This window comes from Acidisarcina sp. (genome assembly GCA_035539175.1).
GTDB lineage: Bacteria > Acidobacteriota > Terriglobia > Terriglobales > Acidobacteriaceae > JANXZS01.
This window is the reverse complement of sequence record DATLIY010000004.1, coordinates 1-57671: the sequence shown is the minus strand read 5'-3', so window position 1 is coordinate 57671 and position 57671 is coordinate 1. Positions and strand designations below refer to the sequence as shown.

Annotated in this window: 44 protein-coding genes (1 of these 44 running past the window's edge); 16 read left to right on the top strand and 28 right to left on the bottom strand. The window is 58.5% G+C overall.

The genetic code is table 11. The features are described from left to right. The 3 genes in view from nuoL to VM554_01535 are tightly spaced (at most 17 nt apart) and all read left to right on the top strand, a layout consistent with a single transcriptional unit that may run on beyond the window. On the top strand, positions 1-1319 hold the 3' portion of the coding sequence (gene nuoL, locus VM554_01545; GenBank protein ID HVJ07046.1) for an NADH-quinone oxidoreductase subunit L. 709 nt of this gene lie to the left of the window's left edge; the window shows 1319 of its 2028 coding nt (coding positions 710-2028); the start codon falls outside the window, past its left edge; the stop codon is at positions 1317-1319. A 17-nt stretch (positions 1320-1336) separates the two neighbouring features. Beyond that, complete coding sequence (locus VM554_01540; GenBank protein HVJ07045.1) at positions 1337-2881, top strand: NADH-quinone oxidoreductase subunit M; 1545 nt, start codon at positions 1337-1339, stop codon at positions 2879-2881. Beyond that, a complete protein-coding gene (locus tag VM554_01535) occupies positions 2878-4389 on the top strand; it encodes an NADH-quinone oxidoreductase subunit N (GenBank protein ID HVJ07044.1) in 1512 nt (503 codons plus the stop codon). The genes VM554_01540 and VM554_01535 overlap by 4 nt, the downstream gene beginning before the upstream one ends. A 37-nt stretch (positions 4390-4426) precedes the next feature. Here VM554_01535 and VM554_01530 read toward each other — a convergent pair whose 3' ends face one another. The 6 genes from VM554_01530 to VM554_01505 all read right to left on the bottom strand — a co-directional run bounded on the left by VM554_01530 (position 4427) and on the right by VM554_01505 (position 8012). Next, positions 4427-5140 (bottom strand): hypothetical protein, encoded by a 714-nt coding sequence (locus VM554_01530; protein ID HVJ07043.1) that lies wholly within the window; start codon positions 5138-5140, stop codon positions 4427-4429. Further along, positions 5104-6024, bottom strand: coding sequence for an ABC transporter ATP-binding protein (locus VM554_01525; protein HVJ07042.1), 921 nt, complete (start codon positions 6022-6024; stop codon positions 5104-5106). The genes VM554_01530 and VM554_01525 overlap by 37 nt, the downstream gene beginning before the upstream one ends. Positions 6025-6099: 75 nt before the next feature. Then, positions 6100-6402 carry an ATP synthase F0 subunit C gene (locus VM554_01520; GenBank protein HVJ07041.1) on the bottom strand — a complete coding sequence of 101 codons (303 nt, stop codon included), beginning with the start codon at positions 6400-6402 and terminating at the stop codon, positions 6100-6102. Between the two features lie 139 nt (positions 6403-6541). Continuing rightward, on the bottom strand, positions 6542-7312 hold the full coding sequence (atpB, locus tag VM554_01515) for a F0F1 ATP synthase subunit A (GenBank protein ID HVJ07040.1): 771 nt from the start codon (positions 7310-7312) through the stop codon (positions 6542-6544). Positions 7313-7341: 29 nt separating this feature from the next. Further along, positions 7342-7752: a hypothetical protein gene (locus tag VM554_01510; GenBank protein HVJ07039.1), complete on the bottom strand. Its 411-nt coding sequence runs from the start codon at positions 7750-7752 to the stop codon at positions 7342-7344. Further along, on the bottom strand, positions 7749-8012 hold the full coding sequence (locus tag VM554_01505; protein HVJ07038.1) for an AtpZ/AtpI family protein: 264 nt from the start codon (positions 8010-8012) through the stop codon (positions 7749-7751). Before VM554_01505 ends, VM554_01510 begins: the two co-directional genes overlap by 4 nt. Before the next feature lie 123 nt (positions 8013-8135). On the opposite strand from VM554_01505, the gene lysS reads away from it, so the two are divergent. Continuing rightward, positions 8136-9689: a lysine--tRNA ligase gene (lysS, locus tag VM554_01500; GenBank protein ID HVJ07037.1), complete on the top strand. Its 1554-nt coding sequence runs from the start codon at positions 8136-8138 to the stop codon at positions 9687-9689. Between the two features lie 160 nt (positions 9690-9849). Here the strand turns inward: lysS and VM554_01495 are convergent, their stop codons facing one another. Further along, a complete protein-coding gene (locus tag VM554_01495) occupies positions 9850-10266 on the bottom strand; it encodes an Rrf2 family transcriptional regulator (GenBank protein ID HVJ07036.1) in 417 nt (138 codons plus the stop codon). Positions 10267-10447: 181 nt separating this feature from the next. Between VM554_01495 and VM554_01490 the strand changes: the two genes are divergently transcribed. Further along, positions 10448-11245, top strand: a complete 798-nt coding sequence (locus VM554_01490) for a TIGR00282 family metallophosphoesterase (protein ID HVJ07035.1) — start codon at positions 10448-10450, stop codon at positions 11243-11245. 4 nt (positions 11246-11249) lie between these two features. On the opposite strand, the gene VM554_01485 is transcribed toward VM554_01490, so the two are convergent. Next, entirely contained in the window at positions 11250-12083 is an 834-nt protein-coding gene (locus VM554_01485; protein HVJ07034.1) for a hypothetical protein, read from the bottom strand. A 116-nt stretch (positions 12084-12199) separates the two neighbouring features. Next, a complete protein-coding gene (locus tag VM554_01480; protein HVJ07033.1) occupies positions 12200-13471 on the bottom strand; it encodes a hypothetical protein in 1272 nt (423 codons plus the stop codon). Between the two features lie 310 nt (positions 13472-13781). Between VM554_01480 and VM554_01475 the strand changes: the two genes are divergently transcribed. Next, positions 13782-14519, top strand: coding sequence for an SDR family oxidoreductase (locus VM554_01475; GenBank protein HVJ07032.1), 738 nt, complete (start codon positions 13782-13784; stop codon positions 14517-14519). 62 nt (positions 14520-14581) lie between these two features. On the opposite strand, the gene metX is transcribed toward VM554_01475, so the two are convergent. After that, positions 14582-15631 (bottom strand): homoserine O-acetyltransferase, encoded by a 1050-nt coding sequence (gene metX, locus VM554_01470; protein HVJ07031.1) that lies wholly within the window; start codon positions 15629-15631, stop codon positions 14582-14584. Between the two features lie 62 nt (positions 15632-15693). Next, positions 15694-17025 carry a homocysteine synthase gene (locus tag VM554_01465; GenBank protein ID HVJ07030.1) on the bottom strand — a complete coding sequence of 444 codons (1332 nt, stop codon included), beginning with the start codon at positions 17023-17025 and terminating at the stop codon, positions 15694-15696. 546 nt (positions 17026-17571) lie between these two features. Here VM554_01465 and smc point away from each other — a divergent pair. After that, positions 17572-21447, top strand: coding sequence for a chromosome segregation protein SMC (smc, locus tag VM554_01460; GenBank protein ID HVJ07029.1), 3876 nt, complete (start codon positions 17572-17574; stop codon positions 21445-21447). A 97-nt stretch (positions 21448-21544) separates the two neighbouring features. On the opposite strand, the gene VM554_01455 is transcribed toward smc, so the two are convergent. The 4 genes from VM554_01455 to ccsA are packed head-to-tail and all read right to left on the bottom strand — an operon-like array spanning position 21545 to position 25459. Beyond that, entirely contained in the window at positions 21545-22339 is a 795-nt protein-coding gene (locus VM554_01455) for a uroporphyrinogen-III synthase (GenBank protein ID HVJ07028.1), read from the bottom strand. Next, positions 22336-23244, bottom strand: coding sequence for a hydroxymethylbilane synthase (hemC, locus tag VM554_01450; protein HVJ07027.1), 909 nt, complete (start codon positions 23242-23244; stop codon positions 22336-22338). Before hemC ends, VM554_01455 begins: the two co-directional genes overlap by 4 nt. After that, positions 23241-24641 carry a glutamyl-tRNA reductase gene (hemA, locus tag VM554_01445; protein ID HVJ07026.1) on the bottom strand — a complete coding sequence of 467 codons (1401 nt, stop codon included), beginning with the start codon at positions 24639-24641 and terminating at the stop codon, positions 23241-23243. Before hemA ends, hemC begins: the two co-directional genes overlap by 4 nt. Then, positions 24638-25459, bottom strand: a complete 822-nt coding sequence (gene ccsA, locus VM554_01440; protein HVJ07025.1) for a cytochrome c biogenesis protein CcsA — start codon at positions 25457-25459, stop codon at positions 24638-24640. Before ccsA ends, hemA begins: the two co-directional genes overlap by 4 nt. A 314-nt stretch (positions 25460-25773) precedes the next feature. Here ccsA and VM554_01435 point away from each other — a divergent pair, with 314 nt between their 5' ends. The 5 genes from VM554_01435 to VM554_01415 are packed head-to-tail and all read left to right on the top strand — an operon-like array spanning position 25774 to position 32622. Beyond that, positions 25774-26046, top strand: coding sequence for a hypothetical protein (locus tag VM554_01435; GenBank protein ID HVJ07024.1), 273 nt, complete (start codon positions 25774-25776; stop codon positions 26044-26046). A gap of 58 nt (positions 26047-26104) precedes the next feature. Then, entirely contained in the window at positions 26105-28789 is a 2685-nt protein-coding gene (gene mutS / locus VM554_01430; GenBank protein ID HVJ07023.1) for a DNA mismatch repair protein MutS, read from the top strand. Positions 28790-28791: 2 nt separating this feature from the next. After that, a complete protein-coding gene (nagZ, locus tag VM554_01425) occupies positions 28792-29886 on the top strand; it encodes a beta-N-acetylhexosaminidase (GenBank protein ID HVJ07022.1) in 1095 nt (364 codons plus the stop codon). Next, complete coding sequence (locus VM554_01420; protein HVJ07021.1) at positions 29883-31085, top strand: anhydro-N-acetylmuramic acid kinase; 1203 nt, start codon at positions 29883-29885, stop codon at positions 31083-31085. Before nagZ ends, VM554_01420 begins: the two co-directional genes overlap by 4 nt. Next, on the top strand, positions 31078-32622 hold the full coding sequence (locus VM554_01415; protein HVJ07020.1) for an ABC transporter substrate-binding protein: 1545 nt from the start codon (positions 31078-31080) through the stop codon (positions 32620-32622). Before VM554_01420 ends, VM554_01415 begins: the two co-directional genes overlap by 8 nt. Before the next feature lie 164 nt (positions 32623-32786). On the opposite strand, the gene VM554_01410 is transcribed toward VM554_01415, so the two are convergent. The 4 genes from VM554_01410 to VM554_01395 all read right to left on the bottom strand — a co-directional run bounded on the left by VM554_01410 (position 32787) and on the right by VM554_01395 (position 41703). Beyond that, positions 32787-36203, bottom strand: coding sequence for a choice-of-anchor D domain-containing protein (locus tag VM554_01410; protein ID HVJ07019.1), 3417 nt, complete (start codon positions 36201-36203; stop codon positions 32787-32789). 535 nt (positions 36204-36738) lie between these two features. Then, on the bottom strand, positions 36739-39681 hold the full coding sequence (locus VM554_01405; GenBank protein ID HVJ07018.1) for a carboxypeptidase regulatory-like domain-containing protein: 2943 nt from the start codon (positions 39679-39681) through the stop codon (positions 36739-36741). 82 nt (positions 39682-39763) lie between these two features. Continuing rightward, complete coding sequence (locus tag VM554_01400; protein ID HVJ07017.1) at positions 39764-40948, bottom strand: DUF5666 domain-containing protein; 1185 nt, start codon at positions 40946-40948, stop codon at positions 39764-39766. Positions 40949-41214: 266 nt separating this feature from the next. Beyond that, the gene (locus VM554_01395; protein HVJ07016.1) at positions 41215-41703 is read right to left on the bottom strand and encodes a hypothetical protein; all 489 of its coding nucleotides are present in this window, start codon (positions 41701-41703) and stop codon (positions 41215-41217) included. A 189-nt stretch (positions 41704-41892) separates the two neighbouring features. On the opposite strand from VM554_01395, the gene ilvA reads away from it, so the two are divergent. Continuing rightward, positions 41893-43110, top strand: a complete 1218-nt coding sequence (gene ilvA, locus VM554_01390; GenBank protein ID HVJ07015.1) for a threonine ammonia-lyase — start codon at positions 41893-41895, stop codon at positions 43108-43110. Between the two features lie 39 nt (positions 43111-43149). Here the strand turns inward: ilvA and VM554_01385 are convergent, their stop codons facing one another. Next, on the bottom strand, positions 43150-45000 hold the full coding sequence (locus VM554_01385) for a carbon starvation protein A (protein ID HVJ07014.1): 1851 nt from the start codon (positions 44998-45000) through the stop codon (positions 43150-43152). 197 nt (positions 45001-45197) lie between these two features. On the opposite strand from VM554_01385, the gene VM554_01380 reads away from it, so the two are divergent. Continuing rightward, a complete protein-coding gene (locus VM554_01380) occupies positions 45198-46241 on the top strand; it encodes a LacI family DNA-binding transcriptional regulator (GenBank protein ID HVJ07013.1) in 1044 nt (347 codons plus the stop codon). Positions 46242-46357: 116 nt separating this feature from the next. On the opposite strand, the gene VM554_01375 is transcribed toward VM554_01380, so the two are convergent. The 8 genes from VM554_01375 to VM554_01340 form a co-directional block, all read right to left on the bottom strand. Further along, positions 46358-46498: a hypothetical protein gene (locus VM554_01375; protein ID HVJ07012.1), complete on the bottom strand. Its 141-nt coding sequence runs from the start codon at positions 46496-46498 to the stop codon at positions 46358-46360. An 835-nt stretch (positions 46499-47333) separates the two neighbouring features. Then, entirely contained in the window at positions 47334-49745 is a 2412-nt protein-coding gene (locus VM554_01370; protein HVJ07011.1) for a CHAT domain-containing protein, read from the bottom strand. A gap of 92 nt (positions 49746-49837) precedes the next feature. Continuing rightward, positions 49838-50650 (bottom strand): choice-of-anchor P family protein, encoded by an 813-nt coding sequence (locus VM554_01365; protein HVJ07010.1) that lies wholly within the window; start codon positions 50648-50650, stop codon positions 49838-49840. 22 nt (positions 50651-50672) lie between these two features. Next, positions 50673-51380 (bottom strand): zf-HC2 domain-containing protein, encoded by a 708-nt coding sequence (locus VM554_01360; protein HVJ07009.1) that lies wholly within the window; start codon positions 51378-51380, stop codon positions 50673-50675. 73 nt (positions 51381-51453) lie between these two features. Next, positions 51454-52029: a sigma-70 family RNA polymerase sigma factor gene (locus VM554_01355; GenBank protein HVJ07008.1), complete on the bottom strand. Its 576-nt coding sequence runs from the start codon at positions 52027-52029 to the stop codon at positions 51454-51456. 109 nt (positions 52030-52138) lie between these two features. Continuing rightward, a complete protein-coding gene (locus VM554_01350) occupies positions 52139-53371 on the bottom strand; it encodes an MFS transporter (protein ID HVJ07007.1) in 1233 nt (410 codons plus the stop codon). Between the two features lie 103 nt (positions 53372-53474). Beyond that, entirely contained in the window at positions 53475-53981 is a 507-nt protein-coding gene (locus VM554_01345) for an O-acetyl-ADP-ribose deacetylase (GenBank protein HVJ07006.1), read from the bottom strand. A 90-nt stretch (positions 53982-54071) separates the two neighbouring features. After that, the gene (locus VM554_01340; GenBank protein HVJ07005.1) at positions 54072-55031 is read right to left on the bottom strand and encodes a sugar phosphate isomerase/epimerase; all 960 of its coding nucleotides are present in this window, start codon (positions 55029-55031) and stop codon (positions 54072-54074) included. A gap of 240 nt (positions 55032-55271) precedes the next feature. On the opposite strand from VM554_01340, the gene VM554_01335 reads away from it, so the two are divergent. Further along, positions 55272-56228 carry a ThuA domain-containing protein gene (locus tag VM554_01335; GenBank protein ID HVJ07004.1) on the top strand — a complete coding sequence of 319 codons (957 nt, stop codon included), beginning with the start codon at positions 55272-55274 and terminating at the stop codon, positions 56226-56228. A 168-nt stretch (positions 56229-56396) separates the two neighbouring features. After that, entirely contained in the window at positions 56397-57518 is a 1122-nt protein-coding gene (locus VM554_01330; GenBank protein HVJ07003.1) for a 4Fe-4S binding protein, read from the top strand. Positions 57519-57671: the final 153 nt, after the last annotated feature.

Sequence of the window (57671 nt, the reverse complement as noted above, 5' to 3'; positions counted from 1 at the left end):
TCTACGTCTGGCTGCCGGACGCAATGGAAGGTCCCACTCCGGTCTCTGCGCTCATTCACGCCGCCACCATGGTCACGGCGGGCGTCTATATGATAGTCCGCGCGCACATGATCTTCGACCGGTCGCCGCTGGCACTTACGCTGATCGCCATCATCGGAGCGGCAACCGCACTCTTCGCCGCAACCATCGGACTTGTCCAGACAGACATCAAGCGCGTACTGGCCTACTCCACTGTTTCGCAGTTAGGCTACATGTTCCTTGGTTGCGGAGTCGCGGCTTATTCGGCAGCGATCTTCCACCTGGTCACGCACGCATTCTTCAAGGGTCTGCTCTTCCTTGCCGCTGGATCCGTGATCCACGCACTCGGAGGCGAGCAGGATCTGCGCCACATGGGCGGCCTGCGCAGGGCAACCCCTGTCACCTTCTGGACCATGACCGCTGGCGTTTTCGCCATCTCAGGGTTCTTCCCCTTCGCCGGATTCTTCAGCAAGGATGCAATCCTGTTTGAGACATTCCGCTCGCCAAACGGCGGAATCCTCCTCTGGTCGATTGGCATCTTTACCGCATTTCTCACCTCGTTCTACATGTTCCGCCTTTGGTATCTGGCTTTCTTTGGCAAGAGCCGTGCGGAACACGCGGCGGACCATGGCCACGCTCACACCCCGCATGAGAGTTCCTGGGTTATGTTGGGGCCACTGGTGATTCTTGCCATTCTTTCGGTTGTCGGAGGCTGGATCGGCTGGCCCGAGGCCCTGCGCGGCAGCGACTGGTTTGCACACTTCCTCGCGCCTGCTCTCAACAACGCTCCGCCGTTGACCGGCGCATCGGGCCAGGCGGCAGGTGCATTTGTCATCACGCAGCATGTTGTTGCCGAAACGACTCCCCATATGGAGCGCATCCTCAGTGGACTCGCCGTACTGATTGCCGCGCTGGGCTGGTTCGTTGCTGACACCTTTTATCGCCGCAGCCCCGAATTACCTGTCAAGCTGGCGGCGAGCTTCAGCGGCCTGAGATCCCTCCTCGTCCACAAATACTGGGTCGATGAGATCTATCAGGCTTTAATCGTACGGCCGCTGCTGCTTAGCTCCCGCTTTGTGCTGGGTGGCGCTGTAGAAGGCGTCGTCGTCCAGGGCGGTGGACGAACCGCCGCTGGAATCGCCGGTGGTCTCGGCGCGATCCTGCGGCGTATTCAATCGGGAAACATTCGCTCGTATGCCGGCTGGCTGGCAATCGGTGCCGCAGCCATGCTCTTGCTCTCTTACTTCGGATTCGGAACCAGCGCTGTTGCAAGCTGGGGAACGCACTTCAAGATTTGGTAACTGAAGGAACACGAACCGTGCTGAACGACTCAATTCTGACGCTGACGACCTTCGTCCCCCTCGCGGGTGCGGCGGTCGTTGCCTTGCTGCCTCGGCGCGGGCGCGTCATCCAGGGTTTTACCCTTGTGGTCACGCTGATCACCTTCGGACTTTCTTTGCATCTGCCTGCCCACTTTGTTTACGGACAACCGGGCTTCCAGTTTGAACAGAATCTTCCGTGGATCAAGTCACCTGCCATTCGCTATCACCTCGGCGTCGATGGCATCTCGATGTGGCTCGTGGTGCTCACCACCTTCCTGGCGCCACTCGGCGTGCTTGCTTCGTGGAAGACGATCGAGAACCGCACCCGCGAGTTCTACCTGCTGTTCCTTATTCAGCAGACCGCGATGATCGGCGTATTCGTCTCGCTCGATCTCTTTCTCTACTACGGCTTCTGGGAACTGTCCCTAGTCCCCATGGCCATGCTGATCGCCATGTTTGGCCGCTCCAAGGGACCGCAGGCGGCTCTCAAATTCTTCGTTTACACCTTCCTGCCCTCGGCATTTCTCCTGGTTGCGATTCTCTGGCTCTACGCCCACACCGGAACCTTTGACTTCGCCAGCCTGCAGCAGGCCATCGCGGGTGGATCCGCCGGACTGCCGGCACGCGGCATCTTCTGGGCATCGCTCGCGTTCCTTGTAGCCTTTGCCGTCAAGGTCCCCGTCTTCCCTCTCCACGGATGGATCGCCGATACCTTCAGCGAAGCTCCAACCGCGATGGGTATGGTGGTTGCCGGCAAGCTGGGACTTTATTCCATCCTGCGCTTTAACCTGGGACTCTTCCCTGCGCAGGCCCGGCAGGTTGCTCCCTGGATGATCGCCCTGGCTGTCATCGGCATCCTTTACGGCGCTTCTCTCGCACTCGTGCAAAAGGATCTCAAACGCCTGCTGGCTTTCTCCACTGTCAGCCATCTGAGCTTCTGCACCCTCGGCATCTTCTCCTTCGCGGTCTCCGGCGTCGATGGTGCGATCTATCAGATCCTCAACCACGGGGTCTCCGGCAGCGCATTCTTCCTCCTGCTCGGCTTCCTTTACGATCGTTACGGAACCTACGACATCGGTGCCTATGGCGGACTGGCGACCAAGCTGCCACAGATGGCGACTCTCTTCGTCATCATGACTCTCTCGCTCATTGGTCTGCCGATGCTCAACGGTTTTGTCGGCGAATTTCTCGTCCTCAGCGGCAGTTTTCTGTCGCACCCAGGATGGGCGTTCGCAGCCACCATTGGGGTCATCCTCAGCGCGTCTTACATGCTCTGGATGGTTCAGCGGGTCTACTATGGACCCACCTCGCAGATGGTTGCCGAGCGCGTGACTCCAGACCTCAATTTGCGGGAGCACCTGGGCCTATGGCCCGCAACAGCGCTCATGCTCATCATGGGAGTCGCCTCTCCCTACTGGATTCACGCCATCGACCAGGGAGTGACCGCTCTGTTGACTCCCCCCGGAATTCATTTGATAGATAGCCAACAATCGGCAGCGGTCACTGTTTCCCTGCCGGGGAAGGCTGCGGAGAAGCAATGAACCAGATCCCGGATATTCTCCGAATTCTTCCCGAGGTTATTCTTACCCTCGCGGGTGTTGCAGTCATGATGATTGAGGCCGTGCTGCCCAAAAACGCCAGCCGCCGCCCGTTGGGATGGTTTGCCGTTGGCGGCCTCCTCGCCGCTTTCTGGGCCAGCTGCACGCAGTTTCAGATGGCTCCCGGAACCGGCTTCCACGGCGTTGTGCAGACGGATGCCTTCAGCGCCTTCTTCCATGTGCTGATCTGCGGCATCGTCCTCGTCTCCTGCCTGATCGCGCTGGACGCCATGCCGGAGCGCGGCGAGAACATGGGCGAGTACTACGCACTCCTGCTCTTCGGAGCGGTGGGCATGGTCCTGATGTCGAGTGCCGTTGAACTGTTGCTCGTGTTTATTGCATTAGAGATTTCGTCGATCTCCACCTACATTCTGGCCGGCTTCCGCAAGCAGGCGGTCAAGGGGCCTGAGGCGTCGCTCAAGTATTTCCTTCTCGGCTCCTTCGCGACTGCTTTCTTCCTTTACGGCGTCGCCCTGGTCTTCGGAGCTACCGGCACTACGAACATTCACGAGATCGCTTCAGGGCTGCTCACTACCCGCACCCCGGCGTTCCCGGTCCTAGCCCTGGCCATGATGCTTATCGGCATCGGCTTCAAGGTATCCGCGGCGCCCTTTCAGGTATGGACGCCAGATGTCTACGAAGGTGCTCCTTCCCCTGTCGTCGCACTGATGTCGACGGCTCCCAAGGCCGCCGCCTTTGCCGTGCTGCTGCGCCTTACCTACGAAGCCTTTCCCCTTCTGCATGTTCAGTGGTCCACGCTGCTCTGGCTAATGGCTGTACTGTCGATGACGATCGGCAATCTCGCCGCCCTGCGTCAGCAGAACGTGAAACGGATGCTGGCCTATTCCTCGATCGCGCACGCCGGCTATCTGCTGGTCGCCTTCTCGGCGCCTCCCAGTGAAGGGATTGCCGCAGCCAGCTTTTACGCCGTCGCTTATGCGGCCATGAATGTCGGTATCTTCGCCGTCGTCAGCCATGTTGGCGGGTATGACGATCATCTGAGCTCGATCAGCGATTACCGAGGCGTGGCCATCCGCTCCCCGGTCCTGGGAGCCATCATGGCCTTCTTCCTCATCTCGCTTATTGGAATCCCCTTCACCGGCGGATTTTTCGGAAAGTTCTACGTCTTTGCAGCAGCCCTGCACTCCGGAGCGATCTGGCTGGCGATTATCGGCCTTCTCAATAGCGGAATAGCGGCCTTCTACTACCTGCGCCTGCTTACCTCCGTCTACACCCGGCGTCCGGACGAAGCGGGTGAGCTTACCATCGCCCCGCTCAGCGTCGCGCTGCTGTTGGCTCTCCTGCTTACCGGTGGGTCGACGCTCGCGCTGGGCATCCTTCCGGGCCGCGTCCTGGAAGCCGCACACGCTGCCACCGCAACCTACCTGACGGAGCCACCTGCCACAACCAACTCCACGCTCATTGTTGTTCCCAGCGCTTCGCAACGCTAGGTCTCTTCAGCCACAGAACCTGAGTATCGACTAAACTCTAGTCGGCACTCAGGTTCAGATCGCGTCGTGCAAAGGCGACACTTGCTACGGCGAAGACGACCGCAGACCCAGCCAAGGTCACCAGCACATCGACCAGGTTCACCGGAGGCGTCGCGGTCAGCGGCATCCGCATCATGCCAGCGAGAAGGCGCCCCGGTCCTAAACCATCCAGGTAGGTCAGCGCAGAAGCGGTTCCCAATGCCGCCAGCGACGCCAGAATCGACGGCAGAAAGATGGAGAAGCCCACGCTCAGGCACGCCAGCCACACTCCTGCCAGCAGTTGCAGCAACATCATCTTCCAGACCACCTGCAGCGACGCTCCGGCCAGGCTCACCAGCAGGCAGGCCGATACCGCAAAGCCTGTCACGTAGAGCAAGAGGGGCACCCATGCAGCCAGCAGCAGGGCCAGCAGATATTCCGACCGGCTCACCGCCCGCGCCAGTACCATGATGATCCTCCGCGAACGTTGCTCATTCCCCAGAAGGGCGGCTCCATTGAATCCCACCAGGGCGATTCCATACATGCTCTCCTGCTTCAGAACCGACAGCACATCGTCGGGAGCAGGCTGCATGCCGCCAGCCAGCAGAACGGCGGCCATTCCATAAGGCCACAGCATGAGCAACAGCAAGAGCCAGCGATTCATCCACAGCAAGGGCTTTACCAGCAGCAAAGCCTTCATGGTTGCGGCCTCATCGAGCCATCTGCGTTCCACTCCACAAAAAGATCCTCCAGTGTGCGGCGCATCGGCGTCGCCAGCAACAACTCGCCGCCCGCGGTCCATGCAGCTTCAATCACCTGCCGGGCCATCTCCGCAGGCAGCACCCATTTCGTCTCTCCATCCTTCTGTGGAGCTGCCACGCGAAATTTTGCGAAGGGCGCCAGCCCCTCTCCAGAAGAATTCGCTCCGCGAACCACCACCTCGGTACGGCTGGAGTCGGTCATCAGCTCGTCCAGATTTCCGCAACGCAGCAAACGCCCTTCATGCAGAAAGGCCACACGATCGCAAAGCTGCTCTACCTCGCTCAGCTGGTGCGAACTAAAGAACACGCTCTTGCCGGCATAGCGGGCGCCGCGCAGAATCTCCCGCACCTGCAGCACTCCCGGCGGATCAAGCGCGGAGGTCGGCTCATCCAGAATCAGCAAATCGGGATTATTCACCAACGCCTCAACCAGCCCCAGCCGCTGCTGCATGCCACGGGAAAATTGTCTTGCATCGCGCCCCGTGGGCGGAAGGTCGAGGGAGAGCAGCAGTTCCCGAGCGCGAACTCGCAGATTTGTGTCGGCAACGCCATTCAGGCGACCTGCAAGCAACGCAGCATCCTGTGCGCTGCCAGCGAAGGCAGTGGGAGCATCGGGAAGAAAGCCAAGCCGCAATCGGCTGGCGGTGCTGCCGAACTCATGCCCCAGCATCCGGCCCTTACCCGAGGTCGCGCGCAGAAAACCTAACGCAAGGTAGATGGCGGTCGTCTTCCCTGCACCGTTTGGCCCCACAAAGCCCAGAATCTCGCCTGGATTCACGGACAGGCTCAACCGGTCGAGCGCGATCAGTTTCCCGTAATGCTTCGATATCTCCACGAATTCCAGCGCAGCCGTCATCGAAACATTCTCTCAGAAAGTCGAAAGCCCCCGGAGGTTCCGGGGGCCACCGATCGAACGATCCATCGGGTGAGCTTACTTTACCTTCAGGAAGATAATGACCAGGGTGAACAGCGAGAGTGATTCCATGAAGGCCAGACCGAGAACGAGCAGCAACTGGATGCCAGCGCGAGCGCCTGGGTTGCGAGCAAGAGCCTCGGTAGCCGAGGCCGTCGCACGGCCCTGACCAAGTCCGCAAAGCCCCGCGGCTATTGCCATACCGATACCGGCGCCAATCGGCACCATGCTGATCGGCTGGTTAGCCGCCGATTGCGCATACGCAGGCATTGCCATCAACAGCGCAGCCATCGTCATGAAAAAATACTGAAGTTTCCGCATTACACTCTCCTAGCTTCCGTAGAAATTGCCGAAGGAGGTGGTTGACGCTCACCGTGCCGGCGCCCTCACACTTACGGCCTTCACTCTGCGGAGTGGAAGCGCCCCCGCAAGGAAGATTCTATTTCCGGCCCTGGCCTGGTTACGCCGATTCCTCGTGCGATACCGCAATTGTCAGGTAGATCATCGCCAGCAGCATGAACACGTAGGCCTGGATCAAGGCAACACCGAGGTGCAATCCGAGGAACACGATCGGAACCCCTATCGGGACCAGCGAGAAGAAGACCAGCGTCAGCAGATCGCTGGCAAACATATTCGCAAAAAGACGGATGGTGAGCGACATGATGCGTGCCAGGTGCGAGATGATCTCGATGGGAAACATCAGCCAGGAGATCCACCAGATAGGACCGAGAAAATGCTTGGCATAGCCAACCGGCCCCTGAACCCGTACCCCATGGTAGTTGTAGTAGAGGAACGTCAGGATGGCGATACCGAGCGGCACCTTGGGGTTTCCCGTTGGAGTTTCAAATCCCGGGTAAAGGCCCAAAAGGTTGCAGCACACCACAAACAGGAAAATCGTCGCGACAAAGGCCTGATAGCGTTCGTAGCCGTGCCCGATAATCTGGTCCGCCTGGCTGCCCACAAATTCGTTCAATGCCTCGGCCGTGGATTGCATCGCCCCCGGCTTCTCCACATTGAGCGAGAAGCGGACGACCACGAAAAACAGCAGCAGGAAGAGCGCAACCCCCAGCTCCAGCGCAAAAGCATCGGTAAACGGTGCAGACGGATTGAAGTCGAGAGGGCTTGGGTGCCCCGCTACCGACGCGTGGAAGCCGATCTTTTCGAGCAATCCAGCGAGCGGTGCTCCAAAGACATGATTCAGGAAATGAGTAAATGCGAGAGACGCTTGCATAATCCTTTTTCAGCCACCAGCTGCCGAACCTAAGCCCGAACCAGACGCACCGCTTCAATGGACAGGCCTACCACTGCTAATGCAAGTCCTGCCAACAGCGCGTAAATGGAGCCGTGGAAACATTTAAGACTAACATAGACAAGGCCCGCTGCGAGCAGCAGACGCAGAAAAAACATCGCGACAACTGCTCCTGTACCCCGTGGATTCTGCGCATGATCCAGGCGGGCATTCACCACACCGATCAGGCGCTGCCACTCATAGACGCCGCTCGCCGAAACCGCTGCCCCCACGATAAGCAGCACGCCGCTTCGCCACCCCGCAGCGAGGCTCACCAGCAAAAAGAGTACCGCCGCAAGCACCCCAATTGTCCGCAAGGTACGATGCAGCGCGGCCTTCAAATCCGCATCGGTAAATTCAAGGAATGGGTTTGGTTCGCTCAAACGTCGCTGTCTCCGTCTTTTCCCGTATGCAGCACCATGCGGATCACGCTCGTCAATCCAGCCGCGCCACCCAGCAGCAGGCCCACAATGCTGATCCAGGTCTGGTGGAGCATCTTGTCCAGCCAATAGCCCAGAATGTAGCCGATAAACACCGCCGCAGGCAGCATGATGGCAATCTGCATCATCTTCTCGGCCTGGACGAGCGTCTTCAGCCCGCCGCTATCGTGCTTCTGTTTCGGATCCGGAGTCTCAAAAGCCATGGCGTCTCCACGGGTTGCATCTGCGATGTTACATCAGAGCGGATACTACCATCGTGTCCACTGCCCTGCCTGCTCGCAGCTATACTGACAATGGTTTCTATCCACACTTAAATGAGGCAGAACGTGTTCGAGTCAGAGTTTGAGCGGAATCTACTGGCGCTGCGCCAGGAAAAGCTGAGCCAGATCGCCGCTCTGGGACAGGCGACCTATCCCAACCAATACATCGCCACGCATACCATTCCAGAGATTCTCAAGCAGTATGGCTCCAGCACCACCGAAGAGCTTGAGGCGAACCGCGTTACCGTATCCATCGCCGGAAGACTGATGGCGATTCGTGGCCAGGGAAAAGCTGGGTTTGCCCACCTGCAGCAGGGTGGAGAGCGATTGCAGATCTACGTCCGGCTCGATGCCGTTGGAGAAAAAGCCTTTCAGCTCTATAAGCTGCTCGACCTTGGCGACCACATCGGAGTGACCGGATACCTCTTCCGTACCCGCACTGGCGAGCTCTCGCTGCACGTCGAGACGATCACCTTTCTCGCCAAGGCGATGCTGGCCCTGCCGGAGAAATATCATGGCCTGGCGGACGTCGAACTCCGCTACCGCCAGCGCTACGTCGATCTGTTTATGAATGCCGATGTGCGCGAGACCTTCGTGAAGCGTGCGCGCATCCTCAAGGCCATTCGCCGCTTCTTCGACGACCGCGGATACCTCGAAGTGGAAACACCGATGATGCACTCCATCGCCGGCGGCGCTGCGGCCAAGCCCTTTATCACACACCACAACGCGTTGGATATGGATCTCTACCTGCGCATTGCGCCGGAGCTGTATCTCAAGCGGCTGGTGGTCGGCGGTCTCGATCGCGTCTATGAGATCAATCGCAACTTCCGGAATGAAGGTGTTTCCACACAGCACAATCCGGAATTTACGATGATCGAGTTCTACCAGGCCTATGCCAATTACCACGACCTGATGACGCTCACAGAAGAGCTGATCCAGAAAGTGGCTCTTGAGGTCAACGGCACCCTGCTGACCAGTTTTAATGGCACCGAGATCGATCTAGGGAAGTGGCAACGCTTCTCCATGCGCGAAGCGATCCTCCACTTCTGGCCCGAGCCGGCAGGCGACAAGCCATCCCTCTCCGACTTCGCCCAGGACGATGCTGTCGTTGCCATGGTCCAGCGTTTGCGCGCAGCCGGCGTCGGCGTCGATTCCAAGCTGGGAGAACCGCGGGGCAAGACCATCGCCAGCATCTTTGAAGCCGTGGCGGAGGACCACCTGGTTCAACCAACGATCATCTACGACTTCCCTATCGCTGTCTCTCCCCTCTCCAAACAGAAGACGGATGAGCCCGATTGGGTGGAGCGCTTCGAGTTTTATATCGGAGGATTTGAGCTCGGCAACGCCTTCAGTGAGCTGAACGATCCCGAGGAGCAGCGAAAGCGCTTCGAGCAGCAGCTCCATGAGCGCGAGCGCGGAGACGATGAAGCCCACCAGATGGATGAGGACTACGTCCGGGCGCTGAGCTATGGTCTGCCGCCAACCGCGGGAGAAGGCATCGGCATCGACCGTCTCACCATGATCCTGACAGGCTCAAAATCCATCCGCGACGTCATCCTCTTCCCGCTGATGAGGAAGCTCGCGCCCCAGGAGAACGACCAGCAGCCTGCTGAAAACTAGGCCGTCGGCAACCTGTTCTCCAGGCAGCAGAACTCGGCGCGGCTTTTCCTCCAGGGAAAGCCGCGCTTTGATTTTCAGAAGCATGGACCCAGCAGAGGCGAAACTTCAAAAACCGCTGCTCGCCGAAGATGCAGAGCAAAGCCCCAGACCAAGAAGAAACTTACTTCTTCCCTTTGCGGCTCAATTTCTTCAGTAGCTGGGCCAGGGTCGTCCGCTCCAACTCGGACTCCAGCGCATCCTGAGACTCGGCAAAGACCTTCTCCAATGCCGTCCCCACGCGCGCCGCAGCAGCTCCGGCAAGCTCAGGCGAGTGAAAGATGGGGCCATTCTCCACAGCCCGGTAAATCTCCCGAAGCGTAATCGATTTTGCCGGACGGGATAAGCGGGATCCACCACTGGGCCCTTTCTGACTGCTTACCAGTTCGGCCTTCTGCAAGGCAGCGAGAACACGCCGGATCACAACTGGATTCGTGTTCAGTTTGCGGGCAATGTCGTTCGACGTCTGCAATATCTCAGGTTCAGCGGCAAGAAGGACGAGAGCATGAACCCCGGTAGCGAAGCGGCAATTGACGGCCATGCCGAAACGCTAACACAAGTTGAGTCAATCAGCACACGTGTTCTTATCACGTTGCCATGTTCAGGTTCTCCGTAAGGCATAGCCGACGGGCGATTTACGCAGACATGCTACGATCAAGGTTTGGCCTCGTGCGGGACGAAATAGCCCCGCCGATCCGGCCTGGATTGGAGTTTTCGTTCTCTTGCAAATTCTCTTTGTCGGTGACGTTTTTGGCAGCCCTGGACGCCGTATCGTCCGCGAGCATCTCGCCCACGTACTGGATTCTTTTGGCGTCGACCTCGTCGTCATCAATGCGGAGAATGCCGCAGGCGGATTCGGAGTGACTCCCGCGATCGCCGAAGAGCTCTTCGATATGGGCGCGCATGTTTTAACCACCGGAAATCACGTCTGGGACAAGCGCGAGGTGATCGAGTACATGCAGTCGGTTCCGGCGGAGAGCCACGAACGGCCCCGGCGTCTGATTCGGCCCGCCAACTACGTCGCTGGCACGCCCGGATTCGGCGTCTATGAAGGCACCCTGCCAACGGGACAGGCCTATGCCGTCCTCAACCTCCAGGGACGCGTCTTCATGCATTCCAGCGACGATCCCTTTCGCACAGTCGATACCCTGCTCAAGCAGATCCAGGCCAAAGTGATCCTGGTGGACCTGCACGCCGAAGCAACTTCGGAGAAGGTCGCCATGGGCTGGTATCTCGACGGCAGGGTGACGGCGGTTCTCGGAACCCACACCCACGTGCCGACCGCCGATGAGCGCGTACTCCCCGGCGGCACAGCCTACCAGACCGATGTGGGCATGAGCGGGCCCTACGACAGCGTCATCGGAGTGGAAAAAGATCTGGTACTGGCACGATTTCTAACCGGAATGCCCGGCAAGTTTGAGGCTGCACGGGGAGATGCCCGGATGTCAGCCACGCTCATCGAGTGTGACGGCGCAACGGGGCGCGCCCTGTCGATCCGGCGTCTGCAACTCGGCGAATAGCGGCTTACTTGGCGTTTGTCTGGGGCGCGTTTGTCTGGGGTTTTGTCTGGGGCATCAGTTCGGTATTCGTCTTGAACTGACGAACGGGCGAATTCATTTGCCGCCGCTGGCGCTCCACTCCAACCAATTTACCGTGCGGATCAAAATTCAAATTCCACTGGATGGTGGACTTAGAATCGTTCACGTCGCTGAACTCGAGAGTTAACGAACCATCTTTCTCAGCCCGCTCGATCGGCACATTCACATTTCGTTCAAAGGCTTCGCCATAGAGCGTATCGGTCAGCAGGGTCGTCGGATGATCTCCACTCAACTCCGCGTAACACAGGGCGAGCCTCACCCATTGGCCCCGGTCCTGCAAAGACGGGTCCTCGATCCGTAGACCCTCCCGCGCAAGCAATTGATTGAAGATACTGAAGGTATTGGGATTCTTGTAGGAAGAATGGAACGGGCTATTGCCTGCACGTACGATCGGCGAGATCCTCACGTTGCCGGATGCACGATCCAGCACGGCGACAAACCGGCTGGCACGAGCCGCAGGGGAGGCATCGCTGTAACGCAGCAGCATCGTTCCTGGAAACGATGGACACACAGCCTGTTCGTAAGTCCAGCTTCCCTGCTGCAAATCATATCCGGAAACAGTCGCCGCGCTGACGATGGCGGACTGCTGCGCGGCGAGCAGTTGACGATCCGCAGCGTCCATCTGCTCGGGAGAGCGCTCTTCAATCTGGAGGAGCACGTGCGGGACCGGAATGACAGGCTGCAGATCTGACTGTCCCCAGAGAACAGGGGTGCCTGCTGTAAGCAAGAGTATGGTCGAGAGTAGAGAAATTCTGCTCATTCTGCTTTTACCTTACCATTCCGATCTTCCCCTGCACAGAAGCCCAGAATCAGATCGCCAGACGGCAAAAGGACAGCCTTTGCAGGCTGCCCTTTTGGTGAACGTCTGGTTCCAGTTTACTTGTGGCGATGAACCGGAGCAGGATGTGCCACTGGCTTCTTGGCCTCGGGCAATTCCCCATCCTTCATCACGATCATTGCAGGGCTCGCGGTGTAGGAGTCAAAGGTGGCAATAAGCTCAACATTGGAAGCAGTTGCTGGCAGCGTCTTCAGCGGCGACTTCATGTTCACCGTGAAATCCGCAACCTTTGAGGTCTTGGCATCTTCGCTGACCGCAAGCTGTATCTGGGTGGGTGTTGCCGCAACGACGACACCTGGAATCTTGGTCGTAACGTCCTTCAGTTGCGACCAAAGCTTGTCGGCATCTTCCTTTTTGCCGTTCGCCAGGATGAATTCCTTATCAGAGAGCGCCAGGGTCTTGAGATCAGGAGTCTCGGCTACGATCTTGGCAACAACTTCCTGTGGCGACGGCGCAGGTGTGATCTTGTAGTCGGCGGTTGGAAACACGCTGCTCTTGGCCAGCGCCTGGACTGTTTCATACCCGTCCATACCACCGTGGTAGCGGTTATACCAGTACTTTGCCTGAGCATCGATCTGGCTCTTCGCCGGCTCCGGAGCATAGGCAGCCGCGCGGGCCAGATACCAGATGCCGTTCAGCAGATCCTTAGGATCCATCTGAATGTAGGCCGATCCCATCATGTAGGTATCGTTCAGGGATGGGCCGGAGGTGGTCTGCTCGGGAGCCACCGACTCCAGCTCTGCATGGAACTCGGAGACCGCGCCCTTGAAGTCCTTCTTTCCTACGTCATCCGTAGCAATCGCGCTGTGGAAGATGGGCGTGGTGGCCTTCTTCAGTTTGTCGAAGTCCCCTTCCGCCATGTTTGCCGGCTTGGTGGCATTCAGGCCGCGCTGCGCAAGTGCCGCTGCATCATCGAGCAGGGGCTGAGCGCCGGCGGGATTCTGTGCTGCCTGGGCTTTCTTGATATATACCGTCAGCGCAAGGGCGCGAACGTTGCCGGGATCGATCTGCAGCAGGCGGCCTGCTGCATCTACCGTCTTGTTCAGATCCCCGCTCGCCTGGTAGGCGGCCATCAACTGTTCCAGCATGTCGCTCTTCACCACGCTCTGCGGGTAGGCACTGAGAAATGCTTCAATTGCTGCTGCTTTGGCTTTTGGATCCGACTGGCCGATCGCATTTGTATAAGCGTTGTATTCGGCAGGGTCCTTGATGGTAATTTGGCCGGATGGATTCTGCGCCAGGACAAAGGGCGTGGCACAGAAGGTAATGCTGGCCACGGCCAACAGAGAGGCAAAAACGAACTTCTTCATTCAACGCTCCTAGGAAAAGCGATTATCAATGCGGTGACTCACTGCTGCCGAAAGACTCGCATAAAGAGACACGCCCCGGAGCAGCTTATAGGCTTGCCCGGGATTATTTCGATGCGAGTTTGATGGATTATAGAAATGACTGGACGTGGGTGACAAGTTCGCGCTTTCTTACCTTCGCTCTGTGAATACAGAAGCTGGATCGGTTCTGAGGGATGCTCGGCCAACTAGCTTCGTCGAGACAGCATACACTCTGGACGAGACGGTTCGCATCTTGGAAATTTATCGTAAAAGAACAAGGGGTAAAAGCACAATGGACGATTTCACCAGCGCATTTCACTCTCAGGTAGCAGTGGTCACCGGCGCAACACGCGGAATCGGCGAAGCTATAGCCCATCGACTCGCCGCCATGAAGATGACTGTTGTCCTCCTCGCCCGGGACCGCGACCGCCTTGAAGTGGTCCGCGAGGCCATCGCGAGCAAGGGCGGCAGCGCGGATGTTTTTCCCTGCGATCTCCACAACGAAGAGGCCATCGACGGGCTGGGCAAGCACATCCGCCTCAACTATGCCCGCTGCGACGTGCTCGTCAACTGCGCGGGCATCGGTGAGCTGGGGAAGCCTCTCCATGAGATGGAGGTGGAGGACTGGGATGCGTTGATGGCGACCAACCTGCGCGCGCCGTTCCTCATGATCCGCGCTCTGGCCCCGATGATGATCCAGCAGGAAAGCGGCCACATCATCAACATTTCCTCTCTCGCGGGCAAGAACCCCCTGCCCAATGGAGCCGCCTATTCCGCATCCAAGTGGGGGCTGAACGGGCTCACCTACTCCGTTGCAGAGGAGTTGCGCAAGTTCAACATCCGCGTCTCCGTTGTCGCTCCCGGCTCTGTAAATACGGGTTTCGGCGGGAGGGGAGATTCGGGCAGCTTCAAGGATGAAGCATGGAAGGTACAGCCCGATGACGTTGCGGGCGTGGTAGAGATGCTGGTGCGTCAGGCCCCGCAATGCTTTATTAGCGAAGTCCTCGTGAGGCCCACGCGCAAACTATAGGCAGAGCGCCTGTCTGCAGGGCACATTGGCTTCCGCTGCAGACAGCGCTCTACTCGAACACGCTACTCAAATACGGGAGACAGCAGCCGCACCAACTGCTCCGGCTCGGCCAGAAACGCGTCGTGACCCTGCAGCGAGGCCATCTCGCGATAGTCGCAACGGGTTCCGGCGGCTTTGATAATCGCGGCCAGGGAGCGGATGTCCTCCGGCGGAAACAGCCAATCCGTCGAGATGCCAACCAGCGTCAGATGGCACTGGATCCGGCTGTAGGCCACATAGGGCGATTCATGCGCGCGCACCGGATCGAAGGTATCCATCGTTCGGGTGATGCAGATGTAGGAATTGGCATCGAAGCGGCCATTGAACTTCTCTCCCTGGTAGTCGAGAAATCCCGCTACATCAAAACGCCCGTTTTGCCCTGCAGCCTTCGAAATCCAGGGATTTTCTCCATTGCGATTGGGCTTGCGCGCAAAGCGCTGCTCAAACAGCTCCACTGACTTGTAGCTGATGATGCCGAGCGATCGCGCCAGCGCCAACCCCGCTTGAGGCTGCTCTTCCGGGGAGTAGTAACCGCCCTTCCACGCCGGGTCCAGTTGGATAGCCTGCCGTTGCAGATGATTCAGCCCCAGCCCCATGGCGCCCAGCGGCGCGACTCCGATGCTGATGGCTCTTGCGATCCTCTCCGGATATAGAATCGCCCACTCCAGCACCTGCATGCCGCCAATCGATGCCCCAATTGCCAGCTTCAGCTTCTCGATGCCGAGCGACTCAATCAACATTGCCTGTGCGTGCACGATGTCACGAACGTTAATCAGCGGGAACGTCGGGCCATACTGCATGCCGGTATCGGGATCGATCGAACTCGGCCCCGTGGACCCATAGCAGGATCCAAAGATGTTGATCCCGATGACGCAGTCCCGTTCCAGATCCAGCAGGCCATTCGGGGCAAACAGCTGCGGCCACCAGGTTGCCACCTGCGCGTTCCCCGACAACGCATGGCATACCAGCACCGCGTTATCACGAGCCTCGTTCAAGTGGCCATAGATCGCATAGTGCAGCATGGGATAGACAAGGAACTCCCCGCTCTCGAGGGAGAGGACTTTATTGACCATAAAGTCTCCCTCGAAAGTCGGCACGGGAGGTTGGAATGTGACGCTACAGTCTTCCTGAGTGCTCATCGTGCAGCCAGCTCTTCTTTCTTCTTCACGGAATGGCCGTTCGCTATTTCGATTGCCTGGTCCAGATCCGCAAGAATATCGCGGATATCTTCAATCCCTACGGAGAGCCGCACCAACTCGGCCGTAACGCCGCTGCTGGCCTGCTCTTCGACGCTTAACTGCTGATGCGTGGTGGATGCAGGATGAACCACGAGTGATTTGCAGTCTCCTATGTTCGCGAGGTGCGAGAAGAGCTTGAGCGAATCGATCAACTTCTTCCCTGCTTCGTATCCGCCCTTGATGCCAAAGGTCAGCAGCGCACCCTGCCCGTTGGGGAGATATTTTGTCGCACGCTCATAGTATTTGCTCGAAAGCAGTCCGGGATAGTTCACCCATTCCACCCCGGGGTGTTGCTCCAGATGCTTCGCCACCGCGAGAGCATTCTGCGAGTGCCGCTCCATGCGCAGCGGCAGCGTCTCCGCCCCCTGCAGCAGCAGGAAAGCATTGAATGGCGACAGCGCCGCGCCGGTGTCGCGCAGCCCCTGCACGCGTGCCTTCAGGATGAATGCCAGCGGGCCAAAAGCCTCAGTGTAGGAGATGCCATGGTACGAGGGATCCGGCGCCGTGAACTCGGTGAAGCGTCCTGAAGCCTTCCAGTCGAACTTGCCACCGTCCACAATGATGCCGCCAATGGAGGTGCCGTGGCCGCCAATAAACTTGGTGGCGGAGTTGAGGACAATGTCCGCTCCCCATTCGATCGGTCGGACCAGCGCCGCCGAGGCCGAGGTATTGTCAATCACCAGCGGCAATCCATGCTCGTGCGCAATGCTCGCAAACTTTTCAATGTCCAGCACATCCAGCTTGGGATTTCCCAGTGTCTCCCCGTAAATCGCGCGGGTGCGGGAATTGATCGCTGCCTTTAACCCTTCGAAATCGTCAGCGTCCACAAAGCGAACCGTGATGCCCAGCCGCGGCAGGGTGTGATGAAAGAGGTTGAAGGTGCCGCCATACAAAGACGTGGTGGAAACAATCTCATCTCCAGCAGCCGCCAGCGTTAGAGCCGTCAGCGTCTGCCCCGCCTGGCCGGAAGCCGTGGCGAGCCCAGCCGCTCCGCCTTCGAGTGCGGCAACCCGCTTCTCAAAGACGTCCGTCGTGGGATTCATGATCCGCGTGTAGATGTTTCCGAATTCCTGCAAGGCGAACAGGCGGGCTGCGTGGTCAGAGTCGTTAAAAACATAGGAGGTCGTCTGGTAGATGGGCACAGCCCGCGAACCGGTCGTGGGATCGACCTGTTGCCCGGCATGTACCGCAAGGGTGGCAAAATGCTGTTTCGCTGCTTCCTCTGACATTTACTGCTCCTTCAAGAATGGTTAAATGTGCTTCCCGCAAATGGCAACGGCCCGAATCCTCTCCGGGACCCGGGCCGTCTGGAAAATCTGAATCTGCTTGCCGCCTTAACTCTTCAGTTTGTCCACACACGCACCTGCGGTCCCAGTATGCATACACATGCATATGGCCATGGTGAGGACAAAATTGAAGTGGGACGACATCTCTTCCATTATTCTTGAATCACGCCCTCAATGTCAAAAAACCCTGCGGGTGCGATTTAGGGAACATTCTGCCTCTTCCAGCCCTGAAAATCGCCTTAAAATGCTGTCAGGGCCCATTTCTTTGAGTTAGGGACGCCTTATCCACAAGATGTTGGGGTGGCATTGTTGACCGCCTCCCCTCTCCTCGCTAGAGTTTTGACTGAGCAGGCTTCTCAGGTTGAGCTGGAGCATTTCTCATATGACTGCAGGAGCAAGATACCGAATCCTGCCGGGGAGCAAGCACCCGGTCGCCTCGCAGTTGCAGGTGACGCCAGAATCAGCCCAACCGTCAAAAGGAGTGACCCCGTGCTGAAATTAAAAAAAATCCAGATCCTGGGCTTCAAGTCCTTTTGCGACCGCACTGAAGTTGTCGTTCCCGGCCAGGGCATCGCTGTTGTGGTCGGCCCCAACGGCTGCGGCAAATCCAACATCCTGGATGGCATCACCTGGGTGCTCGGCGAACAGAGTGCGAAGATCCTTCGCGGAGGCAAGATGGAAGACGTCATCTTCGCCGGCTCCCGCGACCGGAAGCCGCTGGGCATGGCCGAGGTCTCCATCACTCTGATCGATCCTGAGGCATACGTTGGTGGCCCCCTGCTCAACGAGCCGGAGATCGTGATCGAGAATGAACTCGAGCATGACTGGGACGAAGACAAGATCCGCCTCGAAAAGCAGGCGGAAGTCGAAGAGATCATCGCCGAATCGCAGCCCGGCCAGGTAATCGAGGAGGAAGCCGTTCCCACCACGGCCCCGCTGCTCGAGGATCCCAATACATCGGCGGGCGCCGAGAATGCCGCCGAGAATGCTGTGGTGCTCAAGATCCGGCGCCGCAAGTTCCAGAAGACTCCGCAGCAAGGCGAAATCGTCGTTACCCGCAGACTCTTCCGTACCGGCGAGAGCGAGTATCTGCTCAATGGCAAGCTCTGCCGCCTGCGCGATATTCAAGACATCTTTATGGGCACCGGCCTCGGGCCGGAATCGTACGCCATCATCGGTCAGGAGCGGATCGGCCAACTGCTGAGTTCCAAGCCCTACGATCGCCGCTCCATCATCGAGGAAGCGGCAGGCATCACGCGATTCAAGACCAAGAAGCGCCTTGCCGAACTGCGGCTGGAACAGGCCAAGCAGAACCTGGCACGCGTCAACGACATATTCGAAGAAGTCACCCGGCAGATGGGATCGCTGAAGCGCCAGGCTGCCAAAGCCGAGCGTTATGGGGCACTCCGCGAAGAGATGCGCTCCCGCCTTCGTGTCGTCCTTGCGAGCCGCATCGCGCAGATGGACGCAGAGCAGGCAGCGCTCGCCGCTGAGATCTCCACCCTGGGAACACAGATCGACGAGCACAGCCACCACGTCGAAGCTCTTGAGGCGGAGCAGGCAGCAGGCACGACCCGAGGATACGAGCTCGAAGCCAGCGCCAAGGAAGCCACCACCCGTGCCAATCAATCTGCCGTGGAGCTGGAGCGCGCCGTGCAGCGCCGCCGCTCGAATGAAGAACGCATCGCCGAACTGGAAGCACGCAGCGCTGCCGGAACCGCGGAGCTCGAGCAGGCCAAACAGCATCTGCAGGGATTGACCAGCGAGCGTGAATCGCAGCGCAGCTTTCTTGAGACCGCTGCCGCCGAAGCCGCTGGTTTTCGCGAGCAGGCACAGGCTTGCAATCAGCGCGCACAGGCCGCATCCCGCCAGGTAAGCGAAGCCGATATGGGCCTTGAGAAGAGTCGCCGCTCAACCATGCAACTGTTGACGCTGGCAGGACAGGCTCGCAACCAGACCGCGCAGGCCGAGGAGTCTCTCGCAGCACTTGAGCGCGAAGCCGAACGCCTGGCAACCGAGAGAAACGCGGCCAAGCATGAAGCAGAGCAGCTAGGCGCCGAGCGTGGTCAGGCATCCCTCACGTTTGAAACGGTCACCGAAGCTCTCAAGCGCCTGGAGAGCGAGATCCAGAGCCTCCGCGAAGAGATTGCCAGCAAGCGCGCCGAGGAATCGGAGGTTCGCCGTCATGGCGACCAGCTTCGCGCCGAACTGGCCACACTGACCGGCCGCAGAAATTCACTCGACGCGCTGATCCGCGAACACAGCTACTCCACCGATACGGTTCGCAAGCTCTTCCACTCCAACTCCCTCAATGGCGGACTGGCCCCGGTCGGAACGCTTGCCGATTTTCTCGAGGTCAACGAGCAGTATGAAAGCGTCATCGACGAATTTCTGCGGGATGAGCTCAACTACATCGTCGTGAAGAGCTGGGAGTCGGCCCATGAAGGCATGCGCCTGCTCAAGAAAGATGTGGATGGCCGCGCTACCTTCCTCGTTCACCCCGAAGACTCGCAAGCCAAGTTCTCCTTTGCGGCTGAGGCGCGCGAGGCCGGATACAGGCAACAGGAGGGAGTCGTTCGTCTGCGCGACTGCGTGCGCGTTCTGGATGGCTTCGGCAATTCGCTCGAGGTGATCCTGCCCAAGTTGCGCGAGGGCTACGTTACCCCGAATGCGGATACCGCCCGCTCGCTGGCTCTGGAAAATCCTCACGCCTTCTTCCTTGCGCCTTCCGGCGAGTGCTTCCATAACGTCACAGTTACCGGCGGAAAACCTCGCGCGGAAGGCCCGCTCGCCCTCAAGCGCGAACTGCGCGAAACGCAGGGAAAGCTTGAAACAGTTGCTACCGCTCTAGGCACCGCTGAGGCCAATGCGACTTCCCTTGCCCATCACCTCACGGAGCTGACGCGCCTGCTCGAGGCCCGCAGCGAAGAGCGCCGCAACGCGGAACGCGAGAGTGCCAACCAGAGCGCCGCGCTCAAGCAGATGGACGCAGAGGTACAGCGCCTCGAACGCCGTCTGCAGGATTGGCTGCTCCAGGCAGAGCGCAACAAGGACGCACGGCTTGCCAAGCAGGCATTGATCGAGCAGAAGAGTGAAGAGGCGCAAAAGCTCGAAGCAGAGCATGAAGCAGCCGAGGCAAACCTCGCAGAGCTGCAGCGGTCCATGCAGGAGCTGCGCAACCAGCGTGAAGACGCCATGCAGGAGGCCGCGCAGGTCTCCGCTCAACTCGCCGGGCTGGAGGAGCGCCGCAGCGGTGCGCAGGCTGCCTTCGAACGCATCGATCGCATGTTTGCCGACCTGGAGCGCCGCGTCGCCCAACTGCAGCAGCAGCTAGCCTCCGCCGCAGCGGAAAAGGCCCAGCGTGCCATCGAGAACACCCGGCTCGAAGGTCAGCAGGAATCCCTCGCAGCAACCCGCGAGGAAGCGCTGCAACAATCCACCCAGTGGACCGAAGAAGCGCGTGCCCTGCGAGCCTCACTTGCGGAAACGGAGCAGCAGCTCAAAGCGCTTCGATCGGAGACCGATGCCCTGCGTGAAACGCGCAGCGCCCGCGCCGCCAGCGCAGCCAAACTTGCCGCCGATCTCGAGCACGTCGAGGCCGCCTGCGTCAGCGATCTCGGCATTGAAGCCGCGGAGCTGCGCGCGCAGGAAGATATCTCCCGGCTGGAAGACGACGCGCTGGCCAGCGAAGAGGAGGCCTGCCGCGGCCTGAAGCAGCGCCTCGAAGCGATGGGTCCGGTCAACATGATGGCCCTGGAGGAGTACACCGAGATCTCTCAGCGCCACGAGTTTCTGGAAACACAGCGCAAGGATCTCCTCGACTCCATCGAAAACACGCAATCCACCATCAAGGAGATCGATCAGATCTCCCGCACCAAGTTCGATGAAGCCTTCGCCCGCATCAATGAAAACTTCAGCATGACCTTCGCCAAGCTCTTCGGCGGCGGCCAGGGCTTTATGCGACTCACCGATGAAGAGAATTCCGCAGAGAGCGGCATCGATATCGTTGCCTCTCCGCCGGGCAAAAAACTGCAGAACGTGCTGCTACTCTCCGGTGGCGAGAAGGCGCTGACGGCTCTCTCCCTGCTGGTGGGCATCTTCCAATACCAGCCCAGCCCCTTCTGCGTGCTGGACGAGGTGGATGCTCCGCTCGACGAAACCAACGTTGGCCGATTGGCGGATATGCTCCGCGGCATGAGCGGCGATACGCAGTTCGTGATGGTGACCCACTCCAAGCGCATGATGAGCGCCGCCGACATGATCTATGGCGTAACCATGCAGGAGCCTGGCGTCTCCAAGGTCGTCAGCGTGCGCCTTGGCGGGCAGCAGCAGCGTGCCGACGAACAGCGGCGCGCCACAGCCTAGCAGCGAATGTGCCTGCTGTTCTCGCGGGCGTTCTGGTGCAGTGTGTGGTGGATGCAGGTGGGGTCGTGGACTTGCGTCACAGCGCGGTCGTAGGGGTTCAGGATGCAGACAGAGCTTGTTTTGCCGCAGTAACCAGACCATCGATGTCGAATTGTGCGGCTTCAATGGCGGGCTCCCATCCGCACTCGCGGAGTGTCGCGCTGGTGACCGGCCCAATCGATAGAGCCTGCGATTTCGCGGGAGGCACTCGCAGCCCAGCTTTTTCAAGTAGCGCCACGAAGTTCTTTACCGTCGAAGAACTGGTAAACGTAACAGCATCTGGTACAGACTTCGGATCACCGAAAAGTGTGCGGACGCGTGCATCCGATCCCGCGGGAATCAGCGTCTGGTAGGCATCCACTATATCCACCTGGGCGCCAAGACTCGCCAGACTCTCGGGAAGAACATCGCGGGCGACACTGGCCCTTGCCAGTAGAATTCTCGCACCGGGCGCGGCCTGCTTCAGAGCTTCGACCACCGATTCCGCCACATACTTCTCCGGAACAATATCGACATTGATTCCCTGCTCCCGCATGGCCTTGGCGGTAGCCGAGCCGATGGCGACTGTCTTCAGCCCCCTCTCGCTCGACAGATCAATCGGAATCAAGCTGGCTCTGGCAGCCAGCACGCGAACCGTATTGGCACTGGTTACGATCAGCCACTGATACAAATCAAGCTGCCGCAGTGCGTCATCAAGCGGCTGGTAGGATGCGGGCGGAGCGATTTCAATCAGCGGCAGTTCGATGACTTCTGCGCCGAGCGCACGCAATGCCTCGGCCAATCGTCCGGCCTGTTGCTGTGCGCGGGTCACGACGATGCGCCTGCCTGCAAGCAGACCGGCCGTCGCGTTCATCTCGCGGTACCCACACTGGCCAGTATCTCCGCGGCTCCCATGCCCAGCAACGCCTCTGCCAACTGCGTTCCAAGGGCGTTCGCATTCTCCCCGTGTGCCTCGGCACGAAGCACCAGGTTGCCATCCGGCTGGGCCACCGCTCCGCGGATACGATAGCTGCTTCTCTCCTGCGTGCAGTAGACGCCTATCGGAACCTGGCATCCGCCGCCCAGTGCATTCAGAGCGGCTCGCTCGGCGGTTACCGCGAAGCGTGTCCCGGAGTCATCGAGAAATCGAACAACTTCATGCGTCCTGGTATCGTTGCTGCGGCACTCGATTGCCAGGGCGCCTTGCCCTGCTGCCGGGCATACGAGGTCCGCATCGAACCGTTCGCGTATCCATTCGGTCTTGCCCAGCCGCTCCAGGCCTGCCGAGGCCAGAACTACGGCCTGCACCTGCCCCTCGGCCAACTTGCGCAGACGCGTATCCACATTCCCGCGGAACTCGACATACTCTAGATCCGGCCGCGTAGCCCGCAGTTGGGCCTGGCGGCGAAGGCTGCTGGTTCCTACCTGCGCGCCGCTCGGAAGATCGGTAAAGTGAGCATAGTCCACCGACACCAGGGCATCGCGTGGGTCCACCCGTGGCGGAATGGCGGCAATTGAAAATCCAGCGGGCAATTCCGTTGGCAGGTCCTTCAGGCTGTGCACAGCCAGATCGATCCTGTCCTCTGCGAGGGCTTCTTCGATCTCTTTGGTAAACATTCCCTTGGAGCCCACCTGGGCAAAGGTCACGCTCTGCATCTGATCGCCCGTGGTGCGGATGATCTCAATAGAAACTTCCTGCCCTGCCCCACGCAAGGCGTCCGCGATATGGTTGGCCTGCCACAAGGCAAGCTGCGAACCACGTGAGCCAATGCGTATCACGCGCGCTCCTTTGCCGGAGATACAGCGCCCACGGCTGCGACATGGTCTTCTTCAATCTCGGTCTTTCTGATGATCTCCTGCACGGGAGCGGACTTCGGAAGAGGTGGCTCCTGTGCGCTCGAGGAAGACTCACCGCCCGTTGCCGCAGGAAACAGCCCGCAAATGGTGTCCACGGTCGTGACATCGCCTGCGCGAGCTGCGGTCTTCAGCGCCTGCAGCGGCAGGTGGAGCATCTTGTTCATCATGCCCCGGGTGAGTGCCTCCACCGCCGCCAGTTGCTCGGGCGTCAGCGACTGAAGGCGCGCATGTGCGCGATGCAGTTCCATCTGGCGAATCTCCTCGGCGGAGTGTTGAATCCCTACGATGGCAGGCACTACGTTCAGCGATTGCAGCTTCACCTGATAGCGCTCGACCTCGCCAGCCACGATGCTTTCGGCGTTCTCCGCCTCGCGGGTGCGCTCTGCCAGGTGCGAAGCCGCGACCGACTGCAGGTCATCGATGTCATAGACAAAGATGCCTTCAATCCGGTTCATGCCGGGATCCACATCCCGAGGCACGGCAATATCGATGAAGAACATCGGCCGGTTGCGCCGCTTTTGCATGAACCGCTGCCCATGCTCCTTGCGGAAGATGGGGTGAGGTGCTCCGGTGGAGGTGATTATGATATCCGCCTGGTCCGCCGTAGAGTGCAGGTCGTCGAGCGGAATGGGCCGTCCGTGGAACTCCTTCGCAACGCGCACCGCCCGTTCGTACGTGCGGTTCGCCACAAAGATGGTTCCGGCGCCCTGCTGCTGCAGGTGGCGCGCCGCCAGTTCGCTCATCTTGCCTGCTCCGACAAGCAGCACGGTCTTGCCATCGAGCGAGCCAAAGATTTTCTGCGCCAGTTCTACCGCTACCGACGCGATTGAGACCGAGGAGCTGCCTATCTGAGTCTCGGAACGCACCTTCTTGGCTACGGTAAAGGCGCTTTGGAGAAGCTTCTCCAGATTCGACTGCACCGCGCCCACCGAGCGCGCAACCGTGTACGACTCCTTTACCTGGCCAAGAATCTGCGGCTCGCCTACGACCATGGAATCCAGGCTGGCCGCAACCCGGAAGAGATGGCGCACGGCTTCCTGCTCCCGGTACTCGTAGATATGCGGACGCAACAAAGACGGATCGATGTCGAGATACTGGTTCAGAAAGTGCAGCAGGTCCGCTCCGGATTCCTGACAGGTAAGGATCTCCACGCGATTGCAGGTGGAGAGGATCATCCCCTCGTCGATACCGGCGGTGGCCACCAGTCGCTCGGTCGCCTCGGCAAGGCGGTGAGCAGGGATGGCGAGCTGTTCGCGTAATTCGATCGGGGCCGTCTTATGGTTCACCCCGAGCAGAACAATATTTTTGCCAGCGCTCATGGGGTCGTAAACCTGTGGAACGAGCTGACCTGATTGGCCGCCCAGACGCTGAGCATGACCAGAAAGACCAGGCTGGAGAGATAGACCGCGCGGCGACCGCGCAATCCCTTGCTCCTGCGAATAAACAGCAGCACGACAAACAGCAGCCACATCCCGAACGACAGCAGCACCTTGGGGTCGCGGAAATAGGCCGATCCCATGCTGGCTTGTGCAATCAGCGACCCGGCCAGTAATCCTATGGTCATAGCGTGGAATCCGACCAGCAGTGTGCGGTGGGCAATCTGGTCAATAGTTTCGAGGGGTGGCAGCCAAGGCAGAAACTCTGCCTTTTGCTTTCTCTTGCTCTTGATGCGACGCTCCTGCAACAGATACAGCAAGCTGGCCACCAGGCTGAAGATCAGCCCGGCATAGGCGGCAAGAACCGCGGCAATGTGTACGAAGACCCACCCGTTACGGATCAGGGGCGACGTGAAGGTGTATTTGTCCGGCCCAATGGCGGGAATCAGCACCAGCAGAAACACCAGCGGCAGGGCGAACATACCGAAGGTAACCGTGCGATAGAGCAGAGCGATCAGAAGAAAAGCCAGCATAATCAGCAAAGCCAGCATCGACTGAACTTCATGCATCCCCGTCGGAACCCAGTGGTGGGCGGCGTTCATCATTTCCATCAGGGAGACGAAGTGGAAGAAAAATCCTCCAATGGCCGCCCCCAGACAGACCTTGTTCCACCTGGGCCGTCCATAGAGCACAGCTGGCAGGGCAGCCAGACTTGCCAGTCCATACAATGCGGTAGCGACCCTGAGCCAGATGAGGAACATTGCATTAACCTTAGGAGATTACCCGTTAGTATACAGTGATCTAGGTCACACTCGCCCGCATCTCTCCTCACAACACCTGAACAGGTATTGGGGCACAATTGCAGACCGCTCTAAAAAGCTGCGCGCTCAGACCTGCGGCTACCAGAGACCACTACTTTCATCCTACCCAACTTGGACTCCTTTGGCTGCATTGGATTGCTTTCCTGGCCTCTACTTTCCGCATCTCTGTCCATAAACAGTGTTGGCACCACCCAGGTTGGGCAAGGATACGCCAATTTCTGTGGCCTAAAAACTCCACCTACAGGAGATGCCTCATGGATGATCACTCCGAAGAAATGAAGAAAGATCAGTCGATGATGTTTGAATGCGGCGCGACGAAATGCCCTGGCAAAGGTTTCTTTTGCGCTGCTTTTACCTCGATGCTCGCCTCCGTGGCGCTGAAGATCGCCGGCAAGGATCATATGTCGCTCTTTATTGGTCAATGGGCTGCTCCACTTCTGATTCTGGCAACCTATAAGGAGATGGTGAAGCAGCACGCTTCGAATAGCCCTAAAATGCCCGAAACCGGAGACGGTGGCGGCATTTAACTGGCCTTAGGACTTCGCGGCAAATTTCTGGGCTACACGCCAGCATGCCGTTCGCGGTATGCTGGCATTTCCAGTGCCTGAAGAAAATTCAACCCCGGTGACAAACGAGTCCTCTGCCCCTGCCGCGCTAGCGCTTACCCCATTCATGCGCCAGTACATGGGGGCCAAGGCGTTAAATCCTGACGCCCTGCTGTTTTTCCGCATGGGCGACTTCTACGAACTCTTTTTTGATGACGCGCAAACCGCTTCCCGCGAGTTGCAGATTACGCTTACGGCCCGCGACCGCGAACGGTCTGTGCCCATGTGCGGGGTTCCGTATCATGCCGCCGAATCCTACATCTCGCGGCTGCTCCGCAAGGGCTATCGTGTCGCCATCTGCGAGCAGATGGAAGATCCGAAGCTGACGAAGAAGATCGTCCGGCGCGAGGTGATTCGCGTGCTCACCCCGGGGACTGCGATGGATCCCACTCTCGGATCGGATCGCAACAATTTCCTGGGAGCGCTGCATTCCGACGGGCAGACCGCCGCCGTCGCCCTGCTGGATGTATCCACGGGCGACTTTCGAGCGGCTGAGTTCAGCGGTGCGAGTGCGATGGCTCTGGCTATCGATGAGCTCACCAAGGTCCAGCCCAGCGAACTGCTGGTTGCCACCAACCAGCCGCTGCTCGACTCCATGGATGGCGATGAGACGCGGGGGCTGGAGCGCATCCCTACCCGTACCAGGCTCGACGACTGGGTCTTTTCCGCCGAGTATGCGATTCCCCTGCTCGAACGGCAGTTGGGAGCGCACTCCCTCGATGGCTTTGGACTGACGGGTCACGCGACCGCAGCCACCGCAGCCGGCGCCGTCCTGCATTATGTGCGCAGCACGCAGCAACTCGACGCCGGGCACGTCGATAGCATCCGCTTCTATGAGCGCTCGGAATTTCTTCAGCTCGATCAGGTCACGGTACGCAATCTGGAGTTAACCGAGACACTCTTCTCCGACTCCTCGCAGGAGACGACCCTCTTCCATACATTGGATTGCTGCCTGACCCCGATGGGCAAACGGCTTCTGCGAGCCTCGATTCTGCGGCCTCTGCTGGATCGCCATCAGATCGAGCGCCGGTATGAGGCGGTGGAGGAGCTTTACGCGGATCTGGTTCGCCGCGAAGGGGTACGGCGCACGCTGTCCGGCATTCTCGATCTGGAGCGGTTGCTGGCGCGCATCTCGCTGGACAGCGCCGGCCCACGCGACCTGCTGGCCCTGGGGAATTCTCTGGCGCACCTGCCGCAGGTTAAGCAGGCGGTCTCCGGCCTGGCCGCGGCGAAGTGGCACGACTGTGCCGACCGGCTGGACACGCTGGAAGACATCTCCGAAAAGATTCTAGCCACCCTGCTGCCAGAGCCGCCTCTGACGCTGGCTGAGGGCGGAGTCATCGCTGCGGGGGTGGACGAGGAACTGGATTCGCTGCGCAGTGTGAGCCAGAGCGGCAAGCAATCCATTGCCGCGATTGAGGAGCGCGAGCGGACGCGAACCGGGATTAGCTCCCTGAAGGTTCGCTTTAACTCCGTCTTCGGTTACTACATCGAAATCACCAAGTCGAATCTCTCCGCTGTCCCGGATGACTATGAGCGAAAGCAGACACTGGTCAACGCCGAGCGCTTTACCACGCCTGAGCTGAAGGACTACGAAGTTCGCGTCCTTACCGCGCATGAGCGTGCTATCGAAATCGAAAAGCGCATCTTTGCACAGCTTCGCGCTACGGTTCTCGCAGCCGCCAGTCGAATCCGGCGTACAAGCGCGATCGTCGCGGAGATCGATCTGTTGGCTGATTTCGCGCACCTGGCCGCGCTGCACCACTATGTTCGTCCGCAGATAGAAGAGGCATTGATCCTTGAGGCAATCGGCGCGCGCCATCCCGTGGTAGAGCGACTGATGGAGACTGGAGGCGAAGGCCGCTTCATCCCCAATGACCTCTATCTCGACACGGAGGGCCCCAGCCTGCTGCTCATCACCGGGCCAAACATGGGCGGAAAATCGACCTATTTAAGGCAGGCGGCGCTCCTGGTGATCATGGCGCAGATGGGCTGCTTTGTTCCTGCGGAGCGGCTGCGGCTGGGACTGGTGGACCGCATCTACACACGCATCGGTGCTAGCGACAATGTGGCCCGCGGCCGATCCACCTTTATGGTCGAGATGACGGAGACGGCCAACATCCTGAACACCGCGACGCGGCGCTCCCTGATTCTGCTGGACGAGATGGGGCGAGGCACCGCCACGTTTGACGGGCTCTCGCTGGCCTGGGCTACGGTGGAGTTCCTGCATGCCGAGATAGGCGCGCGCACGCTATTTGCCACGCATTACCACGAACTCACTATGCTGGCCGAACAGCTTCCCCGCTTGAAGAACCTGCGCGTGACGGTGAAGGAGACTTCCAAGGGAATCATCTTCCTCCACACCATTGAACCGGGGGCTGCGAGCAAGAGTTATGGAATCGAAGTTGCGCGGCTTGCCGGACTCCCCTCCCCGGTGCTGGAGAGGGCGAGGCAGGTGCTGCGGCAGCATGAGCGCTCCGAACGCCGTAACGTTGCGGTAGAAACCGAAGCGCCTCTGCAGATGACGATGTTTACTCCCCTCTCCCAGCGGATCGTCGACCGGCTGGAGCAGACCGAGATCAATTCCCTCACGCCGCTTCAGGCGCTCAACCTGCTGGAAGAGCTGAAGAACGAGATTCAGGGCTCGCGCACGGAGAAGGCATAACCATGGCGGCCAGGACTCTGCGGCAACTGGTGGGAGAACTTCTGATTGTTGGCGTTGAGGGCACACAGCTAACCCCGGTGGAACGCGCCTGGATCAAGCTTCTGCAGCCCGGCGGAGTCATCCTCTTTCGCAGAAACATCGAGGATGTTTCTCAGACACGAGATTTGCTGGCGTCGGTGTCTGAGTTGTCCTCAGCCTCCGCCATTCGCTGCGTCGATGTCGAGGGAGGGCTGGTGGATCGCCTGCGGGATGTGATCGCGCCGATGCCGTCGGCCTCAGCCGTTGCGGCCACCGGGTCCAAGGTTATGGCGGAGCGTCACGGCGAGCTGATTGGCCGCGAGGTCCGCGCATTGGGCTTCAATACAACACTCGCTCCAGTCCTAGACCTGGCATTGCCGGCATCCGCTGCGGTCATGCAAACGAGAACCACGTCACCTGATCCCGCAGAGGTTGCCACGTATGCGGCGGCGTTTCTCAAGGGGCTCAGGAAGTCAGGCGCCATCGGATGCGGCAAGCACTTCCCGGGGCTGGGCGGCGGCACGCTGGATTCCCACCAGGCAACGCCCAGCATCCTGCGAAGCTGGGACGAGTTATGGTCCGAGGACATGCTTCCCTATCGCGAGCTCGCGAGTGCTCTGCCGATGGTGATGGTCTCCCATGCGAGCTATCCTGCGACGAAGGGCGCTCCCGTACCTGCTTCGGTGTCGAAATACTGGATCACGGATATACTTCGGAAAAAGATTGGCTACCGGGGATTGATTCTCTCGGACGACATGGAGATGGGCGGGATACTCAGCCACGCCTCGATAGAAGAGGCAGCCGTCTCCGCCGTGCTGGCAGGGACCGATCGCATTGAGATATGCCACAGTCCAGCGCTCATCCTTCGCGCCTTTGAATCGTTGCTCACGGAGGCAGAGCGATCCGCGGCATTTCGTCGGCGCATATCGAACACAGCGAGCAGGCTCGCCCGGTGGAAGCGTAAATTCGTAGCAAAGGTTGCACCACAACTGAACGTCGCACGCATGGAGCGCCTGCGCCAGGAGACGAAACGTTTTACGGCGGAAGTGGAGGAAGCAGGCGCACGGAGGCAGGGATGAGGCGCACGCAAGCAGAATCTGCAGACAAGCCGATGATCGTTGCCGGCGTGATGAGCGGCACTTCGGCAGACGGGGTCGATGTTGCGCTCGTCCGTATCCGGCCGAAGGGTGCAGGCCCAGACCTTGAGCTGGACCTGAAGCTCATCGCGCACGTATCGTTTCCCTTTTCCACCGCTCTTCGCCGCAGCGTGCTGGACGCCATGGATGCTCGTTCGACCACAACCGCCGAGCTGGCGCGGCTCAACTGGCGGCTCGGCATCACCTATGCGGAGGCGGTTCGAAGCACGCTGGCAGAGCACCCTGTAAAGCTGCAACTCATCGGGTGCCATGGGCAAACGGTCTATCACCAGGCCAAACCCGAACGCTATGCCGGGCGAACCTTCGCCTGCACCTGGCAGATTGGAGAGATGGCACTGCTGGCGCGAGAGATGCGGGTTCCTGTCGTCTCGAATTTTCGCCCGGCGGATATGGCGGCGGGAGGACAGGGCGCTCCGTTGGTTCCGCTGCTGGACTACGTTCTCTTCCGCGATGCAAAACGAGGCCGCGTACTGCAGAATCTGGGCGGAATTGGCAACCTTACTGCAGTGCCCCGCTCTGCCGGGATTTCTCAGGTGCTCGCCTTTGATACGGGTCCGGCGAACATGGTCATCGATGCGGTAACGCAGCTTCTCTTTCAGCAGTCCTTCGATCGCGGCGGACACATCGCGGCCCGGGGGCGTGTGCTGGAGGAGGTTCTTACTCCATTGCTGCGCCAGCCATTCTTTTCCGCCGCTCCGCCGAAGACCGCAGGACGCGAGGAGTTTGGCTCAGAGTACGCCAGAAAATTTGCTGCGCTCTGTTCTCGCGCCAGCACGCAGCCGGAAGACGCGGTTGCCACGGCTACTGCGCTCACCGCCCGCAGCATCGGGCTGGCCTATGAGAGATTTGTCCAGCCGCTTATGCAGGGAGCAGCGGTAGACTATGTGCTCTCCGGTGGAGGCTCGCAGAATGCGACGCTGGTGGAGATGCTCCGCGCAACACTGGAGCCGCTTCACTGCCGGATCATGACCAGCGACGATCTCGGACTGCCCTCTCAAGCGAAGGAGGCAACCGCGTTCGCACTGCTTGCGTGGCAGACATGGCATCACAGGCCGGGCAACGTTCCATCGGCCACGGGAGCCACTGAAGCTGCTTTGCTGGGGCAGATCACCTATGCATAACCGGAAGCGGCTGGCAGCAGGCTTTGCGCTCGTTGCCCTCGGCCCGCTCGCCTTGAGCCTGACAGGCTGCAAACAACCCGCCCCGCTGCCCAACACCGTGACGATGCTGATCGAGAGCAGTCCCGCGAATCTCGATCCACGCATCGGTACCGACGGTCAATCCGAACACATCGATGCGCTGATTTTTGATGCGCTGGTTCGGCGCGATGAACACTTCAACGTCCAGCCGTGGCTGGCAGAGCGCTGGGAGACTCCCAACCCGCAGACGTACATCTTTCATCTGCATAGCGGCGTTCATTTCCACGATGGGCGTCTGCTTACGGCGCGGGATGTGAAATGGACGCTGGACACCATTCTGCATGGCCCGATCATTACCGCCAAGGCCGGCGCTTTCCAGAACATCGAGAGCGTTGAGGCTCCGGACGCAACCACCGTCATCGTGCGGCTGAAGAAGCCCGATGCAGCCCTGCTGTGGAATCTATCGGATGGCGCAATCGGCATTGTGCCCGAAGGCAGCGGGCGCGAGTTTGGCCAGCATCCGGTGGGCAGCGGTCCCTATCGTTTTGTCAGAATGGAGCAGGACAAAGAGGTCGTACTCGAGCGCAGTTCCACTTCGTGGCAGCCACAGCCGAATATCGAGCACATCCGCTTTGCCGTAGTGCCGGATGCCATTACCCGTGCGCTGGAAATGGAAAAGGGTTCCGCCGATGTCTGCATCAATGCGCTAACGGCAGACATGACCAATGCACTGATGAAACGGCCCGATCTTGTCGTGGAGACGAAGCCGGGAACGGTCCTGAATTACATCTCCTTCAATGTCAGCGATCCTGCGTTGCGCGATGTGCGCGTACGGCAGGCGATCGCGTATGCGATCAATCGCCCTCTTATCATTCACTCACTGTGGAGGGACCGTGCGCGATCAGCCGAAAGCCTGTTGCCACCCGACCATTGGGCCTGGTCGCCCAACCTTCCGCACTACGATTACGATCCGCAACATGCCAACTCTATTCTGGATGAGGCTGGCCTCAAGAGAGGGCCGGACGGAGTTCGTTTTCATCTGACGCTGAAGACCTCGACCGATGAAACTAGCCGCTTACTGGCGATGATTCTGCAACAGGAACTGCGACAGATCGGAATCGAGCTTGAAGTACGCAGCTTTGAGTTTGCCAGCTTTTATGCAGACATCACCCGAGGCGCATTCCAGGTGTATACGCTGCGCTGGCAGGGCGGCAATGAAGACCCGGATATCTTCCGCTATGCGTACCACACCGCCAGCCTTCCGCCCCACGGTGCGAATCGCGGCCGCTATCTGAATCCCGCACTCGACCAGTTGTTGAACGATGCGGCCAAAGTCAGTGACCAGAACCAGCGCCGCAGGGATTACGAGCAGGCCCAGCAGATCCTTGCCAGGGATCTCCCATCGATCAACCTCTGGTATCTGGACACCGTGATGATTCACAATCGAAGGCTGGAAGATCTGCAACCCTCCAGCTCCGGCAACTTTGACTTCCTAAGAACTGCAAAGCTTCGTCCATAAGCTCTCGCAAGCAACGCCTGGTGTGCGAACCAGCAAACCGAACTTGATCTGCGAAATGAATTCGCGGTCCAGCTCGCCGATTCCGCCTTATCGCTGCAAAGAAAAAGGCCCGCTCCGGAATTGGAACGGGCCTTTCAGTTGTTACAACGTAAAGGAGCAGCTTCCTACTTTCCTGTGCCTGATACGCTGACCCGGGAAGAATGGCTTGCACTACCATTGACCGGAATCAGGGTTGTGGTCAGGTAACCGTCGTGCGATCCGGCCGTATCCGGACGGAAGGACAACGTGACCTGGCAGGATGTTCCCGACTTGAGGACTGCCGGGCACGAAGAGTTGGCTGCGTAACCTGTTGGAACGGTAAGAGACAGGTAGCTGGCCAGCCCAGTGTGGTTCGTTACATTGAGGGTTGTGGAAGCTGCGGTGAAGAGGGACTGCTGCCCAAAGCTGACGTTCGATGGGCTGAGCGTTACTCGTGCATTTGGCAGAACCTTTCCGAGTGCTGCAACAACGCCGGCCGGAGGCGCTGTGACAACCCCAGCCAATGACACCGTTGTTGAGAAGTTGTAGTTGATACCATCCGTACTGCCTAAGACAGTCAAAACATCGGTCAGCAGATTGTTAGCAGGATTGATTGGATCGTATACCGTCGGGCGGAAGATAACGCCTACAGTGCACGATGAATTCGCTGCGATCAAACCGTTGCAGCCAGGACTCGGAAGCGGAGTGAAGGCAACCGGGTTCAAGGTTGTGCTGAACCGGAGATAGACCGGAACAAAGGTAAGGTTCGTCAGAGTAAACGCCATCTGCGACTGCGTAAACTCCGGAGTTGGCGGGAAGGTTAAAGAGTTTGGACTCGCAACAAGCGCAGGAATCGTAGCCGTGCCATTGAGAGCCACTGTGACAGATCCGCCAGCAACACCGCTGGCAATCAGGAGTTGTGCGGAGCGAGCTCCATTCTCCGGCAGCACCGGCTTAAAGACCACGGAGACCGTGCAGCTTGTCTTGCCAGCCAAGGTGGATCCGCAAGTCTGGGAGGAAATCCCGAAGTCGCTGGGATTCGATCCCGTGAAACTGAAGGTCAGGCTAGTGGAGCTCTTGGTCAGGTTTGTGATGGTTAATGTCTGAGCCGCTGAAACCGATCCATCCGGTGTTACGGCAAATGTGAGCGACAGCGGAGTCACGCTCAGGATGCTCTGCGCGGTCCCGGATAGCGGGAAGACGTCCGTGTTATACGGCGGCGGGGTGTTGAGATCATCATTCACGACATTCAGATTTTCCTGGAATGTCCCCGACTTGGATGGCTGGAAGACGACACCAATCAGGCAGCTTGTACCGCTAGCCAGTGTGGAAGTGCCCGAGCAATCCGGAACCGGCGCAGAGCCCACGGACTGCTGCTGAAAGTCCTTCGGGAAGCTCAGTTTCTTGATGCTCAGCGGGGTGTTTCCAATGTTGCTGGTCTGGATAACCTGGGGCTGGCTGGTGGCGCCAATCGGCGTCAGCGGGAAGTTGAGCGGGAATGGGAAATTCTGGACCTCTTCGATCCGGTTTGCCAGAAAGTCCGGGATGTAGAGCCAACCAATTGGGTCGATCCAGATGCCGCCGAAAGCGCCATAGCCCGGTTGAGAAGGCGTTTGTGCACCTGGCACCACGGCCTGAACCAGTCCATCGGCTGAGACATAGATGATGCGGTAGTTGTTGGTGTCAGAGATATATAGATCGCCTGCCGCGTCCAGAGTCACATCGCCGGGCGCTTCCAGGGCCAGGTTATTGATCTGACCGATGTCGATGGACACAGTCGATTGGGCCCCATTGGGAGCAACCCGCACCACTCGATTGTTGCCTGTATCGGCAACGTACACAGTTCCGGAGGGATCGATCGCAACACCGTTGGGCTGGACGAATCCAGAGCCGACCGTCGTCTGATGAAGCCCATTTACCTTGCCATCTTCAAATGGAATCTTAATGACCCGGTTATTGAAGGCATCCGCGACATACAGATTTCCAGCGCGGTCGAAACGCATTCCTGAGGGCAGAGACACATCGGTGGTCACGACAGATTGATGGGCGGAATTGAGGGTTCCATTTTCATTGGGAACCATCAGGATGCCCGCAGCACTATCTGCGATATACACATTTCCGCTCCCGTCGATTGCGACGCCATTAGGAAGCGTGAGGCCCGTTCCGACGACAGAACCCGTCGTGAGTTGCTGATCGAACTTCACAACGCGGTTGTTCAGGATATCAACGACGACGCGGTTCCCCGCCCCATCTACCTGGATAGCTACCGGCCCGTTGAGGGATTGCCCGGCGACCGTAGGATCAAAGGCATTGATGATACTCGGCCCATATGCAACCCTGCTGCCGAGGCCGATTCCGAAGAGTGGAAGGTTAAAGAGCTGCTGATTGCCAGAGTCGGAGAAGAGCACACCGCCATGGCGAACGCCAACTCCGTTTGGATAGTAAGTGATTGTCACGGTGCAGGTGCTGCCGGCGCCCAGGCTTCCGCCATTGACCGGGCAGGTGGTTCCGGTGCTGGAGATTCGGTAATCGGCTGGCCCAGCCGGGTTGGACTGCGCTATGCCTTCAGAAAATGCAACCACACTCCCGATCGATGACGTGGTAATCGCTGAGAAATTCAGCGTTGCAGTCGCGGCCAGCGTAGAGGTGGGAGAACTGATTGCGAAAGAGCCAAGATTGACGGAGTCGAGTTGAATCTTATCCACGATTGACTGGCCGCTGGTGGCATAGAGAGTGCCACCACCGAAGGCCAGTCCGTGAACTCCGGCGCTGCCCGGAATAGCACTGCTGGCAACGACCGATTGATCGGCCACTGTCAGGATTCCGGCTTCATTCGGGACGCGATAGATAACCGACTTGTTGCCGCAGGCTACGAAGAGATCCCCGGTTGGATTCACCGAGAGATCGAAGACCTGGCACGAGGACGAGGGAGTGATTGTGCCCTTGACGGTACCCGTGGTTGCGGAAACATCCACTACCTGTCCCGAGCCGCTGATACCTATATAAAGATTGTCCGCCGAATCCACGGCGAGCCCGCGAATACCACCCAGGCCACCCGATACCAGCGGCGTGACGACGCCACCGCTGATTTTGGAAACGGTATTGGTTGCCGCATTGGAGACATAGACGTTGCCGGCAGCATCCGCCGCCAGGTTGTAGGGCGTGCTAAAACCACTGAGAGTCGCATCGCCACCGCCACCCAACGGATGGCGAATTACATTGTTGGCTCCCGAATTTGCTACCCATAGATTGTTTCCGGAATCGACAGCGAGGCCAACGGGAGCACTGAGGCCGCTAATCGACAAAACTGTGCGAGTTCCGTCGGGCGCGACCATGCTGACCCGGTTCTGGTTAGGCTCGGAAACGTATAGATTGCCCGTGGCATCTGTCGCGGCGCTCGTTGCCGATTGAAAGGTTCCGCCAAACGGTGAAGACTCCAAGCCCGAAAAGACGATAGGGGCCGTTGCCGCCTTCACTGCAGGCGTCGCGGCTAATATTAGGACGGCTGGCAGAAGCCGCGCCATGGATCCGATTTTGACGCGAGACAGAGGGTTGTTACGCATGCAGAGCTCCTTTGAACAAAAACGAGGTCATTCTGGAATGACGCACACACGGACTCAAGACGGCGCCGGGTGTTGAGTTCTAAAGAAACTACAGAAACGAGGAATGCACAAAATCTCAAGGGGCTAGAGCTTCTTCATCAGCCTGCCAGCACATGTTTCGAAGGTGCTGCGCGGTTGAGTGTTTACCGAATAGCTTCCTCGGCTGCAAAGTTTATAACATTCTGGGCATTAGTGGTCTATGCAACCAAGATGTTAGATCGCAACGCCGAAAAGTTGGCGCTCGGTCTTCTCGAATCTTCCATGAATCGAAGTCTTTCTGGTTTTTTCGGTAGGTTCAGGGCCGGATGATTCCTCTTCCATACTCGATAGGGATCGAGCAGGGATGGGTTACCTCCTGTGGGCATACAGCTTCGCACAATTTGGCCCCGCGTGGAATAACACTTCTTAGCGAAAAGCAAAAAAACGACCCTCCGGAGAGGGTCGTTTGGTCAGCATGGGGTCTTTGCGAAACGGGTTGGTAGCTACCATAACGCTTCTAGAAACTGAATGTTGTTTGCAGGAAGATCCTTCGAACAGCACTCGACGAGGAGAAGATCTGGCCTGCCAGGGCGTTGGATTCGCCAAAAGTACGCGAAGTGAGAACGCCCGTTGGGTTGGCAAGATTCACCATGTTGAAAATATTGAGCGCCTGCACACTAAACGACAGGTTGTAGCGATTCGAAGAGGAACTTCCGCCGAAGCCACCCCGAGGCCCACCGAAGCCTCCGCCCCCACCTGGACCTCCGCCGTGAGGTCCACCAGGACCACCAGGGCCACCGGGGCCTCCCGAGGACCCTCCCCGTCCCTCCACCTTCGGACCAAAGCCAAAATTCTTGGCGACACGAAGATTCGCGGTAAAGCGTGCCGGGCCCTCTTTGTAGTTCACAGGAATGATTGTTTGTCCCGCGATCGGATCAGTATCAAAAGCTCCATACTTTGTCCGCACCACACTGGCGCGAGTGAGATCGGTCGCGAAGGCGGGACGATCGTTGTACTGAAAGTCTCCGTTGAGGTCGGTCCCGGTCGTGATGTTGAAGGGTGACCCGGAACTCGCCACGATAAATGGACTCAGCACAAACTGGTAAGGCAGAGTCGCGCTCCCGCCAAGAAAAAGGCGATGGTGCACGTCGTAAGCGGCACGGCCATAATCAGCATGAATATTGTAGGGCTGCGAAGGCTGGGAGTTGCTGCCGTTGCTATCCGCGCTGGCATGGCTGAACGCATAGAAGCCAAAGAGAGAAAAGCTCTTTGAGGGCCGCAGGTTCACGTTGGCAATCAACTGATTCTGATTGAATCTGCCTTGCGATCCATACTGATAAATGTTCTCCAGCGTACCATTCGGACGAACCCCGCTGGTGGGATCCTGCGAATTATAGGTGCCTGGCAGCGGCGCATTGATGTTGCGCGTCAGGTAGCCATCCTCTCCCCTGGCATTGAGGTATGTAACCGATACAGTTGCACTTTTATGCAACTGCTTTTCCAGGGAGAGCCCGGTCTGCATTGTGTAGGAAGCATGCATATTGGGATCGATCTGATAGCGGCCCGGAACCGAACCGGAGGAATTCGTCGCAGACGGTGTGACAGAAACTGCGGCACTCCCCGTCGACCCGGAGGAATACGTGTCTGGATCGGCAATGCTGATGATCTGCTGGTTGATCCCGTTTTGCCGCTGCGCCTGCAGGATGTTGGATAACGCAAAGCGGTCGTAGAAGAGCCCGAAACCGCCACGAACAATTGCTTTCGGCGCACCGGTCTTACTCTTGCCAATGCCCCAGGCAACTCCGACCCGCGGCCCAAAATCGGCGTGGTCATGAATCTCATTCTGGGATTCGAATCGGAGCCCATAGCTCAGCGTCACACTTTGACGCACCTTCCAATCGTCTTCCGCGTACAGGCCGGCATCGAAGACATTTGCTTTTGCCGTGGGATTTCCGGTCACGCTGGTGTACTGCGACGCTCCGCCTCCCATGGCGCGGATCTGCGCCGGCGACAACCCCTGCTGCTGCCCCTGCACAGTCTTCTGATAGGCGGAAAGGGAGGTGAAGATGTAAGTTCCATTGAAGCCCTGGTAGGAAGTGTTGTCGTCGCTCCTGTCCCGCAGGCGCGCGCCAAACTTCACGGAGTGGTTGCCCAGCGCCAGAGATGTATAGTTCTGAAATTCGTAATGATTCTGTATGTCGTTCTGCTTGCCTGCCGAACTGCCGCCGCTGTTGAAGGAGCCTGCAACCGACACCGTCACTGCGGTGGATTGCGGAGTCTGGGCATTCACCCTGCGCACCCACTGGAAGCGTGTTTCGTTGACAACCCGGGCTCCAAAAATCTGCGTGTCGCTTACCTGAATGTTGTGCTGCGTTTGACTCGAGTTGTAGCCGACAGAGGGCAGGCTGAATCCTCCCACTCCGCTGTTGTCTTCGGAGCTGGACTCGTACTCGTAGCGTGCCGTGAGCGTGTTGTTGGCGGCAAGCTGGTAATCAATGCGCGGAGAGATCTCCAGCCGGGTCCGGGGATTCCCCAAAAAGCTCACGAAGGAGACAGGCTGAAGATTGCTGTCGAGGATGGTGGCGTTGACCAGACTATTGTCGGCGATGCTCCGCCGATTGAAGGAGAGCGCAAACGATGCATTCTTATTTATGGGCCCACCTAGATTCGCCATCACCATGGAGGAGTGATAGGAGGGCTGTGGTGGCTGGGTGGTAGCGGTTTGGGTTACCGGGCTCCACGCCGTATTGAATGACGAGTCATTCCCATTCACGTTTACTTGCCCGTGGAACTTGTCGGTTCCAGGTTTGGTAAGGATCTCGATACGCCCGTATCCCAACGAATCGTACTGCGCAGAGAACGGGTTCTGATTCACGCGAATCTCGCGGATGGAGGATTTCGGAGGAACGTCGCCACCGGTAAATCCATCCACGTAAATCTGGCCTCCGTTGGGGCCTGCCGAGGGTCCCGCCAACGCCTGCAGCTCATTCGATAGCTCATCGGGATCATCGGAGAGCGCATCCAGGTCTTTGCCCCGGACGACGAGAGAGCTGGCATTACTTTCCGAACTGGTATCGAGTGTCGCGCCGTTGTCGGTAACCTCGACCTGCTGTTGCTGCAACTCAATCTGCAGTTTGATGTCCAGGCTACGGGATGCTCCCGCGGAAATTTGCACGCCCGGTCGCAGGTAGGCCGCAAAACCGCCGGCGGATGCACCGAGTTGGTAGACCCCGGCCGGAACTCCACGAATCTGATAGGCGCCGTCAGCACCCGAAGTCGCGGTGTACTTCGCTGCGGAGGCAGAGGTCAGGGTAACGGTGGCACCGGGAATCACTGCTCCGGAGGGGTCCGTAACCATGCCGCGCAAACTAACGTTCTCCTGGGCTGTGGCGGAGAGAACACCGAAGGGCAACAGAAAGACAAGAAGTGCGAAATACCTCAATACTCTTAAAAAAAACATCCCTACTCCTGCCATCGTCGATGGGCGGCTGGTACTGCATGGAAGTGAAGGTGCAAAGCTATTTCTCAAAGTCGGGCCGCCGTTATTGCGCGGCATCGGCCGAAGTGCTGTTGAGGTCCCATGGCGACAGAGTCATCGCCTGACTGCCTTTGGGCGTGGCGGCAACGATCGCTTCCACTCCGGCAAGCAGCGTGATCACGGTTCCGTCGCCATGGGCTGCGCCCGGTGTGGCAACGATCATGACGGTATCGCCGGAACGCAGTTCCGAGACTGGCATCGCGGGGAGCCTGCTCATAATCTGCTGCAGATCTGCCGCTTCATGGGCGGGCGTCTGGCCAGGCATACCCGCCGGCCCATGCGGCCCATTGGCAGCCGTGCCTGCTGCAGAAGGGCCGGATGCCGGTGAACCCGCCGGCGCTTCCTTGCCCGATACGCGGCGAGCCAGCATCTGCGCTGCCGTGGGGGGCAGGCGGCGCAACTGCGAGTCCGCGGTGATTTTAATCTCGATAAGCTTCTGCGTAGCGGAGTCCTTCATCGTCAGAACTTCGCCGGCAGGCTCGATATTCAAGACAATTCCGGCCAGGTTGCGGAAGGAGCCGCTGACGATCTCCTCGGCCTCCACTGCTCCATCGGCTGAGCGCGCTCCTCGCACACGGAGCTGATCTCCGGGCTTGATCTGGGCCAGCGTGCTCGACTGGGCATCCTCGAACTTCACAGAGTCGGGAGCGTACTTGCGGATTACGGTAGAGGAAGAGACGAGGATCCTCGTCTTCTTTGTATCCCCGGCACGTCCGGAAGAGACGGTAATCGTGTTGGCAACAGGATCGACCGCATTCACCAGGCCGCCAGTGCCATGCTTTTGCCAATCCTCCTGCTCCCGCAGGCGCTTCTGCTGGATGTCTTCGCCCTTCATCACGATTATGGAGGTGGCATCAAACGTGTGAGCGTCGGCCCCAAGGCTTCCCCGGACCAGAAGCCGGTCTCCGACCGCGACATCCTTCATCTCGATGGGCTGCGCGGCCTTCATGTCCTTGCTTCCCGCCGGAATCTTGACGATTTTGGCATCGGGGGCGGCATGGACAACTACATCCTGGGCCGTATCGGTAGTTAGCGAAATGCTGTCAGCGGCAATGGATTTCACCGTTCCCAACTGGCGCGAGGTCGCCTGTGACAAGGCACGCCCTGCAGAAATCGTCCAGAGCACAGCGAGTAAAACCAGAAGCGTATACGGGTATTGAAAAACCCACTGTTGCCTTCGTTCTGACATTCTCAAAAAAATCCCCTTAATTCGGTGCAGCATCCATTTCGATTCGAAGCCAGTATGACGCACCCTTGCCCTTGCGCTGCAGGAAGCTAAGGAAGAGAGAGGCTTCTACTTTGACAGACGTACGCAGAGGGAAAAGAGTCGCACTCTTATGCGAAAGAAAAGGAATAGAAACAGCGAAGTGTTATTCCATTAGGGAAATGCTGTCGGCCTGGGGCGTGCTCGGATTATGCGAGACCTCGGGCAGCAGGAACCACGGAAAGAATGACCTATCGGGGACAGCTTGCCGGATGCTTTTCTCCATCGACAACCACCCAGCCATTGTCCGCACCGCGGTGCGTCGCACAGTGCACATCGTGGATCCCAGCAACGAATCTTCCCCTGCTTGGGAAGAAGGCTTGACCGTAGGCAAAGACTGGGGTGTTCGGCGCTGCCGTGACTCGTCCATCCAGATCGTCGTTGGTGACAACCTCGACCAGCCGCACCTCGCCCGTCGATGTCGTCACCCGCAGCGGCAGAATCTGATGATCGCCATGCGGGCCGCCGCGCTGCGTCCGCGATGCACTCACCGTCACGCCGCAAACCATTACGTTATCCACAGTGCCGGATTGTCCCGATGCGAGAAGTTCGGTCAGCCGCTGGTTCACCTCTGGGCTGCACCTTGCCGGAACCGGAACATCGATGGCCGTGCACACCAGTGGACTTGCAAAAACGGCCATTGTCGCAACCAGGAGGAAACGGTAAAACTCTCGCCGCATGAATCTGGCTCCTCAAGTGAACTTCGCATGGAAATGCTAGCAGACACAGGGCCAGCTCCGTCTTCGACAAGGGTAAAACCAGCCCGCGCGACGCCCTGACAACTGTTCCGCGAAACGACACGGCAATGGTCCAGGGGGGCGGCTGTTACACTAAATGAAATCCCCTTTTCAAAGAAAGGCGTGGAAGACATGGTTGCAGAAGTCTCTTTGGTTGAAATCAAACGTGCCCGGGAGCGCATCCATGAATTCATCTACTGCTCGCCCTGCGCCAAAACCGAAGAGGTCTCGCAACTGACCGGCCAGCAGGTCTACCTCAAGCTGGATAACCTGCAGCGCACCGGCGCATTCAAGGAGCGCGGCGCGCTCAATCGCATCCTGACCTTGTCGGACGAGGAGCGCAAGCGCGGCTTGATCGCGGCCAGCGCAGGCAATCATGCGCAGGCGGTCGCCTACCACGCATCACTCCGGGGCATCCGGTCGGTTATCGTAATGCCGATGATGACCCCGCTGGTCAAGGTATCTGCCACGCGCGGCTTTGGCGCCGAGGTGGTTCTGGCGGGAGCCAACTACGACGACGCGTGCGCCAGGGCGCTCGAACTTTGTCAGGAAGAGGGCCTCACCTTCATCCATCCCTTCGACGATCCGGCAGTTATCAATGGCCAGGGTACGATCGGACTCGAATTGCTCGAACAAGTTCCGGATCTGGAGGCGGTCGTTGTCCCGATTGGCGGTGGCGGCCTCATCAGCGGCGTCGCATGCGCTATCAAGGAATCGAATCCAAGCATACGGGTTATAGGGGTGCAGACGGAGCGGCTTCCCTCCATGCTGCGAGCGATTCAAGAAGACACACCGGTTACCCTTCCGGCTGAAGCCACCATCGCCGACGGCATCGCCGTACGCCGTGCCGGCGACCTCACCTTCCCACTGGTAAAGAAGTACGTGGATGAGATCGTCACGGTGGATGAGGAGGAGATCGCCAAGGCCATCCTGGTGCTGCTGGAGCGCGAAAAGCTGCTGGCTGAAGGAGCAGGCGCCACGGCGCTGGCCTCTCTGCTGCAGAAGAAGACCTCACTCCACAATGAGAAAACCGCTGTACTGGTCTGCGGTGGCAACATCGACGTCAGCCTGCTGGCCAAGATCATCGAACGCGGCCTGGTAAAGGACGGACGCCGCATGCGACTGCGGATTCACTTGTCAGATCGCCCCGGCGCTCTGCACCTGCTCACGCAGATCCTGATGGATCAGCGCGCAAACATTGTGCAGACGCAGCACGATCGTGCCTACTACGGCGTGAGTCTCGGCGATACCGTGATCGATATGACACTGGAAACGCGCGGTACGGCACACATAACCGAGATCCTCGCGGCACTCAGCCACGAAGGTTATCGCCACGAGCGCATTGAGTAATCGCAAGCGTTCCTGCCAGCGTTCCCTCTTCCGATAAGATCAGCAGCAGCGCATGTTCACGGTCTCGCCGGTCTCTGGTGGGCCGAAGGCTTCGACAGGAACGGGTACGCCGTGAAGTGTCATCCAGCAACGGCGCAGAGCGGCAGCGACCACCAGAATGACCCCCAAAAGAAACAGCGCCATCAGCATCGTTTCCAGATAACCCTGAAATCTCGTTGCAGGGACCTGGGCCATCGGCCAGAAGATATCTCGTATCGACAAAACAGCCGCGTAAGCGGTGGTGACCGCTACGAAGACCATTGGCACCGCAGTGATCCACGCATATTTTGCCTTCCCCATATTCACCAGGAAGGTGGAAGTGACAGCGAGCGCGATTGTTGCCAGCAGCTGGTTCCCTGCTCCAAAAAGCGGCCAGATCGTCGAGATCGATCCGGTATAGATCAGATATCCCCATGACGCCACCACTGCGAGGGTGGAAACAAACACGCCGGGAGTCCAGGAAGTATTGCCGAACGGCTTGTACACGTGAGCAAGCAATTCCTGCAGAACATACCGCGCAACGCGCGTACCCGCATCGATGGTGGTTAAAATGAACAACGCCTCGAACATGATGGCGTAGTGATACCAATAGCCCACCAATCGGTCCATGTGGGGCAGGCCGCGAAAAATGTGCGCCATGCCGATAGCCAGCGAGACACCCCCACCAGTTCTGCCGGCAAGTTTCTCACCCACTTCCCGCGAAAGCAGGTCGAGCTCCGTCGTATGCATGCCAAGCTTCTGAAAGGTCGCTGGGGCCACGTTGATCGCGAAGTAATCTCCAGGATGGAGCGAGCATGCGGCAATTAACGCAAGAACCGCGACCAGAGACTCCGCCAGCATTCCACCATAGCCGATGAAGCGGGCATCCGACTCCTTGTCGAGCATCTTGGGCGTTGTGCCAGAGGCGACCAGTGCATGGAAACCGGAGATAGCTCCGCAGGCAATAGTGACAAAGAGAAACGGGAACAACTTTCCATGAATGATGGGACCGCCTCCATGGATGTAGGAGGTGAAGGCGGGAAACTGGAGTTGAGGATGCACCACAAAAACGCCAATGATGAGAAGCGCGATGGTCCCCAGCTTGACGTAGGTGGAAAGGTAATCGCGGGGCGTCAACAGCAGCCACACCGGCAATACAGACGCGGCAAAGCCGTAAATGGCCATCACAATCGTGATCTGATGAGGACTAAAGACAAGCACGTGTGCTATCGAAGAATTCGCGAACCAGTGACCTCCGACAACCGCAGCCAGCAGGAGCACGACTCCGAAGATGCTGGGGCCAGTTACGCGAATCTCACCTGGAGTGCTGCGGAACATCCACCAGCCCATGGCGATGGCGATGGGAATCGTCATGCCGATGGTAAAGACGCCCCACGGACTATTGGACAACGCATTCACCACCACAATCCCCAGCCCGGAGAGCGTAACGATGCAGATGAACAGCACCGCAATCATGGTGACAACCCCGGCAAATGGACCGATCTCCGTCCGCGCAATATCCGCCAGCGAACGGCCATTATGGCGGACAGAGGCGACCAGTACGGTGAAGTCATGAACACAACCGGCAAGCACTCCGCCGACGACGATCCATAGGAAACCAGGCGCGAACCCGAACTGCGCAGCGAGGGTAGGACCGACGAGAGGCCCCGCACCGGCAATCGCCGCGAAGTGGTGTCCAAACAGCACCCACTTCGGAGACGGCACGAAGTTAAATCCGTCTTCATAGGTGTGAGCTGGAGTGGGACGACGGTCGTCGAGCACAAGGGCGCGGGCCGCTATAAAGGCACTATAGTAACGATAGGCAAGCGCAAAAACGCATAAAGCGCCTGCAAGAATAGCTAGCGTGTTCATCGGATGGCCTCGAAGAATGCCACTCTGAAATCCCGGCAGTGAAATTCCAGCGACCAGTCTAGTCCACAGATAGGACAACTGTGTAGAGCGAACCCGGTAGACCCCAAACAGAATTTAAGGAGCAGCCCCTTCCTGCTGGTGGAAAAGCTATTTAGCCCTTAGACTTACCTTGACGTAGCTGGATTCCAGCGGGCTCAATGAAAGCATACGGTTCACCCCCCACTCTCTCCGATGTTGCGCGCAAGGCAGGTGTAGGCATAACGACGGTCTCCCGCGTTGTGAATGGCGGGGACCAGGTGAGCCCGCAGACTTTGCAGCGCGTCAAGAAAGTAATTCAGCAGATGGGCTTTATACCCAATCAGGCCGCGAGGGTTCTGAAAGGGGAACGCACCAAGATCATCGGCATTCTCATTCCCAGCATTGCCGACCCATTCTTCTCCACCTGTGCGGAGGCCGCGCAACAGATTGCGCGCGCTAACGACAGTCTGCTTATCGTAGCGGGAACGAACAACGACCCACGCCTGGAGATGGAGAGCATCCGGCTGCTGCTGCGCCATAGCGCGGATGGTCTCCTCCTGGTCCCGGCCAACGATCAGAACAGTGAGTTAGCGGCCTTTCTGAACTCGATGTCTGCTGCGGCAGTCGCCTTTGACCGGCCCGTCTTCTCGTCCAGGATCGGATCGGTCGTCACCGACAATCTTGAGGCTGCCTATAGGGCCACCCAGCACCTGATCCAGCATGGGCATCAGCGGATTCTTTGCCTGTGCGGCGAGTCGCAGCTCTATACGCTGCGCGAGCGCATTAGCGGATACCGGAAGGCCATGGAGGAAGCTCGCCTTCCTTCGCTGGTTGATATGAATGTCAAGGATTACCGGTCGGCGGAATACGCCATTGAGAGCCACCTTTCCAGCGACTTTCCGCCCGATGCCATCCTGACGCTGAAGAACAGCACGACGATCTATGCCTTTGAAACACTACAGAAGCTCGAAGTTCCCATTCCCCAGAAAATCGCGCTGATGGGGTTTGACGACTTCGAACTCGCCGGAACTCTTCGTCCCTCCATCAGCGTTGTGCAGCAACCGGCCGAAGACCTGGGACGCGTCGCGGCAGAGCTTTTGTTTGAACAGATCCTGAACCGGCATAAGACAAAACGCGTCAGCACGCCGAAGCGGGGATCCCAGATCAAGCTGGAATCGCGACTCGTGCTGCGCGCCTCCTGCGGCTGTAAGGTGGCGTCCTAGCAGGCTGGTTTGGCCGCGACGTATCGCAAGGGGTGATGAATCCTCAGCGCAAAGAAGAGTTGTTGCCATTCAGCAGCAGCGCGAGGTTTCCCCGCCGCGAAGAAAGATCTGGAGCTTTAAATCGTCAGATGAGTCGGGATCTTTACCCGGCGGCTCTTTCGCGAGCGTGAGGACCGCGCGGCGCTCATGTAGCGGTCGAGGAACGTAGTGATCTGCTCGACGAAGGTCGGCTTTTCGGAACTCGGTTTCGAGGTCATAAGCGCGTTTTCGAGGATGGTGCTCTCCTCTTGTTCCCTTCGAGCGTTCTTTGGAACTTCTTGACAGTCCAAAATCACTCCAGATGTTTGGGATACCAGTTGGGAGGCAGACGGGTGAAGCGGACTCCCGATCGGAAATCCGCTCCAAAAGCGGAGGCGTTTTCGCTCTCCGCTGCTCCGGAACCTCAGCAGATGAAATTGCAGCTTTGACTTGACTCGCTAGTGACTGGATCGCGCGCTGTCCAGACTTGCTACCAGAGTGGTGACGCGAAGGATGGGATCGTTACAACAGCCAGCTACGGAAAAACGCTATCCGTGTGCACGCATGCGCTCGGGGTGAACAGATTCATCCGGCGTCGGCTAAACGCGAGACACATCTGATCGGCATTCAATTCTCGGGGATGAATGCGGTACCCCGATAAGTACATGATCGTGCCGGATTTCACAGCGAATACATCGCTCATGTCTAAATAGATGCACGAACGAATAAGGGTGATGTACCACTGCGCGAAAGGAGCCGCTAAAGAAATTGCTCTCCGGCGGTCATACCTCGGCATGAAGAAGTTCTGCCGGCGGGGATGCAGGCAAGGTTGTAGGCATTGAGCGGGTAATAGGGTCAGTTTTTCGGATGGATTATTGTAAGAGCCTTTTACATCCAAAGAGGACGTGAGCTTGAGCATGCATGAGCAATTCGTCACATTTAATGCGGGCTATCGACGACAATTGCAAATCCATAGTGTCTTCCGCGTCTTGCATTCCCTTCCATCGAATGACCGTGAAGCACCATTCGTGCCAGCCGGATTGCAGAATCACGGTGTAGAAAATTCGGGAAGAATTATGCGCCGGCGTAAAGTTGGAAGGCTCCCCAATACAGCGGCTTGCGGTAGATGTCCGTAGAGTGCGCCAACGAAAGTTTGGCTTCGCGCAGGGCTACGTCCGGGGGAGTACCCTTTTCGAGCGATTTGTAGAGTCGATCCATCAACTGGGGAGTTGAGGCATCGCTGACCGCCCACATCGCTCCAATGACGTTATGCGAGCCCGCTCGAAGAAAGGCCCAGGAGAGTCCGACCAGACCCTCTCCGGAATAGGCCTTCGTACCCGAGCCGTAGCAGGCAGAGATCGTAACAAGCTCTGAGCGGAGAGGAAAATGGACGATGTTTCTCGCGTAAAGCTTGAAGTCGTCGGGGCGATCGGAGGTACGCGACAGCACCACCGCGGAATCCAGCGGACTCAGTTGGCTGGCGATTCCATGCGCAACAAAGTGAATGAATTGATACTGGCCGGGCTGATTTGCAAAATATCCCTGCGGAGAGGCCTGCTCTTTTGTCAGAACTTTGCGGTTCCCGGCAGAAAAATGGCTCGAGATACTGGCGATCTCCTCCGGTCCATTCGGCAGATCGGCAAACTCCTCCGCGGGGGGTATCGGATCGCCGATCAGGAGCAGATTCGGCGTCTTCGTCCTGGCAGGATGCGAGCGGAAGGTTCTCAAGAGCCGCAGTGAATTCGCTGTCGTCAGAGTGGCGTCTTCCAGCCAAAAGTGCGGACTTGGATCGGGCGTCAGAAATGTCTCGAAGTTGACCTTATTCAGGCTTCCGTCAGGAATCAGGAAGACCCTGGAGTACCGCGGAATCAGCGCCTGGGCGGGAGCTACAAGATTGGCGTAAAGCCACTCCCCTGCGGCGGCGTGCTTCGCCAGAACATCGGTTGAATTTGTAATCTCCCGCTGATACTCCTCCACATGGGTGTCGATCTCAGATTGTCCAGGCAGATTAAAGAGGCGAATCGCCGTGGGCGTAACCGCCCATAGGTAGGAGCGGTTGGGACCTAGAAGGTACTCCAGCACGGTGCCGTCGAGCGATTTTGCGATGATTCGCGGCTCGATTCGGCGTGATTCCTGCTCAAGAGACTTGCCCGCTCTGGCGGTGCTGCTCCGAGGAGTAATTCCCAAGCCCTCCTCCAGAGTACGCGCGCGACTGTCGTCGAGGATCTGGAGTGCCTGCGCAGCTTTGCCGGCCTTGACCAGAAACTCTACATAATCCAGGTAAAGCTGATTGGCATTGGAGAAGAATGGCAGGCGATTCTCTTCGTCATGAAGTGAGGATCGCTGACTCTCGAAGGTGGCGATCGATCGCAGATACCACTCTTCGGCTCTCTTCGGGTCCTCCTGCCTCGCATACACGTTGGCGAAGGCATCCTCCACCTCCCAGCGCAGCGAGGGCGTCAAATTGGGAGAGGCGTAGACGGTCTTCAGAGTCGCTTCAGCATCGGCCAGTCGCGAGTTACGGGTGGCAAGCACAGCATTCAGAAAGAGCGGCTCAAGCTCCGCAGACTGGTTCCCTGCCGATTTCGCCAGATCGAGCGCACGGTCGATATGAATCTTGGCCCAGGCGGCTTGCCCCTGTTGCAGCATCTCGAAAGCCAGCGCTACATGGGCGTCGAGCATCTGCACCCGGTTCTGCGTTGCTTCCGCAATGGCGAGCGATTTCTTGTAGTAGGTATCCGCGGCCTTGTAGTCGTGGAGTGCGACCATTGCGAGGCCGGCATTGTTGAGCCAGGTAACCTGATCGAATGCAGATCCCAGCTTTTCGGCCTGGGCCGCGGCCTCCTGCGAATTTGCCAGCGAGCGCTCAAAGTCGCCCAGTTTGTAGTACGCCCATCCCTCGTTTGCCAGGGCTTTTTCGAGGATTAACCCGGCCTCCAGGGTGCGGGCCAGCTTGGAGGCAGCATGAGACCAGTAAAGCGCCTCATCATAATGCTCCCGGTGGAGAGCAACTACGCCAATATTCAGATCGAGCGTCGACTCCAGAAAGCGATTGTCTTGTTGCCTGGCGAGGTCCAGTCCCTGCCGGAACATGGATTCTGCGTCGTCCAGATTCTCTTTTTCGATATCGACAACCCCGCGAGTGCTCAAAAGCTCGGCACGCAGGGGGGAATGATTCTGATCGACAAGCTTCTGGGCATGCGCGAGCGCGTCCGATGCCTCGGGAAACTGGCCCATGCGAGCCCAGGCCAGCGCCCGATTCATATCGCGCTCTATGGCTACATCCCCATTTTCCAAGGACGCTGGCAAGGGATCGGTCCACAGCTTGAGGGCATCCTGGCTTCGCCCCTGCAGGATGACCGCTTTTGCCTCAAGGCTGCGAAACTTCCAGGCCCACTCCGGCTCCGAGCCCAGGAATTGCGCCTGGGCCTTATGAGCCTCGCGCTCCGCTACGGCCAGATTGCCGGCAAGTAGATGCTTCTGCACCTGCTCGAAGATCGCTGAAGCGCTTGGAGGAGGAACCCGATTGCAGCCGACGAGGGAACATGCCACCAAGACGGCAAGTCCTATCGCACATCCTATGGATAGGTATGACCGTTTCCGCGAGCCGAGGCGACACCCAGAGAACCGTGCACCGCGCAACCCAGTTCGGCGCGAACCATGGTCAACTGGAAGCCCCCCTGGGCGACGACGACCTCGCCAAAAAAGAACCGGCCAAACTCCTCGATCTCGACCACGTGCCCGAAGGTCTTCCCGGGAATCTCTCCCTTCAAGCTGTCGACGAGAGAACATACGACGTGGCCTCTTTCCTCGATTCCCTGTTGCGACTCTACCCAGGCATAGCGTTCGACTGCCCAGGCTGGAACCTTCTTGCCTTTGGTTCTCTGGTGATGCTGATCCCGCACCCTCTTCAAGAATCCTTCGTGCCGGGTCCAGGGACACCCCGGATACCCTGTTTCCGGCGTCAGCAGCCCCAGGTTCATTGCGGGCTCGACCGGAACACCACCAATGCGCAGATTCTGAAAGTGAGAGCCTACAAAGGTCACCTTGGGATCGTGCCCTTCCACTGGATGCTCAATGGATATCTGGGCAACGACACGATCCGCTGTAACCACCTCTAGAATATTCAAATTTTCAACGGCTGAGGTGACAAGAGTGGTCCACGCGCCGTTTTTCAGGCTCATGCCCCCGGAGGCATGCGTGAACGCCCCGCCGCACGAGGCTATTTCTTCGAAATTAAAGGCTCCGGACCGCGTGGAGGTATAGCCTCCGGCAGCAGGAAGTGAGACGGCAGCTTGCGAGGGGACGACCTTTTTTACGGGGTGCTCAAGAACTCCCCCGAAAGAACTGGCATCAGCGTGGTAGTAGTGGACTCTCTTGCTAGCTTCCATGGTTTCTCCGGCCTTGCTGGATTCACTTCTGGAACGTCAATTGAAAGCGATAGCGCACCAGATCAACTGGGGTCTTTCGCTGGCCCGACACTGAGACTCCCTGCACCAGGAGGAGGTTCAGTCCATTCATCTCCTCCGTGGGAAGAACACGAATCGAAACAGAATCCCTGGCTTGATCCTTCGAAACCTCACTTTGCCAGAGCAGCTTTCCGGACGGAGAATACAGGGAGCACAGATAGTTTGAAAAGCCCTCCTCGCCCGGGATATCCACCTGCAGCAGAAATGGCTGGAGGTTCCGAACCTCCATAGCAGGGATTGAACCCCCTCGACTGACGCCATTCACCAGGGAGAGCGAGGACAGAATCTCCGGTTTTCCAAGGGTGGCAACCTGGTGCTTCAATCCGGGATACAGGAAGAGATTCTGATAAACGATCACCAACAGCAGGACGGCCAGCGCTGGAATCAACCAGACCGGGCGCAGGAAGGATGGAAGGCCTTTCCCTTGTCTTGATGCCTGCCCTTGTTCCAACGCTTGCGGCGCCACCTGCTCCAGAGGGATCTTCAGTTCTCTCCGGACCTGCTCAAGAAAAGCATCCGTCAGGCGCAAATCCTGTGCACACTCTTCGCAATCAAAGAAGTGAGCCTCAAACTCGTCGCATTCTTCGGGAGACAGCTCCTTGAGCAGATATTTTTCGATAATGGAACTTCTTGCGACGTCCCGATGGTCCATTTCGTCCAGCCTCGGTGGAATAGTGCGTAGAGATAGGTAAATCGTGACAGCGAACCGGGCGATTTCAGCTAACTTAATAGGGTCTGCCCGCACCAAACCTTTTGAGATACACATTTTTGAACGAGAGTTTGGCACGGTGGATGAGAACCCTTAGATACTCGCGGTCAACTCCAAGTTCCCTGCAAACATCTTCCTTATCTCTTTCCTCCAGTAAAACTCCTCGTAGCAGTTTCAGGTCGCGCGAAGGCATCTCAGCGAGAATCCGCCGCACCACGCGCTCAGAGTCTTTTGAGAGCAAAATATTGAGAGCATTCGGTTCCGGCGACGCAACGGTGGCCTCGGTCACCTCGTCTATAGGGTCACTGCGGCTTCCCGCGCGGTAGTACTCCAGCAGGACATTGTTGCAAACGGAGTTGACGTAGGCTCCCAGGCGTTCGGGCTGGCGGATTGCTCCCTCGCTACGCAAGGCCGTCAGAACGCGGGTAAAGGTCTCCTGACACACATCCTCGATCGCATCGCGGGATTTCAGGCGAGAACGCAGCTTAAGGTGAATCAGCTCACTGAAGTACCTGACAAAATGCTCTTGTGTCCGGGCATCTCCCTCCTGCAGCTTCTTGATGTATGCCGCATCGAAGGTCTGGAATTGCAAGGCACGTACCTCGGAAAGCGCGTCAGAATTGCCACAAGTGTATACCAGGCTGCACAAACTTCTGAGTGCCTAAGGATCTTCTCAGTGCCTGGAATGGCAACCGGTCTCCTTATGCTGCGGAGTCATCCTTCCTGGTCGCACGCATGGTTCGAACGCCGGTGGACAGGCCCGCCAGCGCCATCACGCAAAATCCCGCACCTGCGTAGAAGGTGAAGGAAGCACCAAGCCTGTCCCACAACCATCCTGCCAGCACGCTCGACAGCAGCAGGGCAAACCCGCTCATCAGGTTGAAGAATCCGTATGCCGTGCCGCGCAGATCGGCCGGCGCTGTATCTGCCACCATGGTCGCGAGCAGACCTTGCGTCATGCCCATATGAACGCCCCACAGGGCAACTCCGGCTAAAACGGAGAGCCAGTGATCGTTGATGGCCAGGATCAGATCGGAGGCTATCAGCACAACCAATCCCAGCGCCAATAGCTTTGCATGGCTCATCTTGTCCGAGAGCTTGCCGAATGGATAAGCCGTCAGGGCGTAGATCACATTCATCGCCACCATAACGAGCGGCACGAGGGCAAGGGGAACTCCGCCCTGCCGTGCGCGCAGAACGAGAAACGCCTCACTGAACCGGGCCAGAGTGAAGATTGCGCCAATGCCGACTACCCACCAGTAGGCAACTCCGAGACGCTTCAGATTTTCCCGCCGGATTGGGTTCGTGCGATTTTCCGCCTGGCGATGCTCCGGTTCGCGCAGGCCAAAGAAAAGCAGGGAGACCGACATCAGGCCAGGAATCACGGCCACCCAGAACACAGCGCGAAAGTTATTGGCCCATAGCAACATCAGTCCAACGGCCAGCAAGGGACCGAGAAATGCTCCGACGGTATCGAGAGACTGGCGAAGGCCGAATGCCGCGCCGCGCAGATTCGGAGGCGTAATATCCGCAACCAGGGCGTCCCGTGGCGCACCGCGCACCCCCTTGCCGACCCTATCCAGAAGACGCGCGGTAAGGACGACGCCCAGAGTAGGCGCAATCGCGAATAACGGCTTTGTGAATGCGCCAAGGGCATAGCCAAGTACAGCCAGCGCCTTGCGCTTGCCGAGATAATCGCTGAACACACCGGAGAAGACCTTGACGATCAGAGCGGTGGATTCGGCCAGACCTTCGATCAGGCCGACACCCACGGCGCTGGCTCCCAGAACCGTGACCATGAAGAGCGGCAACAGGCTGTGGATCATCTCCGAAGAGATATCCATCAGCAGGCTGACGCAGCCGAGTACCCAGACGCCGGCGGGGATCTGGCTTAACGTGCTCCTTGTCGAGTGATTGGTCAGCCGGGTTTGCAAGGCAACGCTCCGCGGTAAACAGGGGAAACTCGGCAGCAGGATTCTGATGGTTTCCAGGGGGAAGAAGATGGCAGCTTGCAGCGGGCGGCCGTTTCCCTATTGCTCAAGCAGCATGAAGCAGATCTCGATAGATCGACAAAGTGCCGCTGTCAAAGCAGACGAACTTGACCGTCTCCACACCATTCGGCTCCGCAAACTTCTTCACGGTATCGAAGGCAATCTTCGCCGCCCGCTCGGAAGGAAAGCCATAAACCCCGGTGCTGATCGCAGGAAACCCGATGGACTTCACCTCGTGCTCGCGGGCGAGCTCGAGGGAGCGCCGATAGCAACTTGCCAGCAGGTCATCCTCCTGATGATCGCCACCTCTCCATACCGGGCCTACGGCGTGAAAGATCCATCTGGCAGGCAGATGAAACCCTGGCGTCGCCTTAGCGTCGCCGGTTATACAGCCATGCAGCTTGCGGCAGGCAACGAGCAGCTCCGGCCCCGCGGCACGATGAATTGCGCCATCGACTCCGCCTCCTCCCAGCAGGGAGGTATTTGCTGCATTGACGATTGCATCTACCGCCAGCCGGGTAATGTCACCTTGTATAGCCTCAAGCTGTGCCATGGTGAGTTCTCCTTAGAGTTCCTTAGCGGGCTCCCTGCGGGAACGTATCATGATAGCCCTCGCCGCGAGGATCAGCATGGTTGGGGCGGGTTATACCCACCATGCTGCATCGCGCCTGTCCCGAATCACGATTTCGTTCAGGAACTGGATAGCCCTGGTCAACCCTTCTTCGGCAGACAGCAGGCTATCCTCATGCTCGATGGAAAGTACGCCATCGTAGCCAAACATTCGGAGTGTGGATGCAAACTCCTTCCACCACTCCGCTCCATGGCCATAGCCGCATGTACGGAAGATCCAGCCCCGGTTGCGTTCGTCCGTATATGGCTTGGTGTCAAGCACGCCGGTTCGGGGCAAATTTGCTGGATAGAGTTGCGTATCCTTAGCGTGGACATGAAAAATCGCATCGCCCAGGATGCGGATTGCCCCAATCGGATCAATGCCCTGCCAGAACAGATGGCTGGGGTCCAAATTGCAACCCACGGAGGGACCGGCAATCGAACGCAGCCGCAGCATCGCCTCCGGATTGTAGACAACGAAGCCGGGATGCATCTCGATCGCGATCTTGACGCCATGCTCCGTGGCAAATTTCCCCTGTTCGGTCCAGTAGGGCACAACGACTTCGTTCCATTGCCAATCGAGAACCTCGCGATACTCCGGTGGCCACGGACAGGTTACCCAGTTCGGGGCAATCGCATTCAGCGAGTCGCCTGGGCAGCCGGAAAAATCGACGACCACAGGAACCCCGAGCTTCTCGGCCAGCAGGATTGTCTTGCGGCTTACCTCCCGCGCCTGCTGCGCATGCTTCTTATTGGGATGCAGCGCGTTGCCGTGGCAACTAAGGGCACTGATGCTCACACCGTAGTCGGCAAGCTTTTCCTGGAACTCCGCACGCTCCGAGCTGTTGTCCACCATCGACAACTTGCAGTGCGCATCGCCAGGATAGTTCCCTGTGCCGAGTTCGAGGAGGTCAATGCCGAGCGGCTTCAACTTTTCGAGTACACCTTCCAGCGGAAGCTGGGACAGTAATGGCGTGAATACACCGACTTTCATTTCTGGACTCCCTGACTCCTGTGCCTGCGCATCCTGGTGCGCATCCGACGGCCATGGTAAAGGAATGTAGCCCGTTGTTGCGAATCGCCGGCAGGCAGTTTTGGCTCCCGGATTGCACAAGCAGCGTCCTGGCCGTAGACTCAGCCGTCAAGATCCGCAGCGCTCTGTTCCGCGCGGACGAACCGATGGAGTATGCCAGGCCAGCTTTGCCGCCTAGTCACGCTGTCAGGGAAAAGACCGATGATCCGACTCATAAGCGCAGTCTGTGGCGCCATGCTGGTGGTTGCGCCGTATACGCATGCCGCATCCGCGGCGATTCAGGTGATGCTGCTGGACGGCCAAAGTGCAGGGCCATACCACGCCTGGCAGGTGACTACGCCTGTACTCAAAAAGGAGTTGGAGGAGACAGGGTTGTTTCAGGTTTCAGTAGTCACAGCACCCGCGTCCGCAGACGACCTGCGCAATTTCCAACCTGACTTCAGCCGCTACCAGGTAGTGGTATCGAACTATGATGCACAGGACTGGCCTGCTTCGCTTGAATCGCAGTTTGAGGATTACGTCAGAAATGGCGGAGGTCTGGTCGTGGTTCATGCAGCGGACAATGCGTTCCCAGACTGGCCTGGCTATAACAGGATGATCGGCGTTGGCGGCTGGAGGGGGAGAGACGAAAAATCCGGACCGCTCTGGTATTTCCAGGATGGGAACCTGGTCTCCGACACATCGGCGGGAAAGGCGGGTTCTCACGGGGAACGGCTTCCCTTCCTCGTGACGGCGAGAGCGCTGGATCATCCCATCATGAAAGGATTGCCGCCACTGTGGATGCACGCACCCGATGAGCTCTACGCAGCGCTGCGCGGCCCCGGCAGGAACATGACTGTTTTGGCAACTGCATATTCCGAAGCGGAGAACCATGGAACGGGTCACGATGAACCAATGCTGATGGTGATCCAATATGGAAGAGGCCGCGTCTTCCATACAACGATGGGACACGATGTGGCGGCGCTAAGCTGTGTTGGATTTATCACCACGCTCCAACGAGGCGCAGAGTGGGTAGCCACAGGCAGAGTCACGCAGAAACCGCCTGCCACCTTCCCCACCACAAACACGGTCAGCTATCGGGTGGATATCCTTCGTATGGATCCCAAGGTGGCTGCAACGAGCGCAATCGTGCCCGGGACTGCTCCTGCAAATCAATAGGCCCGTATAACCATTTGATTCTGAGCATCTTGCACCCTTCAGCTGCTGGGTGCTGCTCCGCGCCTTTGCCGGGAAGAGTGTTTTTCTCCCCCGGCCCAACATGTGTGACCTAAGTCCTATTTTGGCTTCCCTGCCCCTGTGTATTGTGGGTGATGGAAGGTTGCTGCCATGACGACCAGACCCTCGTATCCTCCTCTTGCGGTGGCAGTCGCAAACGAAACCGCGGAGAGAAAAAAGAAGAAGCCGTTTGTACGCCGGGTGTTGCGGGATCAGTCGCAGCAGGTTCGTCGTACGGTGCAATTCGCTTTTCTGGCCTTGAATGCCTGGATTGCGATTGAATTCCTGATGTGGACTCGCTATTTCGAGAGCCAGGGCGCGACCCGCTACATCGAGCGGCCTGCCGGAGTCGATGGATGGCTTCCTATCGCGGGCCTGATGAACCTGAAGTACTTCTTCATAACGCGGCACATTCCGGCAATGCACCCATCGGCTATGGTGCTCACCGCGGCCTTTCTGCTCTCCAGCCTGCTATTGAAGAAGACCTTCTGCTCGTGGCTCTGTCCTATTGGCACCGTCTCAGAATATCTATGGAAGCTGGGCCGCAAGCTCTTCCGCCGGAACTTCACCGTGCCCCGCTGGCTCGATCTTCCTTTGCGCAGCTTGAAATACCTGTTGCTGGCTTTCTTCCTCTTCATCGTCCTCAGCATGTCTGCCCAGGCTCTCAACGATTTTCTGCTTGCGCCCTTTGGCATCATCGCTGACGTAAAGATGCTGAACTTCTTCCGGCACATGAGCCTTATTGGAATCGTAATTGTCGCATTGTTTGTCCTCTTGTCCGTCTTCATCCAGAATTTCTGGTGCCGATTCCTCTGCCCATACGGGGCTTTAATGGGACTGGTTTCCACGTTGAGCCCGGTGAGAATTCGCCGGGACGAGGAAGCCTGCATCGATTGCGGCAAGTGCACGAAGGCATGCCCATCCAGCCTTCCAGTGGATCGCCTGATTCAGATCCGATCCGTCGAGTGCACGAGTTGCATGGAGTGTGTTGCAGCATGCCCTGCGGAAAACGCTCTGCAGCTATCGCTTCCGCCTCGCGCGATCCACGAGGGAGTAGGCCCTGCAAATCGATGGCGCAAGCGTGCCCTGCAGCCCAGGGTTGTGGCTGCTGCGCTGGCGCTGCTCTTCTTCGGACTGGTGGGGGCCGCTCGCGCAACCGGTCACTGGCAGACGAATATCTCCCGCGATGTCTATATGCGGCTGGTTCCGCACGCTGATGAATACGGACACTAGGGTGTATCGACATATAGGAACGGCCGCCGTTGGTTCGCAACGCATGTCATTTTTTTTGCGGTGTAAGTGAGGGCTACGGTTCTATCGTTTGGCCGGATTCCTGCCAACCCTCCGGGACGGGGTCCGTTCCCCTCATTTCTTCGTCGGTCGTCG

What these genes read in the sequence shown, in the direction of transcription:
- hemA (HVJ07026.1), bottom strand. Translation starts at nt 24,641, where the DNA reads ATGAGCGCTGGCAAAAATATTGTTCTGCTCGGGGTGAACCATAAGACG.
- VM554_01485 (HVJ07034.1), bottom strand. Translation starts at nt 12,083, where the DNA reads ATGAGCAGAATTTCTCTACTCTCGACCATACTCTTGCTTACAGCAGGC.
- VM554_01415 (HVJ07020.1), top strand. Translation starts at nt 31,078, where the DNA reads ATGCATAACCGGAAGCGGCTGGCAGCAGGCTTTGCGCTCGTTGCCCTC.
- VM554_01400 (HVJ07017.1), bottom strand. Translation starts at nt 40,948, where the DNA reads ATGTCAGAACGAAGGCAACAGTGGGTTTTTCAATACCCGTATACGCTT.
- VM554_01405 (HVJ07018.1), bottom strand. Translation starts at nt 39,681, where the DNA reads ATGTTTTTTTTAAGAGTATTGAGGTATTTCGCACTTCTTGTCTTTCTG.
- VM554_01420 (HVJ07021.1), top strand. Translation starts at nt 29,883, where the DNA reads ATGAGGCGCACGCAAGCAGAATCTGCAGACAAGCCGATGATCGTTGCC.
- VM554_01475 (HVJ07032.1), top strand. Translation starts at nt 13,782, where the DNA reads ATGGACGATTTCACCAGCGCATTTCACTCTCAGGTAGCAGTGGTCACC.
- VM554_01380 (HVJ07013.1), top strand. Translation starts at nt 45,198, where the DNA reads ATGAAAGCATACGGTTCACCCCCCACTCTCTCCGATGTTGCGCGCAAG.
- VM554_01465 (HVJ07030.1), bottom strand. Translation starts at nt 17,025, where the DNA reads ATGTCAGAGGAAGCAGCGAAACAGCATTTTGCCACCCTTGCGGTACAT.
- ccsA (HVJ07025.1), bottom strand. Translation starts at nt 25,459, where the DNA reads ATGTTCCTCATCTGGCTCAGGGTCGCTACCGCATTGTATGGACTGGCA.
- mutS (HVJ07023.1), top strand. Translation starts at nt 26,105, where the DNA reads ATGCTGGCATTTCCAGTGCCTGAAGAAAATTCAACCCCGGTGACAAAC.
- VM554_01525 (HVJ07042.1), bottom strand. Translation starts at nt 6,024, where the DNA reads ATGACGGCTGCGCTGGAATTCGTGGAGATATCGAAGCATTACGGGAAA.
- ilvA (HVJ07015.1), top strand. Translation starts at nt 41,893, where the DNA reads ATGGTTGCAGAAGTCTCTTTGGTTGAAATCAAACGTGCCCGGGAGCGC.
- VM554_01435 (HVJ07024.1), top strand. Translation starts at nt 25,774, where the DNA reads ATGGATGATCACTCCGAAGAAATGAAGAAAGATCAGTCGATGATGTTT.
- VM554_01385 (HVJ07014.1), bottom strand. Translation starts at nt 45,000, where the DNA reads ATGAACACGCTAGCTATTCTTGCAGGCGCTTTATGCGTTTTTGCGCTT.
- VM554_01365 (HVJ07010.1), bottom strand. Translation starts at nt 50,650, where the DNA reads ATGGAAGCTAGCAAGAGAGTCCACTACTACCACGCTGATGCCAGTTCT.
- VM554_01535 (HVJ07044.1), top strand. Translation starts at nt 2,878, where the DNA reads ATGAACCAGATCCCGGATATTCTCCGAATTCTTCCCGAGGTTATTCTT.
- metX (HVJ07031.1), bottom strand. Translation starts at nt 15,631, where the DNA reads ATGGTCAATAAAGTCCTCTCCCTCGAGAGCGGGGAGTTCCTTGTCTAT.
- VM554_01375 (HVJ07012.1), bottom strand. Translation starts at nt 46,498, where the DNA reads ATGACCTCGAAACCGAGTTCCGAAAAGCCGACCTTCGTCGAGCAGATC.
- VM554_01345 (HVJ07006.1), bottom strand. Translation starts at nt 53,981, where the DNA reads ATGGCACAGCTTGAGGCTATACAAGGTGACATTACCCGGCTGGCGGTA.
- nagZ (HVJ07022.1), top strand. Translation starts at nt 28,792, where the DNA reads ATGGCGGCCAGGACTCTGCGGCAACTGGTGGGAGAACTTCTGATTGTT.
- VM554_01330 (HVJ07003.1), top strand. Translation starts at nt 56,397, where the DNA reads ATGACGACCAGACCCTCGTATCCTCCTCTTGCGGTGGCAGTCGCAAAC.
- VM554_01520 (HVJ07041.1), bottom strand. Translation starts at nt 6,402, where the DNA reads ATGCGGAAACTTCAGTATTTTTTCATGACGATGGCTGCGCTGTTGATG.
- atpB (HVJ07040.1), bottom strand. Translation starts at nt 7,312, where the DNA reads ATGCAAGCGTCTCTCGCATTTACTCATTTCCTGAATCATGTCTTTGGA.
- VM554_01340 (HVJ07005.1), bottom strand. Translation starts at nt 55,031, where the DNA reads ATGAAAGTCGGTGTATTCACGCCATTACTGTCCCAGCTTCCGCTGGAA.
- VM554_01505 (HVJ07038.1), bottom strand. Translation starts at nt 8,012, where the DNA reads ATGGCTTTTGAGACTCCGGATCCGAAACAGAAGCACGATAGCGGCGGG.
- VM554_01360 (HVJ07009.1), bottom strand. Translation starts at nt 51,380, where the DNA reads ATGGACCATCGGGACGTCGCAAGAAGTTCCATTATCGAAAAATATCTG.
- VM554_01480 (HVJ07033.1), bottom strand. Translation starts at nt 13,471, where the DNA reads ATGAAGAAGTTCGTTTTTGCCTCTCTGTTGGCCGTGGCCAGCATTACC.
- VM554_01335 (HVJ07004.1), top strand. Translation starts at nt 55,272, where the DNA reads ATGATCCGACTCATAAGCGCAGTCTGTGGCGCCATGCTGGTGGTTGCG.
- VM554_01395 (HVJ07016.1), bottom strand. Translation starts at nt 41,703, where the DNA reads ATGCGGCGAGAGTTTTACCGTTTCCTCCTGGTTGCGACAATGGCCGTT.
- VM554_01410 (HVJ07019.1), bottom strand. Translation starts at nt 36,203, where the DNA reads ATGCGTAACAACCCTCTGTCTCGCGTCAAAATCGGATCCATGGCGCGG.
- VM554_01495 (HVJ07036.1), bottom strand. Translation starts at nt 10,266, where the DNA reads ATGGCCGTCAATTGCCGCTTCGCTACCGGGGTTCATGCTCTCGTCCTT.
- VM554_01455 (HVJ07028.1), bottom strand. Translation starts at nt 22,339, where the DNA reads ATGAACGCGACGGCCGGTCTGCTTGCAGGCAGGCGCATCGTCGTGACC.